This window comes from Shinella sp. (assembly GCF_052438155.1).
GTDB lineage: Bacteria > Pseudomonadota > Alphaproteobacteria > Rhizobiales > Rhizobiaceae > Shinella.
Window position 1 is genome coordinate 57672 of sequence record NZ_JBQVPI010000001.1, and the last position, 54948, is coordinate 112619.

Consider the following 54948-nt stretch of genomic DNA (forward strand, 5'->3'; position numbering starts at 1 on the left):
GGTGCCGTTGGGGATCTTGCGGAAATCACCCGCACCCGTGCGCTTCTGGTCGGTGGTGAAGGCGCAATGGTCGGTTGCGACTACCTGCAGCGAACCGCTGGCAAGGCCGGCCCACAGCGAATCCTGGTGCTGCTTGTTGCGGAAGGGCGGGCTCATGACGCGGCGCGCCGAATGGTCCCAATCCTTGTTGAAATATTCGCTTTCGTCGAGCGTCAGGTGCTGGATCAGCGGCTCGCCGTAGACGCGCATGCCGTTCTGACGGGCGCGGCGGATGGCCTCGTGCGCCTGTTCGCAGGAGGTGTGCACGACATAGAGCGGGCTGCCTGCCATATCGGCGATGATGATGGCGCGGTTCGTCGCCTCGCCTTCGACGGAGGGCGGGCGCGAATAGGCGTGGCCTTCCGGGCCGTTGTTGCCCTCGTCCATCAGCTTCGTCTGCATGGCGGCGACGACGTCGCCATTTTCCGCATGAACGAGGGGTAGCGCGCCAAGCGCCGCGCAGCGCTGGAACGAGGCGAACATCTCGTCGTCGTTCACCATAAGCGCGCCCTTGTAGGCCATGAAGTGTTTGAAGGTGTTGATACCCTTTTCCTCGACGATCGCCTTCATCTCGTCGAACACCTGTTCGCCCCACCAGGTGACGGACATGTGGAAGGAATAGTCGCAATTGGCGCGGGTCGACTTGTTGTCCCAGCGCTTCAGCGCGTCGAGCAGCGACTGGCCGGGATCGGGCAGGCAGAAATCGACCACCATGGTCGTGCCGCCGGCAAGCCCGGCGCGCGTGCCGCTTTCGAAATCATCGGCCGAATAAGTGCCCATGAAAGGCATCTCGAGATGCACATGCGGATCGATACCGCCCGGCATGACATAACAGCCCGCTGCATCCAGTGTTTCGTCGGCCGAGAGGTCCGGGCCGATCTCGACGATCCTGCCGCCCTCGATCTTGACGTCCGCCTTGTAGGTGAGGTCCGCGGTGACAATGGTGCCGCCCTTGATGACTGTGCTCATGAGGTTTCCCCTGTTTCTTGGATTTCGCCAGGAATGGCCGGGTAGAAGCGCGTCGTGTCGCAACGTTCGATCAGTTGGCCGTTCAATGCGGCAAGGATTGTGTCGAGGACTGCGCGCCGCTGTTGTGTGACCTCGTGGTTCCAGAAGCGGAGGACGGAGTAGCCTTCTCGGTTAAGCCAGTCAGTGCGCGTCTCGTCTGTTCGCCTTTCAGCGTGATGGAAGCCATCGATCTCGACGATTAGTCTCCGCTCGCGGCAGAGAAAATCGGCGACATAGGCTCCTAGAGGTATCTGCCTGGAAAACTTGAAACCGTTCAGGCGACGGTCACGAAGATCGCTCCAGAGGCGGCGTTCCTCTTCGGTCTCTATCCTTCGCAGTCTCCGTGCCTGGTTGGTTTTGCCGGGGCGCCGTTTTGTGATGTCGTTTGCGTTTGGCATCTCCCCCTCATCCGACCCTTCGGGCCACCTTCTCCCCGCTGGGGAGAAGGGGAAACTTGGCACAGCCCTGTATTCTGATCCCTCGCTGCACGCGCTGAACTGGAGAAACAGGGGAAACGGTTCCTTAGATGTCCCCTTCTCCCCAGCGGGGAGAAGGTGGCCCGAAGGGTCGGATGAGGGGGTGTTCACCGCCAAAAACATCCGCTCACTCCGCAATCCCCGCCGTCTCGATCACCGCGTGCAGCAACACGTCCGCGCCGGCGGCGGCCCATTCCTTGGAGATGTCCTCCGCCTCGTTGTGCGAGAGGCCGCCGACGCAGGGGCACATGATCATCGTGGCCGGCGCCACCTTGGCGGCCCAGCAGGCATCGTGGCCGGCGCCGGAGATGAGGTTCATGTGGCTGTAGCCGAGGTCCTCAGCGGCCTTGCGCACGGTCGCGACCAGTGTCGGGTCGAAGGTGATCGGGTCGAAATGGCCGACCGCCTCGACGGAACAGCCGACGCCGAGTGCTTCGCAGATTTTCGGGGCTTCCGCCTCGATGCGGGCGCGCATACCGTCGAGCTTATTCTGGTCCGGCGAGCGGATGTCGACGGTGAAGACGACCTTGCCGGGCAGCACGTTGCGCGAATTCGGCGAGAAGAACACCTGGCCGACGCCGCCGACGGCGCCCGGCTGGTTTTCCATGGCGACCGTCTGCACCATTTCGAGGATGCGGGACATGGCAAGGCCGGCATTGACGCGCAGGTTCATCGGCGTCGAGCCGGTATGCGCCTCGCGGCCGGTGAGCGTGAATTCCAGCCACCACAGGCCCTGACAATGGGTGACGACGCCGATCTGCTTGTGCTCGGCTTCGAGGATCGGCCCCTGTTCGATGTGATATTCGAAATAGGCGTGCATCTTGCGCGCACCGACCTCTTCGTCGCCGACCCAGCCGATGCGCTTCAGCTCGTCGCCAAACGTCTTTCCGTCCGGGTCCTTGCGGCCATAGGCGTAATCCTGCGTGTGCACGCCGGCAAAAACGCCGGAGGCGAGCATGGCCGGCGCGAAGCGGGCGCCTTCTTCGTTCGTCCAGTTGGTGACGACGATCGGATGTTTCGTCCTGATGCCGAGATCATTCATGGAGCGGATGACTTCGAGGCCGGCGAGCACACCGAGCACGCCGTCATATTTGCCGCCGGTCGGCTGGGTATCGAGATGCGAGCCGACATAGACGGGCAGCGCCTCGGGGTCGGTGCCTGCGCGCGTCATGAACATGTTGCCCATCGTGTCGACGCCCATGGTCAGGCCCGCGCTATCGCACCATGCCTGGAACAGGCGGCGGCCTTCGGCGTCGGAATCGGTCAACGTCTGGCGATTGTTGCCGCCGGCAATGCCGGGGCCGATCTTCGCCATGTCCATGAGGGAATCCCACAGGCGGTCCGCGTTGACACGCATGTTTTCGCCAGGTGCGGCCATGTCGTATGCTCCCACGTCTTCGGGCTCTTGCAGCCTCAATCTGTTCCCACCGGGTGGCAGCGCGATTGTTTGTTTGCGCCTTCCGATCAGAGCAGTTGCCTTTACTTGATAACTGTCTGATAATTTGACCGGTTGGTAAACATTACAGCTTCCGTTGCGGCACTCAAGCCGAAAAACCAAAAAGCATTGGGGTGCGCCCAAGAAAATGGCGGCTGTTTAAACTGGTGAATTTGACGGCACTTTTCCGGTTCCACGGTCAAGGCCGGACCGGGGGGCACGATGGCATTACCGAGGGCGGCGAGGACTCAGCGACGCACGCGCATCCAGGAGGAGAAGGAGGAGCAAATCCTCGAGGCCGCGCTGGAGGTGTTTTCGTTGCATGGTTTCCGCGGGGCAACCGTCGACCAGATCGCCGAAGTGGCCGGCATGTCGAAACCGAACCTGCTCTACTATTTCCGCACCAAGGAGGCGATGCATCGCTCGCTGATCAATCGCGTGCTCGATACCTGGCTCGACCCGCTGCGCGAGTTCAATGCGGAGGGCAATCCGGTGTCGGAAATCCGCAGCTATATTCGCCGCAAGCTGGAAATGGCGCGGGATTTTCCGCGCGAAAGCCGGCTCTTCGCGAATGAAATCCTGCAAGGCGCGCCGAATATCGAGGACGAACTGAAGGGACCGCTGAAGTCGCTTGTCGATGAGAAGGCGGAGGTCATTCGTGCCTGGGCGAAGGCGGGCAAGATCGCCAAATGCGATCCCTACCACCTGATCTTCTCGATCTGGTCGACGACCCAGCACTATGCCGACTTCGACGTACAGGTGCGCGCCGTGCTGGGGCAGGATCAAGCCGGCGAGGGGCGGTTCGAGGACGCCGCGCGTTTTCTCGAACAGCTGTTTCTAACGGGGCTACATGTCAGCGAGCAGACCGCCTGACGGTCAATCCGGCAGGAAGGCCATCAGCGCGAGGCCACAGGCCGTGACGAGTGCGCCGCCAAGCACCGGCAGACTTGCCCAACCGTGGCCGAGCAGGCCTTCAAGCAGGATGATGAAGCTGGGCGTCAGGTAGCCGTAGCCCAGCACCTTCGAGGCGGGCAAGCGCATGGAAGCATATTGCAGGAGCAGGAATGTGCCAGCCGTGGTGACGACCGCGAGATAGGTGACGGCGGCATAAACGGCGATGGGCAGGGCGGAAAAATCCGTCTCGAAAAGGCCGCGGATGCCTGGTGCAACCAGCCAGACCGTGGCGCCCACAGTCACCCAGAAGCCGAAGGCGACGGCCGGTTCGCCGCGATCAAAGCGGCGGATCAGCGGCACATAGAGCGCATGGCAGACGACGCCTGCAAAAAAGATCACCTCTCCGGTGCCGATGTCGAAAGACAGGATTGCGTCGATATTGCCGCGGAAAATTACCCAGACCGCGCCGGCCGCGGCGATGAAGAGACCGGTTAGCACGCCGGGCCGGGTCTTCTGGCCGAGCACCGGCAGCGCGAAGCCGGCGCTCATCAGCGGCATCAGCGTGAAGACGGCGCCAGTGGCAATGGGGCTCGTGAACTCCAGAGCCGTGAACATGGTCAACATGTAGATCGCGATGAGGCCGCCGAGCACGAGGAAACGCCAGGCCTGTTTGGGCCAGACAGCGGGAACCTTGAACGCGCCGAAGGCGAGCGCAGCCATGACGGCGATGGTCAGCATGTAGCGCCACAGCGTCAGCGGCTCTGCCTCCATGTGGCGCGCCGCCAGCCCGCCGAAGGAGAACGATCCGGCGATCAGCACGGCGAAGAGCAGCATGGCGAGGTGGCCCTTGAGCTTTTCACGGCCTTTTGCGTGGACGGAGAGGCCCGCGCGGGCCGGCATACGATTCGTCAAGAAAATCACCCTATTGTCTGCGGCGCGGCATGGTCATAGAGCAAGTCCAGCAAAAGTGCGACGCGGTTTTGCACTGGTCGTTGTGTGACAAAGGGAGCCGTGTGCGACAGCGCGCCGGCCCACAGGAAAGCCGCAATCGCCACCCATATCCCGGCGAAACAGCAGAGGACAGGCAATGACGATGGCCATCGGCTTCAAGGACACCGACCGCAAGACGAGCGAATTGCTCGAGGACATCATCCATTCGATCAAAGGCGAGCACATTACGCTGCGCGATCTGCTTGCGATGATGGGGGAAAGCGGCCTGCTGCTGCTCTGCGCCTTCCTGTCGCTGCCGTTCCTGTTTCCGGTCTCCATCCCGGGTGTCTCGACCGTCTTCGGCGCCGGCATCGTGCTGATCAGCGCGGCGATCACGCTCAACCGGCTGCCCTGGCTGCCGCAAAAGGTCGCCGACCGGCGGCTGGAAAGCGGCAAGCTCCGGCCGGTGCTGGAGCGCGGGGTAAAATTCCTGCGCCGCTTCGACCGCTTCTTCAAGCCGCGGCTGACGGGTCTGACGGCCGGTGTGATGATGAACCGCGTCAACGGCCTGGTGCTGATGGGGGCCGGCATCCTGCTCATGGCGCCGCTCGGTCTCATTCCCTTCTCCAACACGCTGCCCGGCGTCGCCATCCTGCTGCTCGCCGCCGGCATTTCGCAGCGCGACGGGCTGGTGGTGCTTGGGGGATATGTGATGGTCGTGCTGACCATTGTCTATTTCGCGGGTCTGGCGCTGCTGGCCTATAGCGCGGGGCAGAGCTTTAACGTCTTCGGGTGAGTTACGGCTTGAGCGTTTCAGCCCGACCACAGCAAATCTGGAAAGCCTCTCCGATGATTTAGATCGGCAGCACGGCGTCGGGCTTTACATCCCCCACCGATGCATAGGTGTGGGTTTCCCTTACACCGGGCAGAGGCAGGATCACCCGCTCCAGAAAGTCCTGAAACAGCGACATGTCGGCAATTCTCGCCTTTACGAGATAGTCAAAGCCACCGATGACCATGTGGCATTCCAGCACTTCCGGCGCCTTCGAGATCGCATCGGAAAACCGCTCGAAAATATGCGGTGCCGTATGGTCGAGGCGGACCTGTATGAACACCACGGTGCCGCGGCCGATCTTTTTCGGATCGAGGATCGCCCTGACGGCCTTTACGTAACCTTCGCGAAACAGGCGCTTGACGCGTTGGCTGGCACCGGTCGGGGACAGGCCGACCCGGTTGGCCAGTTCGAGCGTGGTGCGACGTCCGTCTTCCTGAAGGAGCCTCAGCAGGCTGCGGTCGATCGTGTCGAGATCGGCGAGTTCATGATTCACGCTATTTCATCCATCGTATGGTGATTTTCACTTCGAATGCAGAAATTCAATATATTTAGCCACGCTTGATCGCGCAATAGCATGTGATTACCACGGGACAGTCCCGTTCCGCCAAGAGGGAGGCAAGCGTGCGTGTTGCGACGATCGCAGACTATGGTGGCAGCAAACGGCTGGCACTTCTGGCGGGAATTGTGTTCGTCGCGATCACCACCATCCAGTTCGTTGCCGCCCGCTTCAGCCTGCGGGAGCATCTGACGGCGGCCGATATCGTGAGCCTGCGATTTGTCGGCGCTGCCCTCGTCTTTTTGCCGGTGTTATGGACCACCGGCATCGGAAAGCTGAGGGCGCTCGGCTGGCGGAAGGCCGTTCTTTTGGCCCTTTTGACGGGTTTGCCCTATCCGCTGATCATCAATCAGGGTCTTACCTATGCACCGGCGAGCCACGCCGCCGCCCTGTCGCCCGCCTCCATCCTGTTCTTCTCCTTCGTGTTCTCGCGCATCGTGTTCAAGGACAAGGTATCCGGCGCGCGCAAGGTCGGCATTGCCGCGGTCATCGGCGGATTGCTGCTGTTCGTCTTTCATGCAGGCGCTGTCGCGGACGACACGCTGCGCGGCGACCTGCTGTTTGCGGGATCGGGGATCATGTTTGCGGTCTATGCGGTGCTGGTGAGGCTCTGGTCGCTCGATGCGGTGACCACGACGATCGCCGTCGTCCTCTTCTCCTGCCTGCCGCTTCCTTTGCTGCACGCTCTGGCGCCGAGCGGACTGGCAACGGCATCCATGGCCGAGATCGCCACGCAATTGGTGATCCAGGGTTTGCTTGCCGGTGCGGTTGCGGTGGTGCTCTACACCTACGTCGTTCGTCAACTGGGCCCGCAACAGGCTTCGCTGTTCATGCCGTGCATTCCGGTGGCGACGGCGGTGGCGGGCATGGTGGTGCTCGGTGAAACACTGACGCCTTCCCAGATCATCGCAATCGCCAGCATAACATTTGGAATGGTCTTCCCGATCTTGAGAAAACGCTGACTTCCCTACCGCCCTCACCACAAAGCTCGATCGCAGAACGCGACGTTCTGCGATCGATTTTGCGAGAGAACGTTACTCCGCGGCCTGCTTGGCCATCGGGTTGTTCGGGTGCGTCGTCCAGTTGGCGTAGTTCGGATCGACCACCTTGCCGGTGCGCTGGTCCAGCACGCCGGGTTCGAGACCGACCATGGTGATGCAGTTTTCGACCGGGCAGACGTTGACGCAGAGATTGCAGCCGACGCATTCGTCTTCCATCACCTCGAAGTGTCTCACGCCATCGACGAACTGTGTGATCGCCTGGTGCGAGGTGTCCTCGCAGGCGATATGGCAGCGGCCGCATTGGATGCAGGCATCCTGGTCGATATGGGCCTTGGCGATGTAGTTGAGGTTGAGATACTGCCAGTCGGTGACATTCGGCACGGCGCGGCCGCAGATGTCGTCGAGGTCGCGGTGACCCTTGGCGTCCATCCAGTCGGAGAGACCGGAAATCATTTCCTGAACGATCTTGAAGCCATAGGTCATGGCCGCGGTGCAGACCTGCACGTTGCCGGCGCCGAGCACCAGGAATTCCGCGGCATCCCGCCATGTCGTAATGCCGCCGATGCCGGAGATCGGCAGGCCGTGGGTTTCCGGATCGCGGGCGATCTCGGCCACCATGTTGAGTGCGATCGGCTTCACCGCCGGGCCGCAATAGCCGCCATGGGTTCCCTTGCCGCCGACCGTCGGGTTCGGCGCGAAATTGTCGAGGTCGACGGAGACGATCGAGTTGATCGTGTTGATCAGCGACACGGCATCGGTGCCGCCGGCCTTGGCGGCACGGGCGGGCTTGCGGATGTCGGAGATGTTCGGCGTCAGCTTGGTGATGACCGGCATGCGCGTATACTGCTTGCACCAGCGCACGACCATTTCGATATATTCCGGCACCTGGCCGACGGCCGCACCCATGCCGCGCTCGGACATGCCGTGCGGACAGCCGAAATTGAGCTCGATGCCATCGGCGCCGGTCTCTTCCACCAGCGGCAGGATTGCCTTCCAGCTCTCCTCCTCGCAGGGCACCATGATCGAGGCGATGAGCGCCCGGTCCGGCCAATTCATCTTGACCTGCTTCATCTCGCGCAGGTTCGTATAGAGGTCGCGGTCGGTGATCAGCTCGATATTGTTCAGGCCCAGAAGCCGGCGATCGGCGCCCCAGATCGCGCCGTAGCGCGGGCCGTTGACGTTGACGACCGGCGGGCCTTCCTCGCCGAGCGTCTTCCAGACCACGCCGCCCCAGCCCGCCTTGAAGGCGCGCTCTACATTGTAGGCCTTGTCGGTCGGCGGCGCGGAGGCGAGCCAGAACGGGTTGGGCGACTTGATACCGACGAAATTGTTGCGAAGATCAGCCATGTCTCATCTCCCTCAAGCGACGGCAACGGCGGGCTGCGCACCGGCAGCCAGCATGCGGTTGATCGAATCGGCCGCATCGCGCCCTTGGGCGACGGAGGTGACCGTCAGGTCCTCGCCGGCCTTCACGCAGTCGCCACCCGCCCAGACATTGGGAACCGAGGTGCGGCCTTCGGAATCGATGACGATACGGCCGCCGGACATGGCAAGCGAACCAAGCCCGGAGGCCTCGAAGCTCTGGCCGATCGCCTTGAAGACCTGGTCGGCTGCCAGCACGCCGGTCTCGCCGGTGCCGGTCAACGTGCCGTCGCGCATTTCGGTATATTCCACCTCGATGCCGGCAACATGCCCATCCTTGGCGATGACGCGCTTCGGCTGCAGCCAGTGGCGGATCATCACGCCCTTGGAGGCGGCAAGATCCTGCTCGAACGGCGAGGCGTTCATATGTTCCTTGCCGCGGCGGTAGCAGATCGTCACCTCCTCGGCGCCGAGCAGTTTGGCCTGCACGGCGGCGTCGATTGCCGTCATGCCGCCGCCGATGACGACGACGCGGCGGCCGACCGGAATGGCGGCCTTGTCCTCGGCCTGGCGCAGTTCCGCGATGAAGTCGACGGCGTCAACGACACCCGGCAGGGTTTCGCCTTCGGCGCGCAGTGCATTGACGCCGGCAAGACCCATGCCGAGGAAGACGGCGTCGAAATTGGCGGTAAGGTCGGCGAGCGAAAAATCGCGGCCGAGTTTCAGGCCATTCTTCACCTCGATGCCGCCGATCGCCAGCACGTAATCGACTTCCTTCTGAGCGAAATCGTCGACCGCCTTGTAGGTGGCGATGCCGTATTCGTTGAGGCCGCCGGCCTTTTCGCGGGCATCGAAGACCACGACGTCATGGCCGTTCATGGCAAGGCGATGGGCACTGGCAAGGCCTGCCGGACCGGCGCCGACAACGGCGACTGCCTTGCCGGTGCGCTCGGCGCGCTCGTAGAAATGTTTGTTCTCCGTCATCGCGACGTCTGTCGCGTAGCGTTGCAGGCGGCCGATTTCCACGGGGCGGTGCTCGGCGGTGTTGCGCACGCAGGCCTGTTCGCACAGCGTCTCGGTCGGACAGACGCGGGCGCACATGCCGCCTAAAATGTTCTGGTCGAAGATGGTCTTCGCCGAGCCGATCGGGTTGCCCGTCGAGATCTGGCGGATGAACAGCGGAATGTCGATGGAGGTGGGACAGGCCGTCATGCACGGCGCGTCATGGCAGAAGTAGCAGCGGTCGGCTGCGACCAGCGCCTCATGATCGTCGAGGCGCGGGTGAAGATCGGAAAAGTTCGTCTCGTATTCGGCCGGCTCAAGGCGCGCCCGATGAATCCCAGATTGCGTCGTTCCCATGTTATTCTCCCATTCGCGTGGGCTTTTGAATGACAGAACGGTAACTCAGGTTTATTTTTTTATCAAACGGTAAAATTTCAAATGAAATGCCGGTTTCTCAGGCGGTCCAGCACGAAAAAACATGATATTTTTGGTTATGTTTTTCTCTCGGCAATGAGGCCGGGCATCGGAGCCTGTTCTTGCCGCGGCATCATGCGGCGTTTGACAGATGACCCGAAAAGATGCAGCAAATCGTGTGAAACAAGCGGGGAATACAATGGCGAAGCGGACGGAAACAGCCGGGCGGCTGGATGATGCGGCGAGGGCCGGCTGGCTCTATTACGTCGCCGGCCGCACGCAGGACGAGATCGCCTCCGCCATGGGTATTTCGCGCCAGTCGGCACAGCGCCTGGTTTCGCTTGCCGTCGCCGAGCGGTTGATCAAGGTGCGCCTCGACCACCCGATCGCCGAATGCCTGGAACTGGGCGAGGCGCTGCGCAAGAAATTTGCGCTGGTGCATGTCGATATCGTGCCGAGCGACCCGGGCTCCTCGTCCACGACGATCGGCATTGCGGAAGCGGGTGCGGCGGAAATCGAGCGCTGGCTCAAGAAGAGCGATCCGATCGTGCTTGCCGTCGGGACGGGGCGAACGCTGAAGGCGGCGATCGACCAACTGCCGACGATGGAATGTCCTCAGCACCGCATCATGTCGCTGACCGGCAATATCGGCCCGGACGGTTCGGCCGCCTACTACAACGTCATCTTCTCGATGGCTGACGCGGTCAAGGCGCGGCACTATCCGATGCCGCTGCCGGTTCTCGTTTCCTCCACCGAGGAGCGTGATCTCCTACACAAGCAGAGCCTCGTGCAATCGACCTTGCGGCTCGGCCGCGAGGCCGATGTCGCCTTTGTCGGTATCGGCGAACTCGGCGCGGATGCGCCGCTCTGCCTCGACGGTTTCCTCGATCCGGAGGAAATGGCGCGGCTGATGGAGGAGGGTGCCGCGGGCGAGATTTGCGGCTGGATGTTCGACCGCAACGGAAAGCTGCTCGACAACAGCATCAACGAGCGCGTCGCCTCGGTGCCGCTACCGCCGCGCGAGACGACGACGGTCATCGGCCTTGCCAAGGGCAAACGCAAACATCTTGCTCTCCTTGCGGCTCTTCGCGGCGGCATGATCAACGGTGTCATCACCGATGAGTCGACGGCGCGTTACCTGCTTTCGGCCTGACGCAGGCCCTTCCGGCCCGGTCGAAGCCTACCCACCCAACAGAAATTTCCTAGGAGATTCAAGGTCTGCCGCCTCGCTTTGTGCGATGCAGCAACGAATGATCGTTGACTTGTTGCGGCATAATGTGGGTAATTGCCCATGAGCGAAGCAAATGCTCAAAACCCTTCTGGGAGGAAGACGATGAATTTGAAAACCCTTCTGCTGGGCACCTGCTCGGCTGCTCTCCTGTGCGGTATCGCCAACGCCGAAACGCTCACCATCGCGACGGTCAACAATGGCGACATGGTCCGCATGCAGGGGCTGACGGAAGCCTTCACCACGAAGAACCCGGACATTCAGCTCGAGTGGGTCACGCTCGAGGAAAACGTCCTGCGCGAACGCGTCACGACCGACATCGCGACGAAGGGCGGCCAGTACGACATCATGACGATCGGTACCTATGAAGTTCCGATCTGGGCAAAGCAGAACTGGCTGGTGCCGCTCGACAATCTCGGCGCCGACTATGACGTCGACGACCTCTTGCCGGCCATCCGCTCGGGTCTCACCGGCGAAGACGGCAAGCTCTATGCTGCGCCGTTCTACGGTGAAAGCTCGATGGTCATGTACCGCAAGGACCTGATGGAAAAGGCCGGGCTCACCATGCCCGACGCCCCGACCTGGGAGTTCATCGGTGAAGCGGCCCGCAAGATGACCGACCGCGCTGCCGGCATCAACGGCATCTGCCTTCGCGGCAAGGCCGGCTGGGGCGAAAACATGGCGTTCCTGACCGCCACGTCCAATGCCTTCGGCGCCCGCTGGTTCGACGAGAAGTGGACGCCCCAGTTCGACCAGCCGGAATGGAAGAACACACTCGACATGTACGTCAAGCTGATGAACGACGCCGGCCCGCAGGGCGCGTCCTCGAACGGCTTCAACGAGAACCTGGCGCTCTTCCAGCAGGGCAATTGCGGCATGTGGATCGACGCCACGGTCGCCGCGTCCTTCGTCTCAAACCCGAAGGAATCGACGGTCGCCGACAAGGTCGGTTATGCGCTCGCTCCCGATACCGGTCTCGGCAAGCGCGGCAACTGGCTTTGGGCCTGGAACCTCGCCATCCCGGCAGGCTCGCAGAAGACCGAAGCGGCTGAAAAGTTCATTGCCTGGGCAACCAGCAAGGAATACGCAGCACTGGTCGCCGAGAAGGAAGGCTGGGCAAACGTGCCTCCGGGCACCCGCGCCTCGCTCTATGCGAATGCGGAATACCAGAAGGCAGCACCCTTCGCCAAGATGACGCTTGACTCGATCAATGCCGCCGACCCGAAGAACCCGACCGTCAAGCCTGTGCCCTATGTCGGTGTACAGTTCGTGGCGATCCCGGAATTCCAGGGTCTCGGTACGACGGTGGGCCAGCTCTTCTCGGCAGCGCTTGCCGGCCAGATGACGGTCGACGATGCGCTCGCCCAGGCACAGCAGGTCACGGTACGTGAAATGACCCGCGCCGGCTACATCAAGTAAAACCTCCTCCCCAAGGACGGGCTGCCCGGGATGCGTTCCGGGCAGCCGAAAATGGGGTCTTGCACCCGGCGCGGCCCTCCGAGCCGGAGCTGCAAAAAACGTGTGACAACGGTACTTGGGCTCTATCCAACATGGATGCGATGCCTGCCCGGCGCGGGGAGCTGCCGGCAAAAAGGGAGGTCACGACAATGGCGACGGAGAACACGCGCGGTTTGGCGCGGATGATGTTGGCGCCCTCTGTGGGGCTGCTTTTGATCTGGATGATCGTGCCACTGGCGATGACGCTGTGGTTTTCGTTCCAGAACTACAACCTGCTGAACCCGGCCAATGTCAGCTGGGCGGGGCTGTTCAACTATCAGTATTTCTATACCGACCCGGCCTTCTTCCAGTCGATCTGGAACACATTGCTGATCGTCGGCGGGGTGCTCTTCATCACGGTCCTCGGCGGCGTGGCGATTGCGCTTCTGCTCGACCAGCCGATGTGGGGGCAGGGGATCGTGCGCATCATGATCATCTCGCCGTTCTTCGTCATGCCGCCGGTGGCAGCACTCGTGTGGAAGAACATGATCATGCATCCGGGCTACGGCGTGCTTGCCGATATCAACCGGGCGCTGGGCCTCCAGCCGGTCGACTGGTTTGCGCAATATCCGCTGTTCTCGATCATCATCATCGTCGCCTGGCAATGGCTGCCGTTTGCTACCCTCATCCTGCTCACCGCGCTGCAATCGCTTGACGGCGAGCAGAAGGAAGCGGCCGAGATGGATGGCGCCGGCTTCGTTTCCCGCTTCATCTACCTGACGGTGCCGCATCTTTCCCGCTCGATCACGGTCGTCATCCTGATCCAGACGATCTTCCTGCTCGGCGTCTATGCGGAAATCCTCGTCACCACCAATGGCGGCCCGGGTTATGCATCCACCAACCTGCCGTTCCTGATCTACCGCACGGCCCTTCTTGGCTACGACGTCGGCGGAGCGTCCGCCGGTGGCATCATCGCCGTCATCCTCGCCAATATCGTCGCCTTCTTCCTGATGCGCGCCGTCGGCAAGAACCTGGACAAGTAGGAGGAAAGACCATGGCTCGCGCAGTTTCAACAAGACGCACTGTAGTGTTCACGATCGCCGCCTGGATCGTCGCGCTGATCATCTTCTTCCCGATCCTCTACACGATCATCACCTCGTTCAAATCCGAGACCGAGGCGATCCAGGGTTTTAACATCATTCCGTCAGGCACGGTGGAGAGCTACCAGGCCGTGCAGGCGCAGAGCAATTACTTCAAGTTCTTCCTGAACTCGGTGATCCTGTCGCTCGGCTCGACGCTGCTGGCGCTGTTGATCGCCGTGCCCGCCGCCTGGTCGATGGCGTTCTCGCCGACCGCCAAGACCAAGGACATCCTGATGTGGATGCTCTCGACCAAGATGATGCCGGCCGTCGCCGTGCTGGTGCCGATCTACCTCATCTTCCGCGATTTCGGCCTGCTCGACAGCCGCATCGGCCTCACCATCATGCTGACCATGATCAACCTGCCGATCGTCATCTGGATGCTCTACACCTACTTTCGCGAAATCCCGGGCGAGATTCTTGAGGCCGCGCGCATGGACGGGGCATCGCTGTGGGGCGAGATCGTCTACGTGCTGACGCCGATGGCCGTACCCGGCATTGCGTCCACCATGCTGCTCAACATCATCCTCGCCTGGAACGAAGCCTTCTGGACGATCCGCCTGACAACGACCAATGCAGCACCACTGACCGCCTTCATCGCCTCGTTCTCCAGTCCGCAGGGCCTGTTCTGGGCGAAACTCTCGGCAGCCTCGACGCTTGCCATCGCGCCCATCCTGATCATGGGGTGGTTCTCACAAAAGCAGCTTGTCCGCGGCCTGACCTTCGGCGCCGTGAAGTAAAGAACGAGATCGGGGAGGAACCATCATGGGCAAGATTATCCTGAAGAAAGTCAACAAGAGCTTTGGCGAGACGCAGGTCATTCCGGGCATCGACCTGACCATCAATGAGGGCGAGTTCGTCGTCTTCGTCGGCCCATCGGGCTGCGGCAAGTCCACGCTGCTGCGCCTGATCGCCGGCCTGGAGGACACCAGCAGCGGCACAATCGAGATCGACGGCCGCGACGTCACCGGGGAGGCGCCGGCCAAACGCGGGCTTGCCATGGTGTTCCAGTCCTACGCGCTCTATCCGCATATGAGCGTGCGCAACAACATCGCCTTCCCGCTGAAGATGGCGAAGATGAGCCCCGAGGCGATCGACAAGAAGGTGACGGAGGCCGCCCGCGTCTTGAACCTCACCAACTATCTCGAACGTCGTCCGGGCCAGCTTTCCGGCGGCCAGCGCCAGCGCGTGGCCATCGGCCGGGCGATCGTGCGCGAACCGTCGGCCTTTCTCTTCGACGAGCCGCTGTCCAACCTCGACGCGGCGCTGCGCGGCACGATGCGGCTCGAGATCAGCGAGTTGCACCACCAGCTGAAGACCACGATGATCTACGTCACCCACGACCAGGTGGAAGCCATGACCATGGCCGACAAGATCGTGGTTCTCAACGCCGGCAATATCGAGCAGGTCGGCTCGCCGCTCGATCTCTACAACAAGCCCGACAACCTGTTCGTCGCCGGCTTCATCGGCTCGCCGCGCATGAACTTCGTCAAGGGCGAGGCGGCCAAACCGTACAACGCGCCGACCGTCGGCATCCGCCCGGAGCACGTCAAGCTCTCCAAGGAGAGTGGCAGCTGGAAGGGCCTCGTCGGCGTCGCCGAACACCTCGGCTCCGACACCTTCCTGCATGTCAACGTCGAGGGCATCGGCCTGATGACCGTGCGCGCCGGCGGCGACTTCCCCGTCACCCATGGTGATACCGTGTGGCTCACGCCGGACGAAACCCGCATCCACCGCTTTGCCGACAACGGAAACACAATCAGATGAACAGGCTCGAGGGCAGGAGCGCGCTGATCACCGGCTCGGCGCGCGGCATCGGCCGGGCCTTCGCGGAAGCCTATGTCCGCGAAGGCGCAAAGGTCGCCATCGCGGATATCAACATCGAGCGGGCCCAGGCGACGGCGAAGGAGATCGGTCCCGCGGCCTATGCGGTCGAGATCGATGTGACACGGCAGGATTCAATCGATGCGGCCATTGCGGCTAGTGTTTCCGAAGCCGGCGGCATCGACATCCTCGTCAACAATGCAGCACTCTTCGACCTCGCGCCGATCGTCGAGATCACGCGGGAGAGTTATGAAAAGCTGTTTGCGATCAACGTCTCGGGCACGCTGTTCACGATGCAGGCGGTGGCGAAGCAGATGATCGCGCAGGGTCGCGGCGGCAAGATCGTTAATATGGCGAGCCAGGCCGGGCGGCGCGGTGAGGCGCTGGTCGCCGTCTATTGCGCCACCAAGGCCGCCGTCATCAGTCTCACGCAATCGGCCGGCCTCGACCTGATCAAGCACGGCATCAACGTCAATGCCATCGCGCCGGGTGTCGTCGACGGCGAGCACTGGGAAGGGGTCGATGCCCTCTTCGCCAAATATGAAAACCGCCCGCGCGGCGAAAAGAAGCGTCTCGTCGGCGAGGCCGTGCCGTTCGGCCGCATGGGCACGGCGGACGACCTCACCGGCATGGCGATCTTCCTTGCCTCCGAGGAGAGCAATTACATCGTCGCGCAGACCTACAATGTCGATGGCGGCAACTGGATGAGCTGAGGCCCGCGTGAACGCGGACCTGGCACGAGCAGAGACCGGAGGCGGCGGCGCCTCCACCGGCCCGGACACACCGGAAGGACAAGACCATGACCACGAACCTGTCGCTCGCGACCCTCAAGGATATTGCCAAGACCGCCGGCGTGCCAACCTATGAGCGCGCCAGCCTCAAGGCGGGCATCGTTCACTTCGGCGTCGGCAATTTCCACCGGGCGCACCAGGCGGTCTATCTCGACGATCTGTTCAATCTCGGCCTCGATCACGACTGGGCGCTGATCGGTGCGGGTGTCTTGGCCTCCGATGCAGCGATGCGGGAGAAGCTTGCCGGCCAGGACTTCCTGACCACCGTGGTCGAGCAGGACAACAACCGGTCCGGTGCGCGCGTCACCGGTGCGATGATCGATTACCTCGCGCCCGGCAACGCGGCTGCGACGATTGGCCAGCTTGCCGACCCGGCGATCCGCATCGTCTCGCTGACGATCACCGAGGGGGGCTACTTTATCAATCCGGCGTCGGGCGTCTTTGACCCGAGCCATCCGGCGATTGCCGCCGATGCCGCCAATCCAGCCGACCCGAAGACCGTGTTCGGCCTGATCCTTGGCGGCCTCAAGGCGCGTAAGGACAAGGGTATTGCGCCCTTCACCGTCATGTCCTGCGATAACATTCCGGGCAACGGCGAGGTGACGCATGCCGCCGTCTCCGGCCTCGCGCGGCTCACCGATCCTGATCTCGCCGACTGGATCGACGCCCATGTCGCCTTCCCGAACGGCATGGTGGACCGTATCACACCGGCGACCGGCGCCCGCGAGATCGGCATTACCGCCGATGACTACGATATCAATGACGCCTGGCCGGTGTTCTGCGAAGAGTACAAGCAGTGGGTGCTGGAGGATCACTTTCCGCTCGGCCGCCCGGCGCTTGAGAAAGTAGGTGTGCAGTTCGTGCCGGATGTCGCACCCTACGAGCATATGAAAATCCGCATCCTCAATGGTGGTCACGCGGCGATCGCCTATCCGGCGGCCCTGCTCGACATCCACTTCGTGCACGAGGCGATGGAGGATGCGGATATCCGCGCCTTCCTTTCCAAGCTGGAGCGCGAGGAGATCATCCCGGTCATTCCGCCGGTTCCCGATACCGATCTTAACGACTATTTCGGCCTGATCGAGCGCCGCTTCTTGAACCCCAAGATTGCCGACACGATCCCGCGCCTGGCCCAGGATGGCTCCAACCGCCAGCCGAAATTCATCCTGCCATCGACGTCCGACCGTCTTTCCCGCGGTGAGGATGTCACGGGCCTGGCGCTCGTCTCCGCCCTCTGGTGCCATTATCTCGCCGGTACGACCGACGGCGGCAAGGCGATCAGCTTCAACGATCCCAATTTCGAACGCATCCAGGCAGCAGCGATTGCTGCGAAGAGCAATGCCGATGCCTTCCTCGACCTCAAGGATATTTTCGGTACCGTCGCGGATTCCGAGCTGTTCCGGAAACGCTTTGCCACGGCGCTGAAATCCCTCCAGCAGAACGGAACGCGGGCGACACTGAAACTCTATCTGGAAAACCAGCTCGCAAGTTGAGGAAAACCCGGAAATTACAGGGCTTTTCATCGCAGGGGGCAGACGTTACCACGGGGGCCTGAAACGGAATGAGAGCCATGGCCGCCACTGAGACAGAACTGGTTATTTTCGATTGTGACGGCGTGCTCGTCGATAGCGAGCCGATTTCGCTTGCGGTGCTTGTTGAATCGCTGGCCGCGGCCGGCGTCGCGATGAGCGAGGACGAGGCGCACGATCGCTTCCTCGGGCGCAGCCTGAAGAGCATGTCGGAAATCCTGCATGACGAATACGGGTTGGCCGTCGACGCCGCCTTTCTCGAGGCGATGCGCAAGGTGCTCTACGAGCGGTTCCGCAGCGAACTCCAGCCGATCGACGGCATTGCCGAGACGGTTGACGGTCTGGGCATCGCCCATTGCGTTGCGTCATCCAGCCAGCCGGAGCGCATCCGCCTGTCGCTTTCCGTGACAGGCCTGCTCGACCGGTTCGAACCGAATATTTTCAGCGCCACAATGGTCTCGCGCGGCAAGCCGGCGCCCGATCTGTTCCTGCATGCGAGCGCCGCAATGGGCATTGAGCCAGCCCGGTGCGTCGTCGTCGAGGACAGTCCCGCCGGCATTGCGGCGGCAAAATCCGCCGGCATGCGGGTGGTCGCCTTTACCGGCGGTTCCCATGCGCGCACGCCGCGCCATCGCGAAAACTTGCTTAGCCTGAAACCCGACGCCCTGTTTGACGACATGCGGGAATTGTTACAGTTTGTCCGCAAGAAATAGGTCGACGGGAAAGAGCATTGATGCGCGATCTGATCGTTGCGGTGGATATCGGCACCGGCAGTGCGCGCGCCGGTGTCTTCGACCGGAGCGGCGCCCTGCTGGGACGATCAGAGCATCCGATCGCCATGCGCCGGCCGAGCGCAAGCTACGCGGAACATGATTCGGAAAATATCTGGCAGGCCGTCTGCATCGCGGTGAAAGCGGCGTGCACGGTCGCCACGGTTGAGGCTGGCCGCGTCGCGGCACTCGGCATCGACGCGACTTGCTCGCTGGTCGTGCGCGACAGGCAGGGAAAGCCGCTTGCCGTCTCCGGTGGCGAGGAGCCGCGCTGGGATACCATCGTCTGGCTCGATCATCGCGCGATCGAGGAAGCCGATATCTGCACGGCCACCGGGCATCCGGTGCTTGCCCATTCCGGCCACGTCATGTCGCCGGAAATGGAGATGCCCAAGCTCATGTGGCTGAAGCGTCATCAGCCGGAGCAATGGGCGAAGGCGGGCTACTTCTTCGACCTCGCCGATTTCATGACCTGGCGGGCCACCGGCTCGAATGCGCGCTCGCGCTGTACGATGACGGCCAAGTGGAACTACCTCGCCCATGAAGAAAAGCCGTGGAGCGAGAGCTTTTTATCGGCGATCGGGCTTGAGGACGTGCGGGTGCGCGGGTCGCTTCCGGATGAGACGCTGGCGGTGGGAGAGGCCGTCGGGCGGTTGACGTCGGAGGCTGCCCGCGACCTTGGCCTTGATACGGATTGCGTCGTCGCGACCGGGCTCATCGATGCCTATGCCGGCACGTTCGGCGTGCTCGGCCCCTTTGCCGGCCAACCCGAAAAGCTGGAACGCCAGTTGGCGCTGATCGGTGGAACGTCGAGCTGCATCGTCGCCTTTTCGCGGGCGGAAAAATTCGGCTTTGGCATGTGGGGGCCGTATTATGAGGCCGTGCTGCCGGGCTGGTGGCTGGTCGAAGGCGGCCAGTCGGCGACCGGGGCCCTGCTCGACCATATCGTGCGGGCGCACAGCGCAGGCGGCGAGCCTTCGGTGGCGAACCATGCCCGCATCGTGACCCGCATTCGGGAATTGCAGGCGCAGGAGGGCGAGGCGTTCGCCGCCCGGCTGCATGTCCTGCCGGATTTTCACGGCAACCGCTCGCCGTTCGCCGATCCTCATGCGCTGGGTGTCATCAGCGGCCTGCCGCTCGATGCGTCCTTCGATAGTCTGTGCCGGCTTTACTGGCGCACCTGCGTCGCCATTGCGCTCGGCATCCGCCATATCCTCGACAAGCTCGGCGAATGCGGCTACCCGCTCGATACGCTGCACGTCGCCGGCGGCCATGTGCGCAACCCGTTGCTGATGGAGCTTTACCGCGATGTCACGGGGTGCCGTGTCGTCGTGCCGGATACGAACGATGCCGTGCTGCTTGGAACGGCGATGGTCGCAGCCGTTACCGGCGGGCTCTATGCCGACCTGCCGGCTGCGGGTGCAGGCATGTATCCGGGTGGCACCGAGTTCCTGCCGGATTCCGGCCGCAGGGCGAGCTTCGACCGCGATTATCGCCGGTTCCTTGCCCTCTACCGGCACCGGGCAGAGCTCGAAGCGATCGACTGAAAAAATCTCGAAAAAATTTGCGAACTGACGGAACCAAATCGCATGTCGCGTGTTTCTGTGTCGTCACCGGTCCGCGCATATCCCCCAAGATGCGAGGCCCTCGACTGGTGATTGCCCACGAAACCGTGTCCCCCTCCGGTTCGTGGAACCTCAAGCAGCCAGTGCCTCCGAGGCGCTGGCTGTTTTCTTTTGTGCGCAAGGCATTTCCTGAAAATACAATGGCGGCGGTGGGCGTGCCATCCCACCGCCGCCGGCCGCGCCGCCGCTGCGGCCGTCCGGGAGCGAGATCAAGCCGCGGCGCGCGCTTGCGGGGTAAAGAGGAGGGCCTGGTTGATAAGGACCTTCACCTGCTCCGGATTGAAGGGTTTGGAAACGAGGAAGGCGGGTTCCGGCCGCTCGCCGGTGAGCAGCCGCTCGGGATAGGCGGTGATGAAGATCACCGGGATTGTCGTTCGCGCGAGGATTGCGTTCACGGCGTCGATGCCGGAACTGCCATCGGCAAGCCTGACATCGGCGAGCACGAGGCCCGGGCGACTGTCGCTCCAGAGCGTCTCTGCCTCCGCCTGGGTGCGGGCGATGCCGGTGACGCGATGGCCCATGCCGCTCACCATATGGGCAAGGTCGAGCGCGATCAGCGGCTCGTCCTCGATGATCATGATGCCCGTTTCGGCCTGCGCTGCGATTTCGGCAAAGGCCGTATCGAGCAGGGCACGGATGGTGCTCTCCTCAGCCTCCAGGATTTCGGCGGTCTTCTCGACCGAAAAACCTTCGACCGTCGCAAGCAGCAGAGCCTGGCGGCCGAGCGGGGGGACGCCGGAGAGGTCGAACGGCGTCTCCATGCCGGGCGTAATAGACCCGGCGCCGGGGGTCATGGAGACGGGCAGGGAGGAGACGATGCGGGTCAGGAGGCCGAAGAGCCTTGTCCTGTCGTCATCCCCTTCCGGCATCATGGACGTGTCGATGAGAATGGTTTCGAGCGTGGCGGCGACATAGGCATCGCCGGAGGATTGGGTGCCGGTCAGTGCGCGAGCATAGCGGCGCAACGCCGGAAGGTGCGGTCCGATGCGATCGGAAATCGGCATGATTGTTCCCCTGTTCTTGAATTGCTGCATTGGCAGTTGACGGTTTGAACGCGGAAACCAAATTTTGGTTCCGGAACAGGGAACTTTTTTTGGTTCTGAGCATTTTCACGCCGAATTCGCCGATAGGGCACGGAAAAAAATGAAAGTGGCCAAGAGTGATTAGCGTGGAAAAGAAAACGAGCAGGGGGATGCCTCCCAAGACCGTGGGCGACCCGAATGCCCAGATTGCAACGAAGCTTCGCGCCTTCTACCATTCGGTACAGGAGGAGGCGCTTCCCCAGAAGTTCCTGGATCTTCTCGAAAAATTGGATGCTGCCGAAAACAGCGTTCAACGGGCCGAGTGAGGATATGATGGAACAGGGGCAGACCAACTTTAAACGCGACCTCCTTGCGGTTCTCCCGAGCCTGCGAGCCTTTGCCATTTCCTTGACCCGCCGGCACGATCAGGCGGACGACCTCGTGCAGGACACCATCATGAAGGCCTGGGCGAAGCAGGAGCAGTTCGAAATGGGCACGAACATGAAAGCCTGGCTTTTCACGATCCTGCGCAACGAACTCTACAGCAAGATGCGCAAGCGCGGCCGAGAGGTGCAGGACAGCGACGGTATCTTCACGGAAAACCTGGCGCAGCACCCGCCGCAATATGGTTCGCTCGATATGCAGGACTTCAAGAAAGCCCTGGAAAAGCTGCCGGATGAGCAGCGCGAAGCGATCATTCTCGTCGGTGCGTCCGGTTTCTCCTATGAGGAAGCGGCCGAGATCTGCGGCTGCGCGCTCGGCACGATCAAGAGCCGTGTCAACCGCGCCCGCCAGCGCCTGCAGGAACTTTTGCAGGTGAGCGGCGAAAGCGACTATGGTCCCGACGCGATTTCCGCGCCGCTCACCTCGCGCGCCTTCGCATCGTGATGGAACCCAAGCCGCCTGCCTTTCGAGGCGGGCGGCGGATATTTTGAGGGGATTGGTGCGAATAGGCGTTTGCCGGCGTGAGCTGGCGTGAAAACGGACGCGGAATCGCATACCAGAGGCGCATGAAAGACAACGTCCAGCCATTGTCGTCCGATGTTATCGCGGCTCTCGAGGCGCCGGCCCGTTTGGCGGCGATCGAGACAGCGATACCGGTGTTTCTCGGACCCGACCCCGATTTCGACGACATAGCCAGTTTGGCGGCAGGCCTCTTCGGCGCGCCGATTTCCCTCGTCACCCTCCTGGGACGGACGGACCAGTGGTTCCTCGCGCGTGAAGGCACGCCGGAAATCCGGGCGCCGTCTGAGGACTCTTTCTGTGCTCGCATGATCGCCGAGAACGGTAACGAGCCGCTTGTCATATCCGATGCCCGCAAGGACGCACGCTTTGCCGGATTGCCGAGCGTCGTCGGCGCGCCGCATCTGCGCTTCTATGCCGGGGTGCCGGTCGTCGTCGATGGCCAGCCGATCGGCACGGTCTGCGTTTTCGATGTCAAAGTCCATGCGCGCATCGCGCCGGAACTTCCGGCGCGCTTGAAACAGCTTGCCTCGCTTGCGGCCTCGCTCATCAAGCTGAAGGAGGAGGCCAGGCGGCGGGCGATGACGGCGGAAATGCTGTCGCGCGACGAGAAGCGTCATTCCCTGGCGCTCGACGCGGCACACGTGGCGAGTTGGCTGTGGGATCTCTCGACGGGGATGGTTTCGGGCAACGAGACCTTCTACCACATGCTTGGCGTCAAGCAGGCCAAGCCGATGAGTGCGCGAAAATTCTTTATGGCGGTGCATCCGGCGGACCGCAAGAACACCATCGGCCAATTGCGCAATGCGCTCGCCACCGGCAACGAATATGACGGGCTCTTCCGGTCGGCGAAATCGGGCCGCTGGCTGCTTGGCCGCGGCCGGGTGCATGAAAAAGATGCGGATGGGCGGCCCATCACCTTCCTCGGCATCAATATCGACGTCACCGAAGGACAGCTTGCCTCTGAGCGCACGCGGCTCCTGCTGCGCGAGCTGAACCATAGGGTCAAGAACACGCTGGCCATGCTGCAATCGCTGGCACGCCAGACCCTGCGCCAGACGAGCGATCCCGTCGAGTTCATGGATGCCTTTGCCGGGCGCCTGCAATCGCTCTCCGAGGCGCATGGCCTGCTCAGCGATCACGAATGGGGTGGCATTCACCTGAAGATGCTGTTGCAGAAGCAGATCATGCCCTATGCGCTCGACTATGAAGATCAGGTCGAAATACACAAGGACGAGGTGGAACTGGGGCCGGACCAGGCCGTCGGACTGGGCCTCGTGCTGCACGAACTTGCCACGAATGCCCGTAAATATGGCGCGCTGTCGGTCCGTTCGGGCAAGGTGGTCATTACAGCGCGCGTGGTGCTTGAGGATAGCCACCGCGTGCTCAACATGACCTGGCACGAGGTCGGCGGGCCGCCGGTCGATCCGAATCGCCGCCGCGGTTTCGGGTCGATCCTGATCGAGCGCAGCCTCGACAAGATTCTCGGTAGCAGCGTGCATGTCGAGTATCTGCAGAAGGGCCTGACCGCGGTCGTACGCATGCCGCTCTGAGCGGCACGCTGTCCCAAAAAATAGGGGATCAGTCGTCGCGGCGGGATTTTGGCGCGAGCAGGAAGCCGAGGGCGAGGGCGACGGCTGTTGCCGCGAACGGTTTCTTCACGGCGACCGTCGCCGCCGCTGCCATCAGGTCGCGGCGTACGGCAAGCTGCTGGCGGCGGATTAGGCGCAGTTCCCTTTCCCGCTTGTTGCGCATTGCAACCACGGCCAGGATGAGAAGTGCAAACAGCAGGAAGCCGCCGGCAAGGCCGAAGAGGGCGGGCACGGTGCCGTAGTGTTCCGAGAGCAGGATCGCCGTGGCGACCAGGCCGAACACATAGGCGGTGATCAGCAGCAGGCCGATGACCAGGCCGGCAATCGCATTGCGCTTGGCGATGTCCATCGTCTCGTCCACCCGGTCGGTGACGCGGGTGACGAGGTTCTGGATGAGAATGGCCCCCAGTGAAAGCATGCCGTGTGAACTCCGCAAAAAAGGAACGCCACGGGGCGTGCCCGTGGCGTATCGGGAAAGGCGTTAGCGTCGCAGCAGGGCTGCAATGACAAAGCCGGCGGCGGCGGCGATGCCGAGCGTTGCGAGCGGATGATCTTGCACGGCCTTGCGGGCACGATGGCCGGAATCGCGATAGCGCTCCTGGAAGTCGGCCAGGATATCCTCGCCGGCGGCGATCATATCGCGGATGTCGGTTTCGGCGCGGTCCTTGAGATCGTGCGCCGCATCGCTCGCCTGTGCCTTTGCGGCGCGGGCCTTCTTGCGGATGCTGCTTGCGCCGCTCGACGCGTCACTGGCCAGCAGGCGGGTGAGGGAGGCGATCTCCTCGCGCAGTTCGGCGATCTGCTCCTCAACGGCCTGCGCCTCGTCATGAAGCCCGTTGCGAACACTCTTGCTGCGGGATGAAAACAGTCCGTTGGCCATGCCGTTTCTCCTTTTGCGGTCGCCAGCGCTATGCGCGGGCTAAACAACGCTCCACCCCCTTGGCGGAACGGTCTTGTCGGGGCAGGAAACGCGGAGAGCGGAAAAAGGTTCCGTAAGATGCTGGAAAATCAGGCCGAAGCGGTGTGTGGCAGAACGAAAGGGACGCCGCCTGCCGGCACACCGTTGATGCGCATACGGCAGCCGAAGACGGCTTCCATGGCGTCATCGGTCATGACGTCGGCAGGCGCGCCGGAACGCTCGATGCGGCCGTTCTTCATCATCACCATATGGTCGGCGAACATGGCGGTGAGATTGAGGTCGTGCATGACCGCGATGACGCCGCCGCCACCTTCGCAATAGCGCCGGGCAAGCTGCATGATCGTCAGCTGGTGGCGGATGTCGAGGGCGGAGACCGGCTCGTCGAGCATCAGGAAACAGGGCTCGCCATCGAGCACCGGCTCCCAGATCTGGGAGAGCACGCGGGCAAGTTGCACGCGCTGCTGCTCGCCGCCGGAAAGCTCTTGATAGAAACGGCCGGCGAAACCCGAGAGATCGACGGCGGCCAAGGCGTCCGAGGTGATCGCCTCGATGCGCTCGGCGTGCCGGTTCAGCCCCACGGTGAGGCCGAGGCGGACGATTTCGCGCACGGTGAAGGGAAAGGCGATGGTGGCCGCCTGCGGCAGCACCGCGCGCTTCACGGCAAGCTGCCAGGGTTCCAGTGTGCCAAGGGCGTGGCCGTTGATGGTGATTTCGCCCTTGCTCGGCAGCTCCCCGGCAATGGCCTTCATCGTCGTCGTCTTGCCGGAACCGTTGGGGCCGACGATGGCGGTCAACTGACCGGCTTTCGCGTCAAGCGACACGTTGTGCACGATGACCTTGCCGGAGAGGCTGACCGTGAGATTTTTTGCGGTGATCATGGTCTCTTACCAGCCGGTGCGCGTGCGGTCCCGCAGCAGCACCCAGAGGAAGAACGGGGCGCCGGCAAGGGCGGTGATGATGCCGATCGGCAATTCGGCAGGTGCCACGATGACGCGGGCCAGCATATCGGCGCCGAGCATCAGCACGCCGCCGAACAGCGCAGAGGCCGGCAGCAGATAGCGGTGATCCGGGCCGATGACGATGCGCAGCAGATGCGGCACGACGATACCGACGAACCCGATGCCGCCACCCACGGCGACCGAAGCGCCGACGGCGCCGGCAACCGAGACGATGGCGATGTATTTCAGCCGCTGCACCTTGACGCCCATGTGGAAGGCCGCGGCCTCGCCGAGCGTGATGGCGTTGAGGCCGCGCGACAGGAAGGGCACGACGAGGAGCGCCAGGAGAATGATCGGGCCGGCGGCGAAAAGCTTTGCCCAGGTCATGCCGGACAGCGAGCCGAGGCTCCAGAAGGTGATGTCGCGCAGCTGCTTGTCATCCGCCATATAGATGAGAATGCCGGTGATGGCGGCGGCGAGCGCGGAAATCGCGATGCCTGCCAAGAGCATGGTGGCGACGGAGGTCTGTCCGCCGCGCGTCGCGATGCGGTAGAGCAGCAGCGTTGTGAGAAGGCCGCCGGCGAAAGCGGCGATCGGCAGGGCGAAGGCGCCGAGTGTCATCATCAGCGCGGGCGGCAGACTGGCGCCGAGCACGATCATCAGCACCGCGCCGAGGGCCGAACCGGAGGAAATGCCGACGAGGGCAGGGTCGGCAAGCGGATTTCGGAAGAGGCCCTGCATGACCGCGCCGGACATGGCGAGCCCGGCGCCGATCAGGAAGCCGAGCAGCGCGCGGGGCATGCGGATGTCGAAGACGATGATACGGTCGCGCATAGAGAGCGCGGTGTCATCCGCGCCGGTGAAGAGCGCGCCGATGACGTTGAGCGCGGACGCATCCGACGCGCCTGTCGTGATCGACACGGCGAGTGCTGCAAGCGAAACGAGCACAAGTGCTGCAAGCGTCAGCCGTGCGATGGCCGTCCGGTCGCCGGCAGGCCGGGATTGGACGGAGCGCATCAGGGAAAGGCCGCGCGCGCTGTCGCCGCGCACGGCATCATTGAGAGACATTGCTGTAGAGTTCTTTGTTGAGATCGCGGATGGCCGAGGCGGTGCGCGGGCCGAAGCCGAGCAGGTGCAGGCTGTTCATGCGCAGGACCGCCTTGGCCTCGCCCGCCGGGGTCACGGAAAGAGCGGGATGGGCGAGGATTTCCTCGTCGCTGCTGCCATGGCCGGGGCGGGTCATGACCATGATGACATCGGGCTTCGCCTTGATGATGGCCTCGTCGGTGACTGGCTTGTAGCCCTCGAAAGCGCCCTCCATCGCGTTGACTGCGCCAGCAAGGCCGACGATGCCATCGGCGGCCGTATGGCCGCCCGCAGCCATGATCTTGCCGTTCTGGAAACTGAGGATGAAGAGCACGCGCTTGCGCTCGTTTTCCGGTCGCTTGGCGGCATCGGCAATGGCGGCGTCGAGATCGGCCGCAACCTCCGCTTCCAGCGCCTTCGCCTTGTCCGGCACGCCGAGGAATTTGCCGACGACGTCGATCTTCTTGAGGATCGCCGCGCGGTCATAGCCTTCCGGCACGGTCTCGAAGGGAATGCCGGCGCTCTTCAGAACGGCCAGCGCATCCGGCGGGCCGCTGCCTTCGACGGCGAGGATGGCGGTCGGGTTGACGGCGATGACGCCTTCCGGCGAAAGCTGGCGCATGTAGCCGACATCCGGCAGTTTCACCGCCTCTTCCGGGAAGGTGCTGGTGGAATCACGCGCGACAAGCCGTCCGCCCTCGCCGAGCGCATAGACGATTTCCGTCACCGCGCCGCCGATGGCGACCAGCTTCGAGCTGTCGACCTGCTGCATGTCCTGGGCGACCGCCTTGCGGATGAAGCCGTTGGCGCCGGGTGTCGCCAGCGGCAGGAGCAGCGGAGCCGAAAGGGCGAAGACGGTGAGAGCCACTTCCCACGGGCGGGCGCGGCGGAAATCGAAGCTCTTGCTCATGGTCGTATCCTTCGCGGCTAGCGCGAGCATTTCCGGGCAAAACCGGGCCGCGGAAATGCTCTGTCTCTTGTTTCCATGCAATTCCGGGCGCTGCCGGGCTTGCTCCTGCCTCAGGCGGCGACGCTGTCGGGGCGCGGCAGGCCGTCGAGGATTTCGCGCCAGTCGGTGCGCTCCGTCATGCCTTCCTTCCGCTTGCCGAAGAACTGGATGATCATCTCGCCGCTTGCATCATAGGCTTCGAGCGAGGTGACGTGGCCATCGACAGTCGGCTTGCGGACCACCCAACATTCGGCGATGTGGTCCATGCGCAGGTGCATGTGGAACGTCGGATCCATGACGTTGAGCCACGGGCCCATCGGCTGGATGTTCTTCACCGGGCCGGTATGGATCTGGATCGTGCCGTGGTTGCCGACGAAGCACATGATGTCGGCGTCGCGCTCGGCGGCGGCCCGCATCAGGTCGCCGACGGCGTCGGCGCGCACCTCATGGGCGAAATCCTCGCCGACGCTGCGCACCGCGTCCTGACGGCCGATCTTCAGCTTCCTCAGCATGCCGAAGAACTGGTGGGTGTCGGTCATGGAGGCCCAGTTTTCGCGCAGAGCTGCGACATCCACCGGACCGGTGTCGTCGACCTTTTCGGAAACCACTTCGACGAAATCCTGCGACTGGTCGTCCAGGCGGAAGTCGGCGACGATGGCCTCGTAGGCTTCGAGATTGGAGGCGGGGCGCAGGTGCACCTTGTGTACGGCCATGCCGGCCTTGTCGAAGAACTGCAGGCTGCGGCGCACTTGGTCGCCGTCGGTCTTGGTCACAGCAAAGCCGTGCGCCCAGGTGCCCGGGAAGATGCGCAGGTCGATGTTCTCGCCGAGCACGATCGAGGCATGTTTGCCGGGGGTGATCTTCTCGAACACGCCGATCTTCTCATGCACAACGCTCTCGTTGCGGGTCAGCGCCATGACCTCGCCAAGCGCTTCCGAACGCTCGAGGAAGCGGTTGGCGCTGCCGTCGATGCGCACGGCCGTGAGGCCGACTTCCGCAGCAACGAGCGCAGCTTCGGAAATGCCGAGCTGGGCGGCGATGTCGCGCTCGCGCATCTTCGGGTTTTCGGCGCGGAAGGCGCGGATTTCGGTGGGGGTCGGTCGGGTCGTGTTGGTCATGGGCGCGGCCTTGATCGAAATGCGGGATACCATCTTTCCCATGACCATCACGTTCCGGTGAATTTCCTTGGCGGAACAGCGGTTTGACAGGAATTTGGCGGTTGCTATCTTGACTTCCTTACTCATATTTATCTATGCACGCAATACCGGAGCCTTAAAGTCATGTTAATTCTGGCTGAGACCGGCTAAAGTATCTCCGGCCGTCGCACCCGGCCGAAACGAACCGATATCGAACAGGCGGGCCAATGACCGTACGCATCCTTCTTCTTTCGGCGATGCTTTCCGTTGCCGGCATCACGAGTGTCGCAGCTCAGGAGGCCGCAGCGCCCAAGGGGCTGGAAGTGGAACTGAATGCGCTTGCCGGGTCGCAGAAGGGCTGCCTCTTCACCTTCCTCGCGGTCAACGGCTTTGCGCAGGATATTTCGAAGGTGTCCTTCGAATTCGTCATCTTCAACGACAAGGGTACGGTGGAACGCCTGGCACTGCTCGATTTCCGCGATTTGCCGGCCGGCAAGTCGAAGGTGCGCCAGTTCGACGTGCCGGGCGTCAAGTGCGAGACGGTGAAGAACCTGCTGATCAACGATGCGCCGGTCTGCGAAGGCGCGGGCCTTGAGAAAGGGCGCTGCATGGACGGCATCGTGACGCGCACCAAGGCGGCGGCCGGCCTCGAAGGCTGAAGGACGACGGTGAGTTGCGCAGCACATGACGGGCTGCGCCGCATGAAACGGAATGACGGGTGATATCATGTCTGGAAGCAAGTGGCTTTGGGTTGGCGGCGGCGTGTTTTCCCTGCTCGCGCATGCGACTGCTGCAGCCATCCTGACCATGACGCCCGCGCCGGAGGAGGAGCGTGCGATGATCGCCGGTGGCGTCATCGCGGAAGTGGCGATGCTCGGCAGTGCCGCCTTCGATGCGACCGAATCCGGCAAGCCCGAAGATACGATTAAGCCTGAGACTATCCAGCCGGACGTGGCCGAAACGACGCCGCAACAGGTGGCGGAGATCCAGCCGACCGAAATCCAGCCCGAATTGACCGAGATGGTGCAGCCGACCGACCCCGTCGTTTCCGAGCCGGTCGAAGAGTTGATCGTTCCTTCCGCAGAGGTGGAGATTGCCGCGATCCCGATCCCGGAGATCAAGCCGGAAGTCGAGCCGGAGGAAATCAAGCCGGTTCCGGAAGTGAAGAAGGAAGAGCCGGTCAAGAAGGTCGAGCGCCAGAAGCCGAAGGCGAAGCCGGTCAGGAAAGCCGGTGAAGAGGGCAAGGCCAAGCAGAACGCCAAGAAGGGCGAAATCGACGGGTCGGACGATGTCAAGATCGCCGCTGTTGGCGGCCAGAAGAAGGGCAACTCCTCTGTCGCTGGCGACAGTGCTGTCAGCAATTATCCGGGCAAGGTCCGCAACAAGATCAATCGTGCCAAGCGGCGTGTGGCGGGCGGCAAGCAGGGTAGCGTGGTTGTGAGTTTCGTTGTCAACGCAAGCGGTCAGGCGAGCGGCATACGCGTTGCGCGCAGTTCTGGCGAAGCGGCAGTGGACAAGGCCGCACTCGATTCGGTGCAGCGTGCGGCGCCTTTCGCCAAGATTCCGGAGAATGCCGGCAAATCGTCCTGGGCCTTCAACGTGCCAATCGTCTTCAAGTGAGACGTGTATTCCCGCCGCTCCGAGACCGGCGGGAATTTTTTGCGCGAAAATATGACTATCACAGTCATGTTTATACTTTACTCTGAAAATCAAGTTTTGTAGGTTGGCCCCACTGAGGCTCCGCCCTTGAAGCGGAGTGCAAAGGGGATGTTTGATGAATTATGTAACGGCGGGTCGCGCTGATGCGATCCTGAAGGCTGCGGTTGCCGAGCGCGACCGACGTATCGCGGATCTGGAACGCCAGGTTGCCGCGCTCAAGAAGCAGATCGCGGGAGCACAGGAACCGACGACGGCGGCAGCGCCGGCCGTTGCCCCCAGGGTTGAAGTGCAGGCGCCACAGGCGCCGCGCAGCGTGGAAGTCACCAAAATCAAACGCCGGACCGGCGAAGCGGAGAGGAAGGCGATGCGCGAGAAGCACAGGCAGCAGCAGCAGGCCCGTCAGCCGGCCGATACGACCCCGAAGCCCGATAACAGCAAGGCGATGCTCGAAGGACGCAGCTTCCTCTATGTCGGCGGCCGGGATTGCCAGGTGGCGCATCTGCGCCAGATCGCCAGCTCCTATGGCGCGAACCTCATCCATCACGACGGCGGGCTGCGCGAGGCGGTTTCGCGCATCGACAATGTTCTGCCCTCGGTCGACTGCGTCTTCTGCCCCATCGACTGTATCAGCCACGATGCCTGCATCCGCGTGAAGACGGGCTGCAAGAAGTGGGAGAAGGCCTTTGTGCCCTTGCGCAACGGCAGCAAATCCTCCTTCGAGCGCGCCCTGCAGAGCATGAGCCAGGAAGGCACCACCCAGTGAATGACGAAAGACCCGAGGCCTTCATGATGATCGGCCTGCACAAGTTGGCCGCACAGAATGGCGATGGCCTGATCCCGGAACTATACGCTCTGCTGACACGTCGTGCGGAAATGCTGGAAAGCGAGAATGTCACGGAGTTTCCGGTGGCAAGTGCCCGCCCGCCGGCCCGTGTGCCGACCTTCGAAGGCGCGTCCGCCCTTGAAGCGCGCAACGACAATGTCGTAGCTTTCCCCGCGCCGCGTCGTCTGCGGCGGGATTCGCTCTGACATCGAGGTCATCCATGTTCTTCGCCATGAACCGCTTCCGGATTGCCGTCGGCCACGAAGAGGCCTTTGAAAACATCTGGAAGGGGCGGGATTCCAGCCTGGCGGATATGCCCGGCTTCCAATCCTTCCATCTGCTGCGTGGCGATACCAATGCGGAAGAGGGCTACACCCTCTTCGCCTCCCATTCTGTCTGGGCGAGCAAGGACGATTTCACCGCCTGGACGAAATCGGAAAACTTTCGGCAGGCACACAAGAACGCCGCCGACAACCGGGCGATCTATCTGGGCCCGCCGAAATTCGAGGGGTTCAGTCTGGTGGAAGGCGCGTGAGCAAGGCCGAGAATCCCGACCGTATCGAAGTGCTGCCGGTCCTGCCGTCGCTTGATATTCAGGAAACGTTCGATTTCTATACGACGATGCTCGGGTTTAGCGAAGTCGTGTATCAGGTGGACGATTATCTCATCCTTCGCCGTCCAGACATGGAATTGCACTTTCGGCTGACCGACGACCGGACGCTTTGTGAACGCACTTCCGTCTATCTGCGCGGCGGCGGTATCGGTGACTTGCACCGCGAATTCAGCGAACGCGACGTGCCAACACTGACGCCGATGGCGGTGCGACCATGGAACATGGAAGAGTTTTACATTCACGATCCGCACGGCAACCTGCTGCGCTTTGCCCGTATTCCGAAGGGCTGAGGTCAGCCTTCCCGTCGCGGCAGGAACGCGCCGAGCGCCACGGTAAGCCACCCCGCCATCATGATCACGCCGCCGGTTGGCGCCGACATCGGGAAGAGGCCGTGTCCCGCTGAATGACGCAAGACGAGATCGCCGGCGAAGATCGCGGTGCCGATCGCGAGCAGCAGGGCGGCGAGCGGCGCCGTGCGCATGGTGGGCCAGGCTGCATAGAGCCCGATCAGCGCCGGTGCATGGGCAAGGCACATGGCGGAGGCGCCGGCCATCAGGCGCGGATCGCTGCCATGCGAGGCGGCCGCCGCGGTGACGACACCGGTGAGACCCATCAGGCCTGCGACGAGCAGGGTCGCGGAGCGGAGCGAAAACGACATCGGGTTCATTCCTGGTTTTGCATATGGTGCGCAAGCCGCGTCACCGGTTCGAGGATGATGGCGCGCAGGCCCTCGCTCGGCACGGTCTCTTCCAGTGCGCGGACGAAGCAGAGCAGCCATTCGTCGCGCTCCGCCGGCCCGATCGGTGCCGCGAAGTGGCGACGGCGCAGCATCGGGTGGCCGCGTTTGTCGGTATAGAGCGGCGGACCGCCGAGCCAGCCGGTCAGGTATTCGTAGAGCTTTTCCTCGCTGCCGGAGAGATCCGGCGGGTGGATGGCGCGACAGCGCGCCGCTTCCGGGAGGGTATCCATCAATTCATAGAAACGGTGAGTGAGCGCCCGCACGGCCGCGTCGCCGCCGACCGCCTGGTAAAGGGTGATCGTCTCGCCCTGCCGTTCCTGATTGTCGCCCGTATCGGCCATGCGCTTTTCCCGTTCCTCCGGTCTTAGCGCGCTGTGGGCGGACGGGCAATGCCAGCCTTTTGCCTGCGACGAAGCGCGCAAACCGCTGCTTGCGCGGCAGATTGACAGGAAACCGTCCAGACGGTATGTTTAACTATGAGCAAGGCACATCACCGCAAGAAACACCCCGAAGCCGTCCGCCAGCAATTGCTGGAGGTTGCGGCGAAGCTGTCGCTGGAGAAGGGGCCGGCCAGTGTCACGCTCGACGCGGTGTCGCAGGCGGCGGGCGTCAGCAAGGGCGGCCTGCTGCACCATTTTCCAAACAAGCTCTCGCTGCTCGATGGCCTGTTCGGCGACCTCACGGAAAAGCTCGACCGGGCGATTGCCGACAGGATGCGAGACGACGCAGAACCGAAGGGGCGCTTCACCCGCGCCTATGTCTCGGTCTTCTTCCAGCCGCACGGCATCGAGGATGGCGAGCAGTGGAAGGTTTTGACCATCGCGCTGATTTCCGAACCGCATCTGCGCGAACGCTGGCGACAATGGGTGGAGCGATACCTTGCCGAAAATGTCGGCACGGATTCGTCGGCTGAAGCGATGCTCGTGCGCTATGCCGTGGATGGCCTTTGGTTGGCCGACCTGCTCGGCTCGCCGACCATGGATTCCGACGAGCGTGCCGCCATGCTGGAGCGGCTGCTGACATTGTCGCGGTCCTGATCTTGTTACAAGTGGCGCCGCCATGCGCCGGAGCACTGCCATGAACCTCACCACCGTCTATGCCGTCCTCGTCGTCGCCATCGTTTTCGAGGTTCTCGGCACCTCGGCCATGCAGGCCGCCCAGCATTTCACGCGCGTCGTGCCGACCGTCACGATGGTCGTCTGCTATGCCATCGCCTTCTTCTTCCTGTCGTGGAGCCTGCGCTACGTACCGGTTGGTATCGCCTATGCGATCTGGAGTGGCCTAGGCATCGTGCTGATCTCGCTTGTCGGCTATTTCGCCTTTGGCCAGAAACTCGATCTGGCCGCCATGATCGGCCTTGGCATGATCATTGCCGGCGTTCTTGTGCTGAACCTTTTCTCCAAATCGACATTCCACTGATAGGGAGCCGGAATCGAGCGGCCCCCCGCTTGCAAAAAAGCGGGTCTGGTTCTATCGATTCCGTCGAATTGAAAGCGGTTTCAATTTACGGCTTTAGAGGAATGGCACATGGCAATACGCACCATCGTATGGGGTGAGAACATCCACGAGCAGACGAACGAGATCGTGCGCTCGATCTATCCGCGCGGTATGCACAATACGATCGCCGATGCGCTCAACAGCGACCCGGCAATCGAGGCCAGCACCGCGACCCTCCAGGAGCCGGAGCACGGTCTGACCGAGGCGCGCCTTGCCGAGACGGATGTGCTCGTCTGGTGGGGCCACAAGGATCACGGCGCCGTCAGCGACGAGGTAGTCGAGCGTGTCGCCAAGCGCGTCTGGGAAGGCATGGGCCTCCTCGTCCTGCATTCCGGCCACTTTTCCAAGATCTTCAAGCGCCTGATGGGCACGCCCTGCGCGCTGAAATGGCGTGAGGCCGGCGAGCGCGAGCGCCTCTGGGTGATCAACCCGCGCCACCCGATTGCCGAAGGGCTCGGCGAGAACTTCGTGCTGGAAAATGAGGAAATGTACGGCGAGCAGTTCTCCGTGCCGGAGCCGCTGGAAACGGTGTTCATCTCTTGGTTTGCCGGCGGCGAGGTGTTCCGTTCGGGCATGACCTGGCGCCGCGGTGCCGGCAACATCTTCTACTTCCGCCCGGGCCACGAGACCTATCCGACCTATCATGACGCCACCGTCCAGAAGGTCCTCGCCAACGGCGTGAAATGGGCCTTCAACCCGCAGGGCACCTACGCCGCCATTCATGATGCGCCGAACGTGCCGGTCGAAAAGGCACTCGAGCCGATCGAGGAGCGGGGTCCGAAATTGCATGAAGCCGGCGAAGCCGGTTACCGCTGAGGCCTGCCATGCGTCTTCTCATTCTTGGAACCGGCGGCATGGCCAACAACCATGCCGAACATTTCGCGGCGATCGACGGGGTCGAGCTGGTGGGCGCCGTCGACGTCGACCCATTGCGCGCAAAAGCCTTTGCCGATCAGCACGGCATCCCGAACGTCTTCACTTCACTGGAGGACGCCATAGCCTGGGGTGGTTTTGATGCGGCCACCAACGTGACACCCGACCGCGCGCATCACCCGACGACGCTGGCGCTGCTTGCCGCGGACAAACACGTCATGTGCGAAAAGCCCCTGGCGGAAAACTACGCCAAGGCGGACGAGATGGCGCGGGCGGCCGAAGCCTCCAGCCTCGTCACCATGGTGAACCTCACCTATCGCAATGTCGCGCCCTTGCAGAAGGCTCGCGACATGGTGCTTGCCGGCGAGATCGGTCGCGTGCGCCATGTCGAGGCGTCTTATCTGCAAAGCTGGCTGGTTTCCAAGGCCTGGGGCAACTGGGCGACCGAAAGCCAGTGGCTCTGGCGCCTTTCCACCAAACACGGCTCGAACGGCGTGCTCGGCGATGTCGGCATCCACATCCTCGACTTTGCCAGCTACGGTGCTGCAAGCGATGTGGAGCACGTCTTCGCGCGATTGAAGGCCTTCGACAAGGCGCCGGACAACCGGATCGGCGAATATGATCTCGACGCCAATGACAGCTTCGCAATGACGGTCGACTTCGCCAATGGTGCGCTCGGCGTCATCCATTCGAGCCGCTGGGCAACCGGCCATCTCAACGAACTGCGCCTGCGCATGCACGGCGACAGGGGCGCGCTGGAGGTGGTCCATTCTACGGAGGGCTCGAGCCTGCGCGGCTGCCTCGGCGAGGATGTCGAAAAAGCCGTCTGGCGGGAGATTGACGCCGGCACGGTGCCGACCAACTACCAGCGCTTTGCAGCGGCAGTGACAGCCGGCGAGCAAGTCGAGCCGGGTTTCCGCCACGCTGCCGAACTTCAGAAGATTCTTGATCTCGCCATCGAGACCGAGAGGGAGCGACGGGAGTTGACGGTTTAGGCCGGAGCGGCGCCTGTTGAACCGCGCATGACGAAATCGACCTGCCAAACCTCCTGCAAGGCTTCAGGCGGTTCGCCTTGCAGGAGCCGCAACGTCATTTCGCCGATCCGCTCGCCTGCCGCGCGGATCGAGGATTGCGTCGTGGTAACGGACGGCACGAGGTTTTCCGGGCTGAGATAGGGAAAGACGTCGTCATGCGCGATAAGCGAGACGTCGTGCCCAAGCCGGAGGCCTGCAACACGGATCGCCCGCATCGCGCCGAGCGCCGACATCATCGAACCGGCGATCACGGCCGTCGGCGGGGCGGGGAGGGCGAGGAAGGCTTGCATCAGGCGGAAGCCGGTTTCGTCGGTGAATTCGCCCTGGCCGATCAGCCCGGGTTCGACCGCGATACCGCGTGCTTGCAGCGTCGAGCGGTAGCCGTTGTCCCGATCGCGGGCATAGGTGCTGACCTTGTCTCCGTTGATCAGCGCGATGCGGCGATGGCCGTGGTCGGCAAGATGCCGGATTGCCGTCTCGATGGCGCCGAAATTGTCAATGTCGAGGAAGGCGAAGGGTTTTGACGCTTCGCTTCTTCCGTGAACGATGAAGGGCAGATCCAGCGACTGCAACAATGTGATGCGCGGGTCCGCGCAAGCCGGCGTGTGCACGATAACCGCGTCCACCCGTTTGCTTGCGGCAAATCCACGATAGGCGGCTTCTTCGTCTTCCAGGGTCTCGACGGTGGAGACAAGGATGTCGATGCCATCCTGTTGAAGCGATGTCGAAAGTCCGCCCATGAATTCGCTGGAATGCGGCCCGAAGCGCCCCCCACCCTGAAAGACGATACCGATGGCGCCGGCCCTTCCGGTTGCAAGCCGTTGCGCGCTGATGTTCGGCCGATAACCGAGCCGCTCGGCCGCCTCCAGCACGCGCGCCCGCGTCTCCGCCTTCACCTCCGGATAGCCGCTCATCGCGCGGCTCACCGTTGTCTGGGACAGGCCGATGAGGGTGGCAAATTCCTTGAGGTTCATCCTGCGTCCTGGGCGCGACCGGTGGTTTCCTTTGTCTTATGGACGCTCGGGCGCCCCGCGGCAAGCAAAGGGCGGGAAGGATGGGAAACCTGTATTTGCCGGCCAGATCTTGCGGCACTGCTCCAGCGCGGCACACGCGGACAATTCTCTATGGTTGTGAAATCCGCCTTGAAATTTGACAATAGCAAGTTAGAGTAAAATTATTAACGATAAGGTTGTGTCTTGGTGGTGCAGTTCGCCTGCGCGGCTTTGACGCTGAATGATAGCAGGCCCAAGGCAAGCAGCCTGGCTTGAGCGTTTTTGTTTTCGGGCTCGGACGGCCCGAAAGCGGTTTTGCAGTGATTTTCGGGAGAATATCATGCAGGCGGGCTCGGATATGCCGGCCGCAATGGGTCCGGCTGTGCGCTCGGACCTGCGGCTTGAAACACACGTCAAGTCCGCCCCCCGGACGGGCGAGCCGGCAAAAGGGGCGGATGCCCTTGGCTCCACCGGGCGCCCGCTTGTTTACTCGCGGTGTCAAACCGGTCGACGCCAAGCCTATCTGCGGATGATGGAGCGGTCGTTTGGTGCGCGGCGCGCGCGCGTCCGTGATCTTCTGTTCTCCCGGTCGCCGGTTTTGTTTCTGATGATAGAGGAGGCGTTTCTCCTCTATCTCGTGGCCAGTCTGTTGCGGGTGGTGACCGGCCGGCGCACCGTCGGTTTGTTGCTCTGTCCGATGCCTCTGGTCATCTCCCGCCGACCGCTTGAGCGTTGCAAGAGGCTCGCCTTGCAATGGCTCAAGCGCTTGCCCGGCTGCCAGACGCTGACGATCGTTCCCTTCAGCGTTTTTCCGGCCTTTTCGAGCATTGCCAGCGGCTGGATCTATGATTTCCAGCTTTGGGACCTCACCGGTGAAGAGCGCGACGCGGTCAACACCCTGCGTCGCGAGCGTCATCCGCCCGAATGTGGCGTGGTGACGGCAATCGGGACGCAGAGCCGCCGCAAGGGCTTCGATCTCTTCGCCGACACCTATACGCGCTCATGCGACCTGCGCCGGCGCTTCCAGTTCATCGCCTGCGGCAAGGTCGCCCCAAGCGTTGCGGATTACGCGGCCGCTTTCTGCGAGGCGGGCGGTGTGGCGGTCGATCGTGCTGTTTCCGACTGCGAACTGCTGGGGGCTTATGCGGCGAGCGATGCGGTCTGGTGCCTTTATCCGCCGACCGGCGATCACGCCTCCGGCATTCTCGGGCGCGCCGCGCAGCTGGGCATTCCGGTTGTCGTGCGCTACGGCTCGCTGGCACATCGTCTCTGTATCGTGGAAAACATCCTGCATGTTGCGACGACGGCCGATCGGGTGGCGGAGCGTCTCGCCGACCCCTTGCCGCCGCGCGACGATAGGCGCGGCCGCATGATGGCGCTGCGTTTTGCCCGCGAAAGCGAGGCAACCTTGCGGGCGGCCTTTGGATTGGCGGGATAGCTGCGGCGCCGCATCGGGTTTGAGCGGTCTGGACGGCCCCGCTTCGTTCATCACTGCCGGCCATGCGCGGCAGCCCGTCTTGTTGGTCAAGGCCCGAGTGATTCTTGACAAGCCATGCGTCGATAAATATAACGCATTATATAACGTGGAATATATAGTATGGCAGAAGATATCGTTCGTGCGCTAGGCTACCTGTGTCTCGGCACCCGGTTGCGCCGCCTCGGCGAACAGGTGCAGGCGGAAACGCAACGCATCATGGAGCGCATGGATGCGCCGCTGCAGGCGGGCCAGTATCCGCTTCTCGCCGCAATCGATCGCCTCGGTCCGCTTTCTGTGGGGGAGCTTGCGGAGACACTCGGCATAACCCAGCCGGGCGTGACCCGAATGGCGGGCCTCCTTGCCGAAGCGGGATACCTGACGGCTCGCAAGGAGGCTGGCGATCAGCGCATCCGGCGCCTGGCGCTGACGGAGGAGGGGCAGGCGCTGATCGCCCGTTCGAAACGGGATATCTGGCCGCTCATCGAGGCAGCCGTCCGGAGCGTTTGCGATCCGCTCGACGGCAGCCTGATAGACAAACTCGATCAACTTGAAGACGCCCTTGCCGAGGCGCCGCTCGACCGCCGCGCCCGGGTTCTGGAAGGACAGAAGCTATGACCGTGCTTCTCGACAGACCGATCTGGAGTGCGCTCGCCACCCGACATGCAGCACTCGCCGACGGGGCTGGTTGCGCCCGCCGCTATCAGCCCGGCATCCTGCCGTTCGCGGCAGCGGAGAATGACGACCCACAGGCCCTTGCCGACCTCGCCGAACTGGCACGCCCGGGCGAGACCTTGCTCTTCCTCCAGGCCGATTCGGTCGTCGCGCCCGCCGGTTTCGAGGTGCTGACGACCGCGCCGGCCGTCCAGATGATCGCGGCTGCCGTTCCTTCCCCGTTGCCGGACGATTCCATCGTTCCACTCGGGACAGCCGATGCCGAGGAGATGCTTGCGCTTGCGACCTTGACGAAGCCAGGCCCGTTTTCCCTGCGGTCCCAGGAACTCGGGCGCTTCTGGGGCGTGCGCGAGGGCGGTCGGCTCGTTGCCATGGCCGGCGAGCGCATGAAACAGCCGGGCTATACGGAATTGAGCGGGGTCTGCACGCATCCCGACCATCGGGGCAGGGGCTATGCCCGCCGCCTTTCGCTGTATGTGGCCGCTCGAATCATCGAGGGCGGGGACCAGCCCTACCTGCACGCCTATGCTAGCAACATCGCCGCTATCGCGCTCTATGAGGCGATCGGCTTCACCCTGCGCTGCCCGATGCATGTGGCGGCGCTGCAAAGGCCCGCCGATTGATCGTTGCCGTCCAGCGCCCGTCCGCCGGCGATCCTGTCGCCAACCGACGTTCTAGTGCTGGTCCAGCGTCCTTGTCAGCGTCAGCGCTGCAATCGTGCAGATCGCACCGGAGATCAGGTAGCCGCCGATGAAGATGATGCCGAAGCTGCTGGCGAGGCCGAGCGCCACGAGCGGCGCAAAGCCGGCGCCGAGGAGCCACGCGAGATCGGAGGTCAGTGCCGCGCCGGTATAGCGATAGTACTGCGTGAAGCGCGACGAGACGGCACCCGAGGACTGGCCGAAGGTCAAGCCGAGGATGAAGAAGCCGATCAGGATGTAGGCATCCTGCCCCTTGCTGCCGGAATCGAGCAGGAAGGGCGCGGAGAACGAGAAGATCCCGATCAGGACGGCGCCGAGCATCAGCTCGTTGCGCCGGCCGATGCGGTCGGCGATGAAGCCGGACAGCACGATGCCGACCGCGCCGAGGCCTGCGCCCGCGACCTGCACCCACAGGAACTGCGCCGCCGACTGGCCCCCGAAGAGCGTGACCCAGCTCAGGGGGAAGATCGTGACGAGGTGGAACATAGCGAAGCTTGCGAGCGGCACGAAGGCGCCGAGCACGACGTCCATACTGTGTTTGCTGAGCATCTCGAAGATCGGCCGCGCCTGGAGTTCCTGCGCCTCCATCGCCGCGCCGAATTCCTTGCTGGCGACAATGCGAAGGCGCGCGAAGAGCGCCACGACGTTGATCGCGAAGGCGACGAAGAACGGATAACGCCAGCCCCAGGCGAGGAAATCGGCCTCGGAGAGGTTGCTGACCATGTAGCCGAAGAGAATGCTGGCCAGCGCAAAGCCGATCGGTGCGCCAAGCTGTGGGATCATCGCATACCAGCCGCGGCGGTTTTCCGGCGCGCTGAGATTCAGCAGCGAGGCGAGGCCATCCCACGCGCCGCCCAGTGCAAAGCCCTGTCCCAATCGGAAGAGCGCGAGCAGCGCGACCGCCCAATAACCGATCGTCTCATAACCCGGCAGGAAGGCGATAGACGCGGTCGAGCCGCCGAGGATGACCAGCGCCGCCGTCAGCTTGGTACCGCGGCCATAGTTGCGGTCGATCCACATGAAGACGAAGGAGCCGATCGGGCGGGCGATGAAGGCCAGCGGAAACAGCGCAAACGACATCAGCGTTGCCGCGACCGGATTGGGCGCGAAGGAAAAGATGAGCTTCGGGAAAACGAGAATGGAACCGAGGCCGTAGACGAAGAAGTCGAAGAACTCCGAGGTCCGGCCGATCACCACGCCGATGGCGATGCTGCCCGGCGACAGCGGCTTGTCGTCGTCATGCATGCGACGGGCGTCTCGTTCGAGACCGGAGGACGATGGATTAGCGACCGAACTCATGAATTTCTCCGAGCGATGTGCGCCATGTCTTTCGAGTGTTGACTATTCGGCGTGTAATATCAAGAATTGGCTTGAACGTTCGAACACCATGCGGGTTCAGATGCTGACGCAAATGGCCCTTGACCCGCTTGGCAACCGATGGAATTGCGCTAGTTCAAATTTGTGGCCTCGAACAGTCATAAATTTCCTATCGCACTGCGACAGAATGCTGCGCTGCGACGAAGCACCTCATTTCCAAGCGCCGCCGTGCCCGAGTAATGCCGACTAGACAGAACGCAAGTTGAGGCCGCAATGCCCACGTCCTTCAGTTTAGCCCGACTATCGATCATCCTGCCGCTGATGCTCCTGACGCTGTCAGGGTGCAACATGGTCGTCATGTCGCCCTCCGGCGACATCGCCGCGCAGCAGCGGGACCTGATCGTCATCTCGACGATCCTGATGCTGATCATCATCATCCCCGTGATCCTGCTGACGGTGTATTTCGCCTGGCATTACCGCCAGTCGAACACGGCCGCCAAATATGATCCCGAATGGCACCACTCGACCGGCCTTGAAGTCATCATCTGGTCGGCGCCGCTTGCCATTATCATCGCGCTCGGCGCTATTACCTGGGTCAGCACCCACAAGCTCGACCCTTACCGTCCGCTTGACCGAATCGACGCTGCGCGGCCCGTCACCGACGCGGTGAAGCCGATCAACGTGGAGGTCGTGGCGCTCGACTGGAAATGGCTGTTCTTCTATCCGGACTATGGCATCGCCACGGTCAACGAGATGGCGGCACCGGTCGACGTGCCGATCAATTTCAAGCTCACCGCATCCTCCGTGATGAACTCGTTCTACGTGCCAGCCCTTGCCGGCATGATCTACACCATGCCCGGCATGCAGACGAAGCTGCACGCCGTCATCAACAAGCAAGGCGAGTACGAGGGACTGTCGTCCAACTACAGCGGCGACGGCTTCTCCCACATGCGCTTCAAGTTCCACGGACTGGATCAGGCGGGTTTCGACCAATGGGTCGCCCGGGTGAAGCAGGGCGGCACGATGCTCAACCGCGACGCCTACCTGAAGCTCGAAAAGCCGAGCATCAAGGAGCCCGTGCGCTACTTCTCTTCCGTCGAGGACGGGCTCTATGAGGCGGTGCTCAACATGTGCGTGCGCGCCGGCCAGATGTGCATGAAGGAAATGATGCATGTCGACATGATGGGCGGCGGCGGTCTCGAGAGCCACGAGAACAAGGCGAAGCTCGAGCACGACAACCGCCATGCGGACAGCGCCGGTGGCCATACCGAGGAAGCAGCACCCGGCGCAACCTTCCCGGAAACCGGCAACCCCGCGCGCAGCGAAGAGCCGGCCGAAGGCATCGATGACCAGCAGGAGGAGCCGGCCACGATGAACCACGACATGCACAAGATGTAATGGGACGCCGCCGCACTCGCCGGTCCCGGCGGGTGCGCAATGCCCTCACGAAACGATATTGGACAGCCCATGTTCGGCGATATCAGCCTCACGCAATTCATCTTCGGTCGGCTTACCCTCGAAGCGATCCCCTATCACGAGCCCATTCTCGTTGCGACCTTCGCGGTCGTGGCGCTCGGCGGCATCGCGCTTCTTGGCCTGGTCACGAAGTTCAAGCTCTGGGGCTATCTCTGGCACGAGTGGTTCACCAGCGTCGATCACAAGAAGATCGGCATCATGTACATCATCTTGGCGATCATCATGCTTTTGCGCGGCTTTGCCGATGCGATCATGATGCGCATCCAGCAGGCGATCGCCTTCAACGGCAACGAGGGTTACCTCAACCCGCACCACTACGACCAGATCTTTACCGCGCACGGCGTGATCATGATCTTCTTCGTGGCCATGCCCTTCGTCACCGGCTTCATGAACTATGTCGTGCCGTTGCAGATCGGCGCGCGCGACGTGTCCTTCCCATTCCTCAACAATTTCTCCTTCTGGATGACGACGGGCGGCGCGATCATCATCATGATGTCGCTCTTCGTCGGTGAATTCGCCCGCACCGGCTGGCTCGCCTATCCGCCGCTGTCCGGCGTGGATTACAGTCCCGGCGTCGGCGTCGATTATTACATCTGGGGCCTGCAGGTGGCGGGCGTGGGAACCACGCTGTCGGGCATCAACCTGATCGCCACCATCGTGAAGATGCGCGCACCCGGCATGACCTTCATGAAGATGCCGATCTTCACCTGGACGTCGCTCTGCACCAACATCCTGATCGTCGCGACCTTCCCGATCCTGACGGCCACGCTCGCGCTGTTGTCGCTCGACCGCTATGTCGGCACCAACTTCTTCACCAATGACCTTGGTGGCAACCCGATGATGTACATCAACCTCATCTGGATTTGGGGCCACCCGGAGGTCTACATCCTCGTGCTTCCGGCGTTCGGCATCTTCTCCGAAGTGGTGGCGACTTTCTGCGGCAAGCGCCTCTTCGGCTATGCCTCGATGGTCTACGCCACCTGCGTGATCATGATCCTGTCCTATCTGGTGTGGCTGCACCACTTCTTCACGATGGGCTCGGGCGCCTCGGTCAACGCCTTCTTCGGTATCACCACGATGATCATCTCGATCCCCACGGGGGCGAAGATGTTCAACTGGCTGTTCACCATGTATCGCGGCCGTATCCGCTACGAACTGCCGATGCTGTGGACCATCGGCTTCATGATCACCTTCGTCATCGGCGGCATGACGGGCGTCATGCTCGCGATCCCGCCGGCCGACTTCGTGCTGCACAATTCGCTGTTCCTCATCGCCCATTTCCACAACGTCATCATCGGCGGCGTGCTGTTCGGGCTGATGGCCGGCCTCGTCTACTGGTGGCCGAAGGCCTTCGGCTACAAGCTCGATGTATTCTGGGGCAAGATGAGCTTCTGGTTCTGGCAGATCGGCTTCTTCTTCGCCTTCATGCCGCTCTATGTGCTCGGCCTGATGGGCGTCACCCGCCGCGTCAGCCAGTTCGAGGATCCGTCCCTGCAGATCTGGTTCATCATCGCTGCCTTCGGCGCCGGCCTGATTGCGATCGGCATCGCCTCCTTCGTCATCCAGCTCGTCGTCAGCTTCCTGAAGCGCGACCAGCTGCGCTGCGACAGCGGCGATCCATGGGACGGCCGCACGCTGGAATGGTCGACCTCGTCACCGCCACCGGACTACAATTTTGCCTTCACGCCGGTCGTGCACGACCATGACGGCTGGTACGACATGAAGAACCGCGGCTATGAGCGCCCGCTGACCGGCTTCAAGTCGATCCACATGCCGAAGAACACCGGCACCGGCGTTATCCTCTCGGGTCTCAGCGTCGTACTCGCATTCGCGTTGATCTGGTACATCTGGTGGCTGGCGGCCGTGTCCTTCATCGGCATCATCACGGTGTCGATCGCCCATACGTTCAACTACAACCGCGATTTCTTCATCCCCGCCGAGACCGTGACGGCGACGGAAGATGCGCGCACCAAAATGCTTGCAGAACGGACCTGAGCCCATGAGCGCGACCCAAGTCCAGACCGACGAAAAACCGCAGTTCTACGTGACGGAAGAGCATCACCCGGAAAACAGCACCATGCTGGGGTTCTGGCTCTACCTGATGAGCGACTGCCTGATCTTCGCCGTGCTCTTCGCCACGCACGGCGTGCTCGGCCGCAACTATGCGGCCGGTCCGTCGCCGGCCGATCTCTTCGACCTAAACCTCGTCGCCATCAACACGGCGATGCTGCTGCTCTCCTCCATCACCTACGGCTTTGCGATGCTCCAGATGGAGCGCAACGCCAAGATGGAAACGCTGGTCTGGCTCGGTATCACCGGGGTGTTCGGCGCCGCCTTCCTGGGGCTGGAACTGTATGAGTTCTACCACCTGATCCTCGAAGGCGCCGGCCCGACGCGCTCGGCATTCCTGTCGTCCTTCTTCACGCTGGTCGGCACGCACGGGCTGCACGTCACCTTCGGCATGATCTGGCTGATCACGCTGATGGTGCAGGTGAAAAAGTATGGCCTTAACCCGGAAAACCGTCGCCGGCTGATGTGCCTGTCGATGTTCTGGCACTTCCTGGACGTCATCTGGATCGGCGTCTTTTCCTTCGTCTATCTGCTGGGGGTTCTCGGATGAGCACGCACCACGAAAGCGCTTCTGACACCCATCACGCCCATAGCCACGGACATGAGGCCGGCCACGGCTCCTTCAAGGGCTACATGACCGGCTTCGTCCTCTCGATCATCCTGACGGCGATCCCGTTCTGGCTGGTCATGGCGGACGTGCTGGACAGCAAGCTCCTCACCGCCGTGCTCGTCATGGGCATCGCCGTCGTACAGATCGTCGTGCACATGGTCTACTTCCTGCACATGAACCCGCGCTCGGAAGGTGGCTGGACCATGATGGCGCTGATCTTCACCCTCGTCATCGTCGGCATCGCACTCGCCGGCTCTCTCTGGGTCATGCATCACCTCAACACCAACATGATGCCGATGACCCACGAGATGATGATGAACATGCCCTGACGGGATAGGGCAGGGCCACGATGACCATCGACCGGCAACGGGAAGAGGAGGGGGCAATGTTGCCCTCCCGAGGCGCGCGCCGGGTGCTGACCGGCGCCTTGCTGCTGCTCGCCGTGGTCTTCGCCGCCCTCGGTACCTGGCAGATGCAACGGCTGTTCTGGAAGCTCGATCTTGTCGAACGCGTCGAGGCCCGCATCCATGCCGAGCCCGTGCCGGCGCCGGCCCGCGGGACGTGGGATGCCGTCAACCAGGAAAAAGACGAATACCGCCGCGTCACTGCCACCGGCCTCTTCCAGCACGACAAGACGGTGCTGGTGCAGGCCGTGACGGAACGCGGCGCCGGCTTCTGGGTGCTGACGCCGCTGCGCCTTGCCGACGACGCGACCGTGCTGATCAACCGCGGCTTCGTGCCGGCGGACCGCCGCGATCCCGCCGCCCGTCTGGCAAGTGAGATCGCCGCCGGTCCTGTCACGGTCACCGGCCTCCTGCGCATCACCGAGCCCGGCGGCGCATTCCTGCGCTCCAACGATCCGGCAAATGACCGCTGGTTCTCCCGCGACGTCGCCGCCATCGCCGCCGCGAAAGACCTGAGCGATGTCGCACCCTATTTCATCGACGCGGACGCAACGCCCAATCCGGGCGGCCTGCCAATCGGCGGACTGACGGTCGTGACATTCCGCAACAGCCACCTCGTCTACGCCCTGACATGGTATGCCCTGGCCGCGATGAGCGCGGCTGGCGCCTGGTATGTGTATCGAAGCCGGCCCACCTGAGCCCATCCCATCGGCCCGGAGGCAAGCGTGTTGCGCCGGCCTCCGCGTGAATTGCAGCTGGCGCGCAGCATAGTTAGGCGGCGTGGGAAAGCGCGACTGCGTCCGCACCTGCCGGGAAACGCAGCGTGCCGGTGCCATCGTTGACCGCCCGCCATACCGCCTCGGCAACATCAATTTCTCTGGTCGTCAGGGCCGGCTGCGCGAATGTCTGAAAGATCGGCGCTGCGAAGTCTGCGTAAACCTCCGGAATAAGATCCTCGACCCGCACAGAGGTGTTCTGGGCGAAGCTCGTGGTCGGTGCATAACCGGGTTCCACAAGCTTGGCCTGGATATTGAAGTGCGCAAGCTCATGAGCGAGAGAGCCGGTAAAGCCCTCGATGGCCTGCTTGCTGGCGGTGTAGGCAGCCGCCAATGGCATGGGAGCCAGGGTCGCGCTCGACGTCACATTGACGATCACGCCGGATCGGCGCTCGCGCATCTGCGGGATGACGCCCTGCGTCATGGCCATGACGCCGAAGGTGTTGGTATCAAAGACCTTGCGGATATGAGACAGCGGTGTTGCTTCAAATGCGCCGACGACGCCGATGCCGGCGTTGTTGACCAGCGCATCGATGGGTCCGGCGGCGTTGATGGCCTCGGTGATGCTGGCTTCGTTCGTTACGTCCAGAGGCAGAATATGCAGGTTTCCCGAGCGCGGCAGGATGTCTTCCCGCGGGGTGCGCATGGTCGCAATGACGTTCCACTGCTTCGAAAGGAAATAGCGAGCCGTCTCAAGTCCATAGCCCGAAGAGCAGCCTGTTATCAGTATGGTTTTCATGTTTTATCTCCTGGTTGGATGCCATGAATCCATGCTAATCCGCCGAAGTCGGACTATCTACAATTGAGCGTCCGATTTTAGTTTGTTATAGTCCAGATATGGTCGATCCTCTCTCGGAGATAATAGGACTGCTGCACCCTCGGGCCGTTTTCACCAAGGGCATCAGCGGCGCCGGCCGGTGGGGCGTTCGTTATGGCGCATTCGGCCACCCTAGTTTCGCCATCGTGATCGAAGGTTCCTGCCGCCTGGCCGTCGATGGGCAGTCTGAGTTAACCCTGCACGCTGGCGATTTTGTTCTGCTGCCGACGACGCCGGGCTTTGTGATGTCGGGCTTCGAGCCGGTCATTCCCGAATTCATTGACCCCCATGTTGCGGCAGTGGCGACCGGCGAAGTTCGCCATGGCAGGCCGGACGGTCCCCCATCTGTTCGCATCCTGGGTGGCTATTTCGTCTTCGGTAACGAAGATTCCGGCCTTCTGGTATCGTTGCTGCCGCAACAGATCCATGTCAGCGGTGTGGAAAGACTCTCGACGTTGGTAAGGCTTCTGATTGACGAGGCTGCCATGGATCGTTCAGGACGCACGCTGGTGCTCACCCGGCTCGTCGAAATTTTGCTGGTCGAGGCATTACGACTGACGCAAACTCCCGATGCACCAGCGGGATTGCTGCGGGGTCTGGGCGATGCCCGGCTGGCGGAAGCCATCAGGCAGATGCACCGCGATCCCGCGCGCCCCTGGACGATGGCCGATCTGGCGAAAGAGGCGGCGCTGTCCCGCTCCGCGTTCTTCGACCGCTTTTCACGGAATGTCGGCGTGCCGCCGATGGAATACCTGCTTGCATGGCGCATGGCGCTCGCCAAGGATCTTCTTCGCCGACAGGACGTGGACATCGCGGAGGTTGCCGAACGCGTCGGCTACGGTTCAGCAAGCACCTTCAGCACGGCCTTCAGCCGCCACGTCGGCCAGCCACCTGGGCGTTATGCGCGTGGCTCATCGAACCAGCACTCGGCAGATTCCTAGTTTTGTTCTGATCACAAGGTGAAAATCTATGTGAATTTAATATGTTGGAAGTGGCGCGCCATTTGGGACGAAAATACGAACACATATGTCATTGAAATAGATACGCAAAATGGATGCGCTGGGCCTGAGAAGGAACGAATATCTTCGCCAAGGGGCTGAATTTTGATCAGCCTATATGGAAAGATGAACCTGATGCCTTGCCTTGCCGAATTGAAGCCTTGGAAACCTTTATTCGGTAGGACGAAGCACAATGGCGTATTTGTTGATCAAGGAAATTTTTGAGATGTCATTACAATCAATAGCCGAGTATCTGGAGCCAGCCCAAGACATAACACTTCGCAATGGCCTCCATCTTTATCGTGGCGTAAGTCTTCCAACCTCGGATGATATTAGAGCCGACCTTGGCAAGAACCTCTGGGTGTTTTCCTCCGAGGAGCGCGCTAGAGAATATATGAGGGCGTTTGAAAGTAATCCCATTAAAGTGATTTTTGTCTTCGCTGCAATTCGTGAGATCAAGCTCACCGCCCTCAGATTGAATGCCGTGACGAGGCACCTATACATGTCAAACCAGTTTAGCGGGCAGCCGCAAACGTATCAACGCGACAAGCTAATTGCGGATATTGAGTCGAAATCGCCAGGTCCGGTTGACGGGATATATGACATTGGCACGTCGGAAATATTGATCAAGAATGGTCTGCTGGCTCACATCGAAACGCGACACAATCAAGGGTGATCGGCAGATGCGCATCCTCTCAAATTCGACGTACACTGCCGTCCGATCGGATTTCTAGGACCGGCTCCACGAGCTCAAAATCGGTCGCATTTTTCTCGAAAGCTGTAAGCCTAGCTTGCGACCGCAAGAGGCTCATGAGGTACATGTCCGTGGTTTGATGCCCGCCTTCGGCCGAAAATCCAGCATCAATGCCGACTCCGCCGCGGTCCGTTAGCAAGTAACGTGCGTGGAAATCGGCGCCTCCGGCTTTCTCCCGCCAGCAGTAGACAGAAACGGCCATATCCTCTGGAATCACCCCATTGAAAAGCCTCGCTACCTCCCTTTCTAGCTCGGCATTAGCGGGCTTGTTGTCGTGATAGCGGTAGTGAATCTCACAGCCTGCGGCTGAGTTATACAATTTAACGACGGCGAGGCACGCCCGGAGGGTGCTCTTGTAGCGGGGGCTATAGGCGTCGAAGAAAGGATCGACAAACAGGATACGGGTGCCGACTCGGAGAAAGCCACTCAGCGCCTGAGCAATGGACTCACTTTCGCGCAAGACCGCGCGGTCTTGCGTCACCGCCATGAGCGGTTGCCGGTCGTCGAGATCGGCTACGGGTAATACAGTGGCGCTCCCGCCAGGATTATGTTGCGCTATGATGGCATGGAACGGCGCGCGTTCATGCTCGGCCAACGCGTTATCGAGCCAAGATTCTCCGGCATCATAGGGCCGGCCAAAATCGACGACAACCGACTTTGCATTTTTCAGGCGCTCGATAATGCTCGCCATCCGAATATCGGACACGCCCGCCTCTTTCGCAGCCTGTATGACCTTTTTCTCCCATTTGCCCGGCAACCTCGAAATCAGCCGACCGCGATCAAAACCAAACTTTTCTATCAAGTAAAGAAACGTCTGCCAGCTTGAGCCGATTGCTTGCGGCTCGACCGCATATTCGAAAAGCATCAGAACAGTTCCTCCGCGCGCTCTTCAAAGAAGCCCTTCGGCCAGCGGTCGATGAAATCTCCTTCGCGATCAACACGGAGCGGCCGGAAGCGGACGCCATCGTCGGTGCTCTCGACATAGATCACAGCGAGATCATCCGGCGCGAGGCCTATCAAACCGGGCGGTACTTCATTCTCGCTTGCTTCGCGGATGCGCCGCAGGAGTCGAAGCATGATGTGCTCGCTGTGTGTTTCGACGAGCAGCGTCTTGCCAGGTCCGAAAATGCTCTCGCTTTTCTGAATCGCCTGGATGAACAGATCGCCCAAGCCGACCTGAATGGCCGGGTGAACATGCAATTCAGGCTGCTCGATCGCAAGAATGCCCTGCTGGTTTCGAAGGCAGCCGACGATGACCGGAATCATCTGCGATATGCCAACTCCCACGTCACTAGGCGCGACGATTATGCCCTTTTCGAAGTCGCGCAGGGCAATCTCAGAACGACCGCTCAGCGTAGCGTAAAGGTCTTGCAGCTCGCTAAGATCGTCTTCGGAAAGACCCCGCTCGAAGAGCTGATGGAAACGGCTGGGAACTGGAACTTCCTTGAACTGAAACTTCTCCAGCCGATACCCGGTCTTTAGCCGTTCTTCACCGCCGAGCCAGGCATTAACCTCTTCCAAAAGCTTACCGGAGGGGTCCGTGTAGAGCAGGTCCCAGGCGGCAAGGCCCTGCGCCCATCGTGATTCATCCGGGGAAAGGCGCGGGCGATACTTTCGGCTGGGTATTTCGCGCAGCGGGCCCACATAGGTCATCGCGCTGAGATAGTCGCGCACCAGCCGCAGCGGGCCTACGATCAGTTCGTCCACGAGCGCGTTCAGACCACGAACCCGGGGCGTTCTACTTTCCAATTCAAATTTCTTGACCTCTGGATCGCGCAAATCGCTGACCATCGGCCGACTGAGGTCGGGAAGCGCTCCGAGGAAGGTATCCACGCCAATGCGATAGTCGTGCAGTTGCAGATCGTTGGTTCTGGACATCTGCCGAGACAGATCGAGGATTTCATCCGCTAGCGGATACGGTGAGAGTTCCTCTTCTAGTTCCCATGGCTCGTCCACGTCGCGAAAACGACGGAACAGAGGATGATCGAAGTTAAACTTTGACAGTATCGCCTGACCCGACTGTGCCGACGACGTAATCGTGGCGATATCAGCGCTGTCCATCATCACAGTGATAGCCGAAACATAGGGGCCGGCCAGCAAGTCACTCCACGAGATCGATAGGCTGACTCCGATGGATTGCACCACCGCGTAGTCTTTCAGGTCGGTATTTTCGCCCACAAGGTACCGGATCGGCAAATTTTCGAACTCCGCCGCGGTCAGGGAAGCACCTGAGTTCAAGGGCAGGCGCTCGGAGCCGTGACCGTCAATACCATCGATTTCAACCTTGAGAACGATGGTTCGACTGAGGTCATGGCCATGTACCAGCCTCGCAAACCCTCCTAGATCAATCAGCCCGCCGGCGATCGTCTGGTCTGGGTCCGGGTTTCGGCGCTCGAGGATTTCGCGCAGATAGTGCAGCGATTGAAGGATCGTGCTTTTGCCGGCGCTGTTCGGGCCGAACAGCAGCGTGATAGGCCTCAGATCGATGACCTGTACGGTGCCAATTCCCTTGAAGTTTTCGATTTCGATTCTGGAAAGCCTCATAGATCAAACCGCCCTAAACTTGGAAAGTGTTCCGTGAATGCATCTCGCACCGCTTCCCAGTGGACTGCATCGTATTGCTTCTTGCTGTGCACCACGTTGAGTACCAAGTAACCGGCCACCACCAGAGAATCCCGCAGTTTTTTTTCCAACGCAGCCATCTGGTCCCGCACGGGGGTGTGCAGCACCATCTGTTCATGGCGAAGCTGATCCTTCGTCATCCCAATTTCCGGGAAAATCGGACCGTACGAGATCAGGTCGAACTGCCCGCAGGTTTCGGGCTCCACCCCGGCCTCGCTTAATAGCCGCCTCAGGCTGTTCGCCGCCTTCGAGAACCCCAGATGCTGGCCCATGCGGGTGTAGGGGGCGGTGGCGTGGGGGCTGCTGCTGTCACCAGTACGGCCCACATAAAGCCACTCCCCTTTTGGAGTCTCAACCCGCCAGACATAGAGCCAAAAACCCCGCTTCAGCATTGGGCCGGGCAGCGTCAGTCGGTGCAGGCTGGCCGATGAGGTGGCACTTCTAGGGGGCTGATCGTCCGGGAAGGTTTGGGTGCTCATGCCCTAGTCCTACAGGTCGCCGCAGAAGGCGCGTTGCGAAAGTGCAGGGAACAAGTCAGCCCCATATGTCAGCTTTTCCTTTGACCGAGCCACGCGATCCACAATGATCTGGAACTGCTGTTGAGCGGCCATCGGTGGCACTGGCATTTTGATCGCACCGGCGGCAGTCTGGTTGATCTTGAACGTCCCGTTCGTCGTCCGGGCAGCTTCACGGATTTGGTTTCTGACAAACGGACTATTCCAGATGCTCTCCAAGAACGCACGGGTCACCTTCTTGGGGTTTGGCTTGGCGGCGATCATCGTATCGGGGAAAGCAGTGCCGGGGATGTCCTGATCTGCATAGAACCCCTTACCAATCAGGTCCGGCGAACCGTTGCCGCGACAGATGTAGAAATCCGATGTGCTGACGGAATCTTTCGTAGAAATGGGTTCGAGGAATTTTCCCTCTTTTGCATAGCTGCTGTCGAATCGATCACCCGTGATCGCAGTCAAGGTCAGCACACGCGCGGTGACCGTACCACGGCTGGCTGGCGATATGCCGTTGCGGAGCGGGAGAGACAGTAGCGACCCGAAAGACTCGACTGGGTGGTTCATCGGGTTGTTACCGGGTTCACCAAACATATCAAGAAACACCGAGCGGACGAATTCATCTGCTAGGGTGAGGGCCTGTTCGCGCTTGCGACGGACGGCATCGGCCTTATCCAGAATCGCCGCGATTCGGCGTTGTTCATCAAGGTTCGGAAATGACACCACATAGGAGTCCAGTTCCGACTTCCTGATATTCTTGATGCCAACTCCCGACGAATTTCGCGTCCATTCGCGGAATTGCGGTGTCTGAAGGTAGTGAAACAGGTATCGCGGATCGCATTTGCCGAGCTTGGGCCTAACCACCGCGCAGAAGGCACCGAAGGAGCCAGTCCAATCTTGATCGGCAAACGCTGTCTTCCCAACAATCTCGGCGCTGCCTGACGACGTGCACATTACAATATCGCCACGGCGAAGCCGCTGTTTTTCCGATACCATACGCTCATGGACGTAGACGAGATCATCGTCAAGGATCAGATGACCTTGGATATTTCCCGCCCTCAATACGGGAGTATATCCGTCCCGAGGCAGTGAAACCGCGTCACCCTTGGAGAACGTAACGCCCCGAATGACATCGGCCTTGTCCGCCAGTGGAGAAGGAGACGTGGCGATCATCCGAGCAGTTCCTCAAGTTCCGCCAGATCAGACGCAATGTCGTCATTCAGCTTTTTCATCTGATCCAAAATCACCGCCGGGGCGTCGTAGTCCTGAGAAACGTGGTGCCGAACCTTGTACTTGCTCAGCGACAGGTCATAATTCGAATCCCTGATCTCCTGAGCCGACACGAAGAAGGCTTTTTGCGTCCGGTCGGTATCGCGGCCCGCTTCCTTGTTTCGCCATGCCGCCAGACATCCCGGCACATCGTCCTTGTCAGGGGTTGCATCCCGCTTGTCGTCGAGCGTGTAGCCGTCAAACTCGATATCATAGAAAAACACATCGTCCGTCCGCCCGCCCTTGGTGAACAACAGAATGCCGGTGGAGACCCCGGCGTAGGGCTTGAACACACCCGGGGGCAGCGAGATCACCGCCTCCAACTGGTTGTGATCAAGCAGCAGCTTGCGAAGGGCAACGTGGGCTGTCGAAGAGCCGAACAGAACACCGTCTGGCACGATGGTCGCCGAGCGCCCGCCGGTCTTGAGCATGCGCAGGATGAGCACGAGGAACAGCAGTTCCGTCTTCTTCGTCTTCACCTGACGCAAGAGCGAGGCGTGGACATCCTCAAAATCTAGTTGCCCCTTAAAGGGCGGGTTCGCCAAGATGACGTTGAAGCCTTCGGCCGCAGTCTTCGGGAACTTGTCGGTGAACCCGGCACTCAGCGTGTCCTGATAGTGGATGTCGGGATCATCGACGCCGTGCAGCATGAGGTTCATGGCCGCGATGCGCAGCATCGTGGCATCGAAGTCGAACCCGTGGAACATGGCGCTGCGGATATGCTCGCGGTGCGCTTCAAGCAGGTCGCCGGTGTAGGTCCTTTCCGTTTTCCCCGTCTCGGGATCGGTCTCTTCCAGAACGCCCTCGGGTGAGGTGTAGGTTTCGAGGAGATACTGCATCGCCTGAACGAGGAAGCCGCCGGTGCCGCAGGACGGATCGCCGATCACGTCGGTAGGCTTCGGTTCCAACATATCGACCATGAGCCGGATAATGTGACGCGGCGTGCGAAACTGACCGTTGATGCCGGCGGTCGTCAGCTTGCTGAGCAGGTACTCGTAAAGATCGCCCTTCGCGTCGCCTTCGGTAAGCGGCAGTTGGTCGATCATGCTGACCGCCTTCACCAGAAGGCTCGGCTTCTGGATCATGAGCTGCGCGTCCTTCATGAATTCCGCGAAGGCAGTGCCGCTCGTCGATGATTTCCTGAAATGCGGGAACACCTTGTCCCGGACCAAAGGCAGCATGGCGTCGGCGCCCAGGTGCCGGAATTGCGACCAGCGCAAGCTTTGCTCGTCGTCCGAGAACCGCTTCTGAAACGACTTGCCGGTCCGCTTCAAGCGGTTCTCGTCGCGCGTTTCGTTGATGTCGAGCAGGCGCGCAAACATGAGAAACGTGATTTGCTCGATCACGGT

At 61.9% G+C, this 54948-nt stretch carries 59 protein-coding genes (2 of these 59 running past the window's edge); 35 read left to right on the plus strand and 24 right to left on the minus strand.

Translation table 11 applies throughout. The annotated features are described in order from the left end of the window. The 3 genes in view from hydA to ACT6VE_RS00260 are tightly spaced (at most 4 nt apart) and all read right to left on the minus strand, a layout consistent with a single transcriptional unit that may run on beyond the window. A protein-coding gene (gene hydA, locus ACT6VE_RS00250; protein ID WP_444796634.1) for a dihydropyrimidinase crosses the window boundary here: on the minus strand, positions 1-1008 show its 5' portion. Its footprint begins 447 nt before the window's first position; only the first 1008 of its 1455 coding nucleotides appear in the window; the start codon lies at positions 1006-1008; its stop codon lies off the left edge, out of view. Further along, the gene (locus tag ACT6VE_RS00255) at positions 1005-1646 is read right to left on the minus strand and encodes an endonuclease domain-containing protein (protein WP_444796635.1); all 642 of its coding nucleotides are present in this window, start codon (positions 1644-1646) and stop codon (positions 1005-1007) included. The genes hydA and ACT6VE_RS00255 overlap by 4 nt, the downstream gene beginning before the upstream one ends. Before the next feature lie 4 nt (positions 1647-1650). Next, positions 1651-2901, minus strand: a complete 1251-nt coding sequence (locus ACT6VE_RS00260; RefSeq protein WP_444796636.1) for a Zn-dependent hydrolase — start codon at positions 2899-2901, stop codon at positions 1651-1653. 279 nt (positions 2902-3180) lie between these two features. On the opposite strand from ACT6VE_RS00260, the gene ACT6VE_RS00265 reads away from it, so the two are divergent. Continuing rightward, a complete protein-coding gene (locus ACT6VE_RS00265) occupies positions 3181-3831 on the plus strand; it encodes a TetR family transcriptional regulator C-terminal domain-containing protein (protein WP_444796637.1) in 651 nt (216 codons plus the stop codon). A gap of 3 nt (positions 3832-3834) precedes the next feature. Here the strand turns inward: ACT6VE_RS00265 and ACT6VE_RS00270 are convergent, their stop codons facing one another. After that, entirely contained in the window at positions 3835-4764 is a 930-nt protein-coding gene (locus tag ACT6VE_RS00270; RefSeq protein ID WP_444796638.1) for a DMT family transporter, read from the minus strand. Positions 4765-4939: 175 nt separating this feature from the next. Between ACT6VE_RS00270 and ACT6VE_RS00275 the strand changes: the two genes are divergently transcribed. After that, on the plus strand, positions 4940-5578 hold the full coding sequence (locus ACT6VE_RS00275) for an exopolysaccharide biosynthesis protein (RefSeq protein WP_444796639.1): 639 nt from the start codon (positions 4940-4942) through the stop codon (positions 5576-5578). A 58-nt stretch (positions 5579-5636) separates the two neighbouring features. On the opposite strand, the gene ACT6VE_RS00280 is transcribed toward ACT6VE_RS00275, so the two are convergent. Then, the gene (locus tag ACT6VE_RS00280; RefSeq protein ID WP_444796640.1) at positions 5637-6110 is read right to left on the minus strand and encodes an Lrp/AsnC family transcriptional regulator; all 474 of its coding nucleotides are present in this window, start codon (positions 6108-6110) and stop codon (positions 5637-5639) included. 128 nt (positions 6111-6238) lie between these two features. Here ACT6VE_RS00280 and ACT6VE_RS00285 point away from each other — a divergent pair, with 128 nt between their 5' ends. Further along, positions 6239-7135 carry a DMT family transporter gene (locus tag ACT6VE_RS00285; protein WP_444796641.1) on the plus strand — a complete coding sequence of 299 codons (897 nt, stop codon included), beginning with the start codon at positions 6239-6241 and terminating at the stop codon, positions 7133-7135. A 72-nt stretch (positions 7136-7207) separates the two neighbouring features. Here ACT6VE_RS00285 and preA read toward each other — a convergent pair whose 3' ends face one another. Then, a complete protein-coding gene (gene preA / locus ACT6VE_RS00290) occupies positions 7208-8521 on the minus strand; it encodes an NAD-dependent dihydropyrimidine dehydrogenase subunit PreA (RefSeq protein WP_444796642.1) in 1314 nt (437 codons plus the stop codon). Between the two features lie 12 nt (positions 8522-8533). Then, positions 8534-9895, minus strand: a complete 1362-nt coding sequence (locus tag ACT6VE_RS00295) for an NAD(P)-dependent oxidoreductase (RefSeq protein ID WP_444796643.1) — start codon at positions 9893-9895, stop codon at positions 8534-8536. A 256-nt stretch (positions 9896-10151) separates the two neighbouring features. On the opposite strand from ACT6VE_RS00295, the gene ACT6VE_RS00300 reads away from it, so the two are divergent. From ACT6VE_RS00300 to ACT6VE_RS00340, 9 genes are all read left to right on the plus strand, one after another. Next, positions 10152-11105: a sugar-binding transcriptional regulator gene (locus tag ACT6VE_RS00300; RefSeq protein ID WP_069057894.1), complete on the plus strand. Its 954-nt coding sequence runs from the start codon at positions 10152-10154 to the stop codon at positions 11103-11105. 180 nt (positions 11106-11285) lie between these two features. Beyond that, the gene (locus ACT6VE_RS00305; RefSeq protein WP_444796644.1) at positions 11286-12599 is read left to right on the plus strand and encodes an ABC transporter substrate-binding protein; all 1314 of its coding nucleotides are present in this window, start codon (positions 11286-11288) and stop codon (positions 12597-12599) included. 188 nt (positions 12600-12787) lie between these two features. After that, positions 12788-13660: a carbohydrate ABC transporter permease gene (locus tag ACT6VE_RS00310; RefSeq protein ID WP_444796645.1), complete on the plus strand. Its 873-nt coding sequence runs from the start codon at positions 12788-12790 to the stop codon at positions 13658-13660. An 11-nt stretch (positions 13661-13671) separates the two neighbouring features. After that, positions 13672-14496, plus strand: a complete 825-nt coding sequence (locus ACT6VE_RS00315; protein ID WP_444796646.1) for a carbohydrate ABC transporter permease — start codon at positions 13672-13674, stop codon at positions 14494-14496. 25 nt (positions 14497-14521) lie between these two features. Beyond that, on the plus strand, positions 14522-15523 hold the full coding sequence (locus ACT6VE_RS00320; RefSeq protein WP_444796647.1) for an ABC transporter ATP-binding protein: 1002 nt from the start codon (positions 14522-14524) through the stop codon (positions 15521-15523). Further along, complete coding sequence (locus ACT6VE_RS00325) at positions 15520-16293, plus strand: L-iditol 2-dehydrogenase (RefSeq protein WP_444796648.1); 774 nt, start codon at positions 15520-15522, stop codon at positions 16291-16293. Before ACT6VE_RS00320 ends, ACT6VE_RS00325 begins: the two co-directional genes overlap by 4 nt. Positions 16294-16379: 86 nt before the next feature. After that, a complete protein-coding gene (locus ACT6VE_RS00330; protein ID WP_444796649.1) occupies positions 16380-17864 on the plus strand; it encodes a mannitol dehydrogenase family protein in 1485 nt (494 codons plus the stop codon). Between the two features lie 77 nt (positions 17865-17941). Then, positions 17942-18613, plus strand: coding sequence for an HAD family hydrolase (locus ACT6VE_RS00335; RefSeq protein WP_444796650.1), 672 nt, complete (start codon positions 17942-17944; stop codon positions 18611-18613). A 20-nt stretch (positions 18614-18633) separates the two neighbouring features. After that, a complete protein-coding gene (locus ACT6VE_RS00340; protein ID WP_444796651.1) occupies positions 18634-20217 on the plus strand; it encodes an FGGY-family carbohydrate kinase in 1584 nt (527 codons plus the stop codon). 287 nt (positions 20218-20504) lie between these two features. Here ACT6VE_RS00340 and ACT6VE_RS00345 read toward each other — a convergent pair whose 3' ends face one another. Further along, a complete protein-coding gene (locus tag ACT6VE_RS00345; RefSeq protein ID WP_444796652.1) occupies positions 20505-21299 on the minus strand; it encodes a response regulator in 795 nt (264 codons plus the stop codon). A gap of 188 nt (positions 21300-21487) precedes the next feature. Here ACT6VE_RS00345 and ACT6VE_RS00350 point away from each other — a divergent pair, with 188 nt between their 5' ends. From ACT6VE_RS00350 to ACT6VE_RS00360, 3 genes are all read left to right on the plus strand, one after another. Continuing rightward, positions 21488-21643 (plus strand): NepR family anti-sigma factor, encoded by a 156-nt coding sequence (locus tag ACT6VE_RS00350; protein ID WP_444797423.1) that lies wholly within the window; start codon positions 21488-21490, stop codon positions 21641-21643. A gap of 7 nt (positions 21644-21650) precedes the next feature. Then, positions 21651-22205, plus strand: coding sequence for an RNA polymerase sigma factor (locus ACT6VE_RS00355; protein ID WP_444797424.1), 555 nt, complete (start codon positions 21651-21653; stop codon positions 22203-22205). A gap of 122 nt (positions 22206-22327) precedes the next feature. Beyond that, positions 22328-23833, plus strand: coding sequence for a sensor histidine kinase (locus ACT6VE_RS00360; RefSeq protein WP_444796653.1), 1506 nt, complete (start codon positions 22328-22330; stop codon positions 23831-23833). A 28-nt stretch (positions 23834-23861) separates the two neighbouring features. Here ACT6VE_RS00360 and ACT6VE_RS00365 read toward each other — a convergent pair whose 3' ends face one another. From ACT6VE_RS00365 to ACT6VE_RS00390, 6 genes are all read right to left on the minus strand, one after another. Further along, positions 23862-24290: a hypothetical protein gene (locus ACT6VE_RS00365; RefSeq protein ID WP_444796654.1), complete on the minus strand. Its 429-nt coding sequence runs from the start codon at positions 24288-24290 to the stop codon at positions 23862-23864. A gap of 63 nt (positions 24291-24353) precedes the next feature. Then, positions 24354-24752 carry a glycine zipper domain-containing protein gene (locus ACT6VE_RS00370; protein ID WP_444796655.1) on the minus strand — a complete coding sequence of 133 codons (399 nt, stop codon included), beginning with the start codon at positions 24750-24752 and terminating at the stop codon, positions 24354-24356. Between the two features lie 128 nt (positions 24753-24880). Next, positions 24881-25669 (minus strand): heme ABC transporter ATP-binding protein, encoded by a 789-nt coding sequence (locus ACT6VE_RS00375; protein WP_444796656.1) that lies wholly within the window; start codon positions 25667-25669, stop codon positions 24881-24883. Positions 25670-25675: 6 nt separating this feature from the next. Beyond that, complete coding sequence (locus tag ACT6VE_RS00380; protein WP_444796657.1) at positions 25676-26797, minus strand: FecCD family ABC transporter permease; 1122 nt, start codon at positions 26795-26797, stop codon at positions 25676-25678. Continuing rightward, positions 26784-27725 carry a heme/hemin ABC transporter substrate-binding protein gene (locus tag ACT6VE_RS00385; RefSeq protein WP_444796658.1) on the minus strand — a complete coding sequence of 314 codons (942 nt, stop codon included), beginning with the start codon at positions 27723-27725 and terminating at the stop codon, positions 26784-26786. Before ACT6VE_RS00385 ends, ACT6VE_RS00380 begins: the two co-directional genes overlap by 14 nt. 110 nt (positions 27726-27835) lie before the next feature. After that, complete coding sequence (locus ACT6VE_RS00390) at positions 27836-28882, minus strand: hemin-degrading factor (protein WP_444797425.1); 1047 nt, start codon at positions 28880-28882, stop codon at positions 27836-27838. A gap of 245 nt (positions 28883-29127) precedes the next feature. Between ACT6VE_RS00390 and ACT6VE_RS00395 the strand changes: the two genes are divergently transcribed. The 6 genes from ACT6VE_RS00395 (at position 29128) to ACT6VE_RS00420 (ending at position 32285) form a co-directional block, all read left to right on the plus strand. Continuing rightward, the gene (locus ACT6VE_RS00395; protein ID WP_444796659.1) at positions 29128-29559 is read left to right on the plus strand and encodes a hypothetical protein; all 432 of its coding nucleotides are present in this window, start codon (positions 29128-29130) and stop codon (positions 29557-29559) included. A 67-nt stretch (positions 29560-29626) separates the two neighbouring features. Beyond that, positions 29627-30520, plus strand: a complete 894-nt coding sequence (locus ACT6VE_RS00400) for a TonB family protein (protein WP_444796660.1) — start codon at positions 29627-29629, stop codon at positions 30518-30520. Between the two features lie 403 nt (positions 30521-30923). Further along, positions 30924-31322 carry a DUF2325 domain-containing protein gene (locus ACT6VE_RS00405; protein WP_069061292.1) on the plus strand — a complete coding sequence of 133 codons (399 nt, stop codon included), beginning with the start codon at positions 30924-30926 and terminating at the stop codon, positions 31320-31322. After that, positions 31319-31588: a hypothetical protein gene (locus ACT6VE_RS00410; RefSeq protein WP_069057912.1), complete on the plus strand. Its 270-nt coding sequence runs from the start codon at positions 31319-31321 to the stop codon at positions 31586-31588. The genes ACT6VE_RS00405 and ACT6VE_RS00410 overlap by 4 nt, the downstream gene beginning before the upstream one ends. Positions 31589-31602: 14 nt before the next feature. Beyond that, on the plus strand, positions 31603-31917 hold the full coding sequence (locus ACT6VE_RS00415; RefSeq protein ID WP_069057913.1) for an antibiotic biosynthesis monooxygenase family protein: 315 nt from the start codon (positions 31603-31605) through the stop codon (positions 31915-31917). Then, the gene (locus ACT6VE_RS00420) at positions 31914-32285 is read left to right on the plus strand and encodes a bleomycin resistance protein (RefSeq protein WP_444796661.1); all 372 of its coding nucleotides are present in this window, start codon (positions 31914-31916) and stop codon (positions 32283-32285) included. The genes ACT6VE_RS00415 and ACT6VE_RS00420 overlap by 4 nt, the downstream gene beginning before the upstream one ends. Positions 32286-32287: 2 nt before the next feature. Here ACT6VE_RS00420 and ACT6VE_RS00425 read toward each other — a convergent pair whose 3' ends face one another. Further along, the gene (locus ACT6VE_RS00425) at positions 32288-32653 is read right to left on the minus strand and encodes a DUF423 domain-containing protein (protein WP_444796662.1); all 366 of its coding nucleotides are present in this window, start codon (positions 32651-32653) and stop codon (positions 32288-32290) included. 5 nt (positions 32654-32658) lie between these two features. Then, complete coding sequence (locus tag ACT6VE_RS00430) at positions 32659-33075, minus strand: group II truncated hemoglobin (protein ID WP_444796663.1); 417 nt, start codon at positions 33073-33075, stop codon at positions 32659-32661. A gap of 135 nt (positions 33076-33210) precedes the next feature. Here ACT6VE_RS00430 and ACT6VE_RS00435 point away from each other — a divergent pair, with 135 nt between their 5' ends. From ACT6VE_RS00435 to ACT6VE_RS00450, 4 genes are all read left to right on the plus strand, one after another. Then, complete coding sequence (locus tag ACT6VE_RS00435; protein WP_444796664.1) at positions 33211-33771, plus strand: TetR/AcrR family transcriptional regulator; 561 nt, start codon at positions 33211-33213, stop codon at positions 33769-33771. 40 nt (positions 33772-33811) lie between these two features. Beyond that, positions 33812-34153 (plus strand): SMR family transporter, encoded by a 342-nt coding sequence (locus ACT6VE_RS00440; RefSeq protein ID WP_069057917.1) that lies wholly within the window; start codon positions 33812-33814, stop codon positions 34151-34153. A gap of 108 nt (positions 34154-34261) precedes the next feature. Next, the gene (locus ACT6VE_RS00445) at positions 34262-35047 is read left to right on the plus strand and encodes a ThuA domain-containing protein (protein ID WP_444796665.1); all 786 of its coding nucleotides are present in this window, start codon (positions 34262-34264) and stop codon (positions 35045-35047) included. A gap of 8 nt (positions 35048-35055) precedes the next feature. Continuing rightward, entirely contained in the window at positions 35056-36099 is a 1044-nt protein-coding gene (locus ACT6VE_RS00450; protein WP_444796666.1) for a Gfo/Idh/MocA family protein, read from the plus strand. Here ACT6VE_RS00450 and ACT6VE_RS00455 read toward each other — a convergent pair. Beyond that, positions 36096-37112, minus strand: a complete 1017-nt coding sequence (locus ACT6VE_RS00455; RefSeq protein WP_444796667.1) for a substrate-binding domain-containing protein — start codon at positions 37110-37112, stop codon at positions 36096-36098. The genes ACT6VE_RS00450 and ACT6VE_RS00455 overlap by 4 nt on opposite strands. A 625-nt stretch (positions 37113-37737) precedes the next feature. On the opposite strand from ACT6VE_RS00455, the gene ACT6VE_RS00460 reads away from it, so the two are divergent. The 3 genes from ACT6VE_RS00460 to ACT6VE_RS00470 all read left to right on the plus strand — a co-directional run bounded on the left by ACT6VE_RS00460 (position 37738) and on the right by ACT6VE_RS00470 (position 39902). Beyond that, positions 37738-38568 carry a hypothetical protein gene (locus ACT6VE_RS00460; protein WP_444796668.1) on the plus strand — a complete coding sequence of 277 codons (831 nt, stop codon included), beginning with the start codon at positions 37738-37740 and terminating at the stop codon, positions 38566-38568. A gap of 159 nt (positions 38569-38727) precedes the next feature. Continuing rightward, complete coding sequence (locus tag ACT6VE_RS00465) at positions 38728-39222, plus strand: MarR family winged helix-turn-helix transcriptional regulator (protein ID WP_444796669.1); 495 nt, start codon at positions 38728-38730, stop codon at positions 39220-39222. Next, positions 39219-39902 carry a GNAT family N-acetyltransferase gene (locus tag ACT6VE_RS00470; protein WP_444796670.1) on the plus strand — a complete coding sequence of 228 codons (684 nt, stop codon included), beginning with the start codon at positions 39219-39221 and terminating at the stop codon, positions 39900-39902. Before ACT6VE_RS00465 ends, ACT6VE_RS00470 begins: the two co-directional genes overlap by 4 nt. Before the next feature lie 51 nt (positions 39903-39953). Here the strand turns inward: ACT6VE_RS00470 and ACT6VE_RS00475 are convergent, their stop codons facing one another. Beyond that, positions 39954-41279, minus strand: a complete 1326-nt coding sequence (locus ACT6VE_RS00475) for an MFS transporter (protein WP_444796671.1) — start codon at positions 41277-41279, stop codon at positions 39954-39956. 291 nt (positions 41280-41570) lie between these two features. Between ACT6VE_RS00475 and cyoA the strand changes: the two genes are divergently transcribed. The 5 genes from cyoA (at position 41571) to ACT6VE_RS00500 (ending at position 46555) form a co-directional block, all read left to right on the plus strand. After that, positions 41571-42695 carry a ubiquinol oxidase subunit II gene (gene cyoA, locus ACT6VE_RS00480; RefSeq protein ID WP_444796672.1) on the plus strand — a complete coding sequence of 375 codons (1125 nt, stop codon included), beginning with the start codon at positions 41571-41573 and terminating at the stop codon, positions 42693-42695. A 69-nt stretch (positions 42696-42764) separates the two neighbouring features. Then, entirely contained in the window at positions 42765-44768 is a 2004-nt protein-coding gene (gene cyoB, locus ACT6VE_RS00485; protein ID WP_444796673.1) for a cytochrome o ubiquinol oxidase subunit I, read from the plus strand. 4 nt (positions 44769-44772) lie between these two features. Then, positions 44773-45393, plus strand: coding sequence for a cytochrome o ubiquinol oxidase subunit III (cyoC, locus tag ACT6VE_RS00490; RefSeq protein WP_444796674.1), 621 nt, complete (start codon positions 44773-44775; stop codon positions 45391-45393). Beyond that, positions 45390-45782 carry a cytochrome o ubiquinol oxidase subunit IV gene (gene cyoD / locus ACT6VE_RS00495; RefSeq protein ID WP_444796675.1) on the plus strand — a complete coding sequence of 131 codons (393 nt, stop codon included), beginning with the start codon at positions 45390-45392 and terminating at the stop codon, positions 45780-45782. Before cyoC ends, cyoD begins: the two co-directional genes overlap by 4 nt. Positions 45783-45838: 56 nt before the next feature. After that, complete coding sequence (locus ACT6VE_RS00500) at positions 45839-46555, plus strand: SURF1 family protein (RefSeq protein WP_444796676.1); 717 nt, start codon at positions 45839-45841, stop codon at positions 46553-46555. A gap of 73 nt (positions 46556-46628) precedes the next feature. Here the strand turns inward: ACT6VE_RS00500 and ACT6VE_RS00505 are convergent, their stop codons facing one another. Further along, positions 46629-47372 carry an SDR family oxidoreductase gene (locus ACT6VE_RS00505; protein WP_444796677.1) on the minus strand — a complete coding sequence of 248 codons (744 nt, stop codon included), beginning with the start codon at positions 47370-47372 and terminating at the stop codon, positions 46629-46631. 98 nt (positions 47373-47470) lie between these two features. Between ACT6VE_RS00505 and ACT6VE_RS00510 the strand changes: the two genes are divergently transcribed. Continuing rightward, positions 47471-48391, plus strand: coding sequence for an AraC family transcriptional regulator (locus ACT6VE_RS00510; RefSeq protein WP_444796678.1), 921 nt, complete (start codon positions 47471-47473; stop codon positions 48389-48391). Positions 48392-48641: 250 nt separating this feature from the next. Next, positions 48642-49124 carry a hypothetical protein gene (locus tag ACT6VE_RS00515; RefSeq protein ID WP_444796679.1) on the plus strand — a complete coding sequence of 161 codons (483 nt, stop codon included), beginning with the start codon at positions 48642-48644 and terminating at the stop codon, positions 49122-49124. A 19-nt stretch (positions 49125-49143) separates the two neighbouring features. Here ACT6VE_RS00515 and ACT6VE_RS00520 read toward each other — a convergent pair whose 3' ends face one another. The 5 genes in view from ACT6VE_RS00520 to ACT6VE_RS00540 are tightly spaced (at most 9 nt apart) and all read right to left on the minus strand, a layout consistent with a single transcriptional unit that may run on beyond the window. Continuing rightward, positions 49144-50067, minus strand: coding sequence for a hypothetical protein (locus ACT6VE_RS00520; RefSeq protein WP_444796680.1), 924 nt, complete (start codon positions 50065-50067; stop codon positions 49144-49146). Beyond that, on the minus strand, positions 50067-51746 hold the full coding sequence (locus tag ACT6VE_RS00525) for a DUF3696 domain-containing protein (protein ID WP_444796681.1): 1680 nt from the start codon (positions 51744-51746) through the stop codon (positions 50067-50069). The genes ACT6VE_RS00520 and ACT6VE_RS00525 overlap by 1 nt, the downstream gene beginning before the upstream one ends. Continuing rightward, a complete protein-coding gene (locus ACT6VE_RS00530) occupies positions 51743-52303 on the minus strand; it encodes a hypothetical protein (protein WP_444796682.1) in 561 nt (186 codons plus the stop codon). Before ACT6VE_RS00530 ends, ACT6VE_RS00525 begins: the two co-directional genes overlap by 4 nt. A 9-nt stretch (positions 52304-52312) precedes the next feature. Then, positions 52313-53503, minus strand: a complete 1191-nt coding sequence (locus ACT6VE_RS00535; RefSeq protein WP_444796683.1) for a restriction endonuclease subunit S — start codon at positions 53501-53503, stop codon at positions 52313-52315. Next, positions 53500-54948 carry the 3' portion of a type I restriction-modification system subunit M gene (locus ACT6VE_RS00540; RefSeq protein WP_444796684.1) on the minus strand. It continues 51 nt past the right edge of the window, so the window shows 1449 of its 1500 coding nt (coding positions 52-1500); its start codon lies off the right edge, out of view — the gene reads right to left on this strand; the stop codon is at positions 53500-53502. The genes ACT6VE_RS00535 and ACT6VE_RS00540 overlap by 4 nt, the downstream gene beginning before the upstream one ends.

Coding starts and splice junctions, on each gene's coding strand:
- ACT6VE_RS00255 (WP_444796635.1), bottom strand. CDS start 1,646: ATGTTTTTGGCGGTGAACACCCCCTCATCCGACCCTTCGGGCCACCTT.
- ACT6VE_RS00260 (WP_444796636.1), bottom strand. CDS start 2,901: ATGGCCGCACCTGGCGAAAACATGCGTGTCAACGCGGACCGCCTGTGG.
- ACT6VE_RS00265 (WP_444796637.1), top strand. CDS start 3,181: ATGGCATTACCGAGGGCGGCGAGGACTCAGCGACGCACGCGCATCCAG.
- ACT6VE_RS00275 (WP_444796639.1), top strand. CDS start 4,940: ATGACGATGGCCATCGGCTTCAAGGACACCGACCGCAAGACGAGCGAA.
- preA (WP_444796642.1), bottom strand. CDS start 8,521: ATGGCTGATCTTCGCAACAATTTCGTCGGTATCAAGTCGCCCAACCCG.
- ACT6VE_RS00295 (WP_444796643.1), bottom strand. CDS start 9,895: ATGGGAACGACGCAATCTGGGATTCATCGGGCGCGCCTTGAGCCGGCC.
- ACT6VE_RS00300 (WP_069057894.1), top strand. CDS start 10,152: ATGGCGAAGCGGACGGAAACAGCCGGGCGGCTGGATGATGCGGCGAGG.
- ACT6VE_RS00305 (WP_444796644.1), top strand. CDS start 11,286: ATGAATTTGAAAACCCTTCTGCTGGGCACCTGCTCGGCTGCTCTCCTG.
- ACT6VE_RS00310 (WP_444796645.1), top strand. CDS start 12,788: ATGGCGACGGAGAACACGCGCGGTTTGGCGCGGATGATGTTGGCGCCC.
- ACT6VE_RS00315 (WP_444796646.1), top strand. CDS start 13,672: ATGGCTCGCGCAGTTTCAACAAGACGCACTGTAGTGTTCACGATCGCC.
- ACT6VE_RS00320 (WP_444796647.1), top strand. CDS start 14,522: ATGGGCAAGATTATCCTGAAGAAAGTCAACAAGAGCTTTGGCGAGACG.
- ACT6VE_RS00325 (WP_444796648.1), top strand. CDS start 15,520: ATGAACAGGCTCGAGGGCAGGAGCGCGCTGATCACCGGCTCGGCGCGC.
- ACT6VE_RS00330 (WP_444796649.1), top strand. CDS start 16,380: ATGACCACGAACCTGTCGCTCGCGACCCTCAAGGATATTGCCAAGACC.
- ACT6VE_RS00335 (WP_444796650.1), top strand. CDS start 17,942: ATGGCCGCCACTGAGACAGAACTGGTTATTTTCGATTGTGACGGCGTG.
- ACT6VE_RS00340 (WP_444796651.1), top strand. CDS start 18,634: ATGCGCGATCTGATCGTTGCGGTGGATATCGGCACCGGCAGTGCGCGC.
- ACT6VE_RS00345 (WP_444796652.1), bottom strand. CDS start 21,299: ATGCCGATTTCCGATCGCATCGGACCGCACCTTCCGGCGTTGCGCCGC.
- ACT6VE_RS00350 (WP_444797423.1), top strand. CDS start 21,488: ATGCCTCCCAAGACCGTGGGCGACCCGAATGCCCAGATTGCAACGAAG.
- ACT6VE_RS00355 (WP_444797424.1), top strand. CDS start 21,651: ATGGAACAGGGGCAGACCAACTTTAAACGCGACCTCCTTGCGGTTCTC.
- ACT6VE_RS00360 (WP_444796653.1), top strand. CDS start 22,328: ATGAAAGACAACGTCCAGCCATTGTCGTCCGATGTTATCGCGGCTCTC.
- ACT6VE_RS00365 (WP_444796654.1), bottom strand. CDS start 24,290: ATGCTTTCACTGGGGGCCATTCTCATCCAGAACCTCGTCACCCGCGTC.
- ACT6VE_RS00370 (WP_444796655.1), bottom strand. CDS start 24,752: ATGGCCAACGGACTGTTTTCATCCCGCAGCAAGAGTGTTCGCAACGGG.
- ACT6VE_RS00375 (WP_444796656.1), bottom strand. CDS start 25,669: ATGATCACCGCAAAAAATCTCACGGTCAGCCTCTCCGGCAAGGTCATC.
- ACT6VE_RS00380 (WP_444796657.1), bottom strand. CDS start 26,797: ATGTCTCTCAATGATGCCGTGCGCGGCGACAGCGCGCGCGGCCTTTCC.
- ACT6VE_RS00385 (WP_444796658.1), bottom strand. CDS start 27,725: ATGAGCAAGAGCTTCGATTTCCGCCGCGCCCGCCCGTGGGAAGTGGCT.
- ACT6VE_RS00390 (WP_444797425.1), bottom strand. CDS start 28,882: ATGACCAACACGACCCGACCGACCCCCACCGAAATCCGCGCCTTCCGC.
- ACT6VE_RS00395 (WP_444796659.1), top strand. CDS start 29,128: ATGACCGTACGCATCCTTCTTCTTTCGGCGATGCTTTCCGTTGCCGGC.
- ACT6VE_RS00400 (WP_444796660.1), top strand. CDS start 29,627: ATGTCTGGAAGCAAGTGGCTTTGGGTTGGCGGCGGCGTGTTTTCCCTG.
- ACT6VE_RS00405 (WP_069061292.1), top strand. CDS start 30,924: ATGCGCGAGAAGCACAGGCAGCAGCAGCAGGCCCGTCAGCCGGCCGAT.
- ACT6VE_RS00415 (WP_069057913.1), top strand. CDS start 31,603: ATGTTCTTCGCCATGAACCGCTTCCGGATTGCCGTCGGCCACGAAGAG.
- ACT6VE_RS00425 (WP_444796662.1), bottom strand. CDS start 32,653: ATGTCGTTTTCGCTCCGCTCCGCGACCCTGCTCGTCGCAGGCCTGATG.
- ACT6VE_RS00430 (WP_444796663.1), bottom strand. CDS start 33,075: ATGGCCGATACGGGCGACAATCAGGAACGGCAGGGCGAGACGATCACC.
- ACT6VE_RS00435 (WP_444796664.1), top strand. CDS start 33,211: ATGAGCAAGGCACATCACCGCAAGAAACACCCCGAAGCCGTCCGCCAG.
- ACT6VE_RS00440 (WP_069057917.1), top strand. CDS start 33,812: ATGAACCTCACCACCGTCTATGCCGTCCTCGTCGTCGCCATCGTTTTC.
- ACT6VE_RS00445 (WP_444796665.1), top strand. CDS start 34,262: ATGGCAATACGCACCATCGTATGGGGTGAGAACATCCACGAGCAGACG.
- ACT6VE_RS00450 (WP_444796666.1), top strand. CDS start 35,056: ATGCGTCTTCTCATTCTTGGAACCGGCGGCATGGCCAACAACCATGCC.
- ACT6VE_RS00455 (WP_444796667.1), bottom strand. CDS start 37,112: ATGAACCTCAAGGAATTTGCCACCCTCATCGGCCTGTCCCAGACAACG.
- ACT6VE_RS00460 (WP_444796668.1), top strand. CDS start 37,738: ATGATAGAGGAGGCGTTTCTCCTCTATCTCGTGGCCAGTCTGTTGCGG.
- ACT6VE_RS00465 (WP_444796669.1), top strand. CDS start 38,728: ATGGCAGAAGATATCGTTCGTGCGCTAGGCTACCTGTGTCTCGGCACC.
- ACT6VE_RS00470 (WP_444796670.1), top strand. CDS start 39,219: ATGACCGTGCTTCTCGACAGACCGATCTGGAGTGCGCTCGCCACCCGA.
- ACT6VE_RS00475 (WP_444796671.1), bottom strand. CDS start 41,279: ATGAGTTCGGTCGCTAATCCATCGTCCTCCGGTCTCGAACGAGACGCC.
- cyoA (WP_444796672.1), top strand. CDS start 41,571: ATGCCCACGTCCTTCAGTTTAGCCCGACTATCGATCATCCTGCCGCTG.
- cyoB (WP_444796673.1), top strand. CDS start 42,765: ATGTTCGGCGATATCAGCCTCACGCAATTCATCTTCGGTCGGCTTACC.
- cyoC (WP_444796674.1), top strand. CDS start 44,773: ATGAGCGCGACCCAAGTCCAGACCGACGAAAAACCGCAGTTCTACGTG.
- cyoD (WP_444796675.1), top strand. CDS start 45,390: ATGAGCACGCACCACGAAAGCGCTTCTGACACCCATCACGCCCATAGC.
- ACT6VE_RS00500 (WP_444796676.1), top strand. CDS start 45,839: ATGTTGCCCTCCCGAGGCGCGCGCCGGGTGCTGACCGGCGCCTTGCTG.
- ACT6VE_RS00505 (WP_444796677.1), bottom strand. CDS start 47,372: ATGAAAACCATACTGATAACAGGCTGCTCTTCGGGCTATGGACTTGAG.
- ACT6VE_RS00510 (WP_444796678.1), top strand. CDS start 47,471: ATGGTCGATCCTCTCTCGGAGATAATAGGACTGCTGCACCCTCGGGCC.
- ACT6VE_RS00515 (WP_444796679.1), top strand. CDS start 48,642: ATGGCGTATTTGTTGATCAAGGAAATTTTTGAGATGTCATTACAATCA.
- ACT6VE_RS00520 (WP_444796680.1), bottom strand. CDS start 50,067: ATGCTTTTCGAATATGCGGTCGAGCCGCAAGCAATCGGCTCAAGCTGG.
- ACT6VE_RS00525 (WP_444796681.1), bottom strand. CDS start 51,746: ATGAGGCTTTCCAGAATCGAAATCGAAAACTTCAAGGGAATTGGCACC.
- ACT6VE_RS00530 (WP_444796682.1), bottom strand. CDS start 52,303: ATGAGCACCCAAACCTTCCCGGACGATCAGCCCCCTAGAAGTGCCACC.
- ACT6VE_RS00535 (WP_444796683.1), bottom strand. CDS start 53,503: ATGATCGCCACGTCTCCTTCTCCACTGGCGGACAAGGCCGATGTCATT.